Here is a 56,989-nt window from a genome sequence, read left to right as displayed (position 1 = left end):
CAGGCTCGACGACGAGGTGGTGCATTTCCACAAGCCGGTGGAGGCCAGGGCCAAGGGGATCGAGGTCGTCTATCAGGACCTCGCTTTGTGCAACAACCTCTCGGCCGCCGCCAACGTATTCCTCGGCCGGGAGATCAAGAAGGGCGTGGGTCCTTTGCGCTGGCTCGATCACGGGGCGATGATCAAGAAGGCCGGTGAGCTCTTCGCCGAGCTCAAATCGGAAACCCGCCCCCGCGACCTTGTCCGACAGATGTCGGGGGGGCAGCGCCAGGCGGTTGCCATCGCGCGCACGCGCCTGTCACAGGCCAAGATCGTGCTGATGGACGAGCCCACCGCCGCCATCAGCGTGCGGCAGGTTGCCGAGGTCCTCGGGCTGATCCATCGCCTGCGCGACGCCGGCATTTCGGTGGTGCTGATTTCCCATCGCATGCCCGACGTCTTCGAGGTCTGCGACCGCGTCATCGTCATGCGACGCGGCCACAAAGTGGCGGACAAGCCGATAGCCGCAACCTCGCCCGAAGAGGTTACGGGTCTCATCACCGGCGCAATCCAGGCAGCGTGAGGTTGCGATGACGGATGCTTCCAACCATTCCAAGCAGGCCAATGCGCCTGCATCCGCCAGTGTTTCCATCGAGTCGGTCCTGGGGACGAAGGAAAAATCACTGTGGCAGTCGCTCGTCTCCAGCCAGGCCTTCTGGGTGACGATCGCACTGCTCGTCATCTGCGTCGTGATGTCGATCCGTGAGCCGCGCTTTGCCACCGAGGACAATTTCTACAACATCACCCGCAACTTCGCCTTTATCGGCATCATGGCGCTCGGTGCCACCGCCGTGATCGTCACCGGCGGTATCGATTTGTCCGTCGGCTCGATCATGGGCCTGGTCGCAGTCGTCTGCGGATTGACGCTGGAGGCGGGGTATCCCTGGTATGCGGCCGTGCTGTCCGGCCTCGTCGCCGGCGGCATAGCCGGCGCCGTCAATGGCGGGCTCATCGCCTATGTCGGCCTGTCCCCCTTCGTGGTCACGCTCGGCATGCTCTCGGCGGCCCGTTCGGTCGCCGTCGTCCTGTCCGGCAACAAGATGCTCTACAATTTCGGTCCCGGCGGCCCGACCTTCAAGACCATCGGCGCCGGCGCGATCTTCGGCATCGCCAATCCCGTCTGGGTGCTGCTCGTGCTCACTTTCGCGCTCTTCGTGGTCATGCGCATGACGACATGGGGGCGGCATCTGATCGCCATAGGCGGCAACGAACAGGCTGCCAACCTCACCGGCGTCCCGGTCAAGCGCATCAAGCTGCAGGCCTATGTCGTCTCGGGCGTCAGCGGTGCCATCGCCGCGATCCTGAGCGTCGGCTGGGCCGGTTCGGCCATCAACTCCCTGGGCACGGGCTATGAGTTGCGCGCCATCGCCTCCACGGTGATCGGCGGCGCCAATCTGATGGGCGGGGAGGGCGGGGCCTTCGGAGCGCTGATCGGCTCGGCCCTGCTCGAAGTGATCCGCAATTCCCTACTCATGGCCGGCGTCGATTCCAACTGGCAGGGCGTCTTCGTCGGCAGCTTCCTGGTTCTCGCGGTCCTGCTCGAGCGGATCCGCGGCAAGAGACGCGAATGACCGGTCGAACCGGCATCGTGTGAACGCCCCAAAGGGCATGTCGACGACACGCCCCGGAGGGTACAACATCCGGAGGAGACTATGCTCAAATATCTGCTGACCTCGGCGGCCCTCGCCGTTGGTCTTGCCGCAACGGCCGGCGGCGCCCATGCCGCCGACAAGCTGACCTTCGCGCTCGTCCCCAAGAACACCAACAATCCCTTCTTCGACCAGGCGCAGGCCGGCTGCAAGAAGGCGGAAAAGGAACTCAACGGCGCCATCGAATGCCTCTATGTCGGCCCGGGCGAACATGGCGGCGGCGACGAACAGGCACAGATGGTGCAGGACCTCATCACCAAGGGCGTCGATGGCATCGCCGTCTCGGTCGCCAATGCACCAGCGATCGCCGCGGCGCTGCAGGGCGCGGCCGGGGCCAAGATCCCGGTGCTGACCTGGGACTCCGATCTGCTTCCAGATGCCAAAGGCGAACGTGTCGCCTATGTCGGTACGCATAATTACGAGATCGGCGTGAATCTCGCCAAGATTGCCATGAAGATCAAGCCGAAGGGTGGCAAGATCTGCATCCAGTCCGGTGGTGCGGCAGCCGCCAACCACAATGAACGCATGCAGGGAATTCGCGATACCCTCGCCGGCAAGCCGAGCGCCCAGTCCCCGGGCGATCGACTGACCGGCCAGAATGGCTGGACGGAAGTCGACGGGTGCCCGCTCTATACCGATGACGATTTCCCGAAATCGGTACAGCAGCTCGAAGACACGCTCGGCAAATATCCCGATCTCGACGCTTTCATCCCGACCGGCGGCTTCCCGGAATTCCTGCCCGACGCTTATCGGCAGGTGGCGACCAAATATAAGAGCAAGATCGCGTCCGGCGCCCTCGCTTTGGTGGTTGCCGATACGCTGCCCGTGCAGATCGACCTTCTCAAGGAAGGCTTGGCTTCCGGCAATGTCGGCCAGCGTCCCTTCGAGATGGGCTACAAGGCCATGTATTTCCTCAAGGACATCAAGGACGGCAAGGCCCCGCCCAAGGATCCCAGCTATACCGGCCTGGACGTCTGCACGCCCGATAACGTCGCCACCTGCATCGGCGGCGGCAACTGACGACGCCAAGCCGTTCCATACAGCCTGCAAGGGCCCATCGGTCTTCCGGGCCACCCTGTGGGCACGTCCAGATATGCCGCGTGGCTAACGCTGCGCGGCATACCTATGATAAAGCGCGATCTGTATACGGCATATTCCCAAGCTGCCGGTGATTGGAGAAGGACATATTCATGGGCGCCGACAGTGTCCCGCAAGACTATGAGGACCTAATTCGGGTCATCCACGACAAATATGACGGGATGAGCAAGGCCTATCAGAATATAGCCGTTTACCTGACCCAAAATCCCAATGATGTCGCGGTGATGTCCCTCAACGCCATCGCGGACACCTGCGGCATTCATGCCTCCAGTTTCGTTCGTTTTGCCCAGATGCTGGGCTATAAGGGCTTCAAGGAGGTGCAGGCGGTCTTCCAGCGACGCCTGTCGACCGCCGCGCCTGGCTTCCAGGCCAGAATCAAGGCCCTGGAGTCGGAGCTGAGCGACCGGGAGAATGTCGGCGGCTGGGGCTTCCTGCACGATCTGGTCCTGCGCGACATCGACGCCTTGCAGGAACTGCTGAACCTGACGACGGGAGAGACCATCGAAAAGGCCGTCGACCTGATGGAGAAGGCCGACACCATCTATCTGGTCGGCCAGCTTCGCTCGGCGCCGATCGTCGATCTCACCCGCTACATCCTGACCATGCTGGGAAAGCGCACCGTTCTCCTCGATGCGAGCGGCGGCCTTTCCACCCATATCGCCGGCACCATGCGGCCCACGGATCTGCTCTTTGCCGTCTCTTTCCGGTTTTATGCGACCGAAGTCGTCAATATCGTCGAGCAGGCGGCTGCCCGGAAGCTGCCGATCCTGGCGATAACGGACTCGACCCTTTCGCCCCTCGCCAAGAATGCAACCGTGCTGTTCGCAGTGCCCGAGCATCAATATACGTTTTCACGGTCTCTCGCGGCCCCGATGTGCCTGGCGCAGTCCCTGACGGCGGCGCTGGCGGCACGCCTGCAGAAGGCTCCCGATCCCCGCATCCCGATCGTCACGCAGCCTTAGAACGAGTGCATTCGAGAAGAAGCGGCCCGTTAAAGACCGCTTCCGGTCGCCAGCATGCCCTTGGCCAAGGCGATCAGGCCAGGGAAAGGGCTTCGGTGGGGACCGGCATCATGCCGGCCGCTCCGCCCCACACCGTCTGGTCATAGTTGATGACGGCACCCGTCATCAGCCCGGCATCATCGGAGACGATGAAATTGACGGCCCTGGCCGCCTCGGCGGGATCGACGAGCCGGCCGAAAGGCAGTGCTGCCGCGGCCTTGGCCTCCCAGTCGGGATCGCCGGTGGAGGCCGCCTGCAGCTCGCGTTCATGATCGGACGACATCCAGCCGACATTGAGCTGGTTCACGCGGATACGGTTCTTCATCACCGAGAAGGCCGTATTGCGGGTCAGCGTCGCCAGGGCGCCCTTGGAGGCGCAATAGGCGTTGATGAAAGGCTGTCCAGCATGTTCGGAAATCGAGCCGATATTGCAGACAGATCCCGCAATGCCGTCGCGGATCATCAGCTTCATCGCCTCCTGCATCAGGAAGTAGGGCCCGCGGACATTGGTGGCAAAGAGCAGGTCGAACAACTCGGGCGAGGTATCGAGGATCGTGCCGCGATCGGTGCAGGCGGCGGCGTTCACGAGGATATCCACCCGGCCATGGACGCGGTCGGCTTCGGCAATGGCGTGCCGGCACTGCCCGACATCGGCGACATCGGCCTTGACGAAGTGAACGGCAACGCCGGTCCGCGCCCTGATCTCATCGGCCACCGCCTGCCCCTTGGCGGCATTGCGGCCAAGCGTGACCAGGCCGACAGCTCCCGCGGCAGCCAGTTGCTGCGCGATCGCGGCCCCCAGCCCCTGCGTCGAGCCGGTCACGACGCAGATCTTTCCATCCATGCGGTTCATGGCATCAATTCTCCACCGAATAGCCGGCCGCGGCCATCACCCGCAGCAATTCCTTGTGCCCGATCCTGGCCATCTGCAGCGGCGGGCTCTTGACGGGGTCCTGCTCCGCCTCGACGACGAACCATCCTTCGTAGCCATGGGCGGCCAGCCGCTTCACGATCGCCTCGAAATCGAGGGATCCGTCTCCGGGGACGGTAAAGGCCCCCTTCACCACGGCATCAAGAAAGCTCTCTTTGGTGCGATCGAGGCCTTCGACCACCGCGGCGCGGATATCCTTGGTGTGGACATGGGAAATGCGGACATGGTGCTTGTCGATCACCCGCAGCACGTCGCCGCCGGCGAAAGCCATGTGACCGGCATCGTAGAGCAGGGGCAAGGCTTCTCCGGAGTGCTTCATCAGGAGATCGAGTTCGGCCTCGGTCTCGATCACCGCTGCCATGTGATGATGGTAGCTGATCGGCATGCCCTGGCCGGCGCACCATTCGGCGAAGGTCGTCATCTTGCGCCCATAGGCCTTGATTTCTTCCTCGCCCAGCCGCCTTTTGGTCGCCAGAGGCGCCGAGCGATTACCCTGGATGGTGCCGGCGGTTTCACCATAGACGATGCACGGCGCCCCGACCGCCTTGAAGAGGGCCATCTGTCCGGCGATGCGCTCTTTTTCCATCTCGATATCGCCGTCGAGCAGCAGGCCGGAGAACCAGCCACCGCAAACGCTCATGCCGTGTTTGTCCAGGACGGGCTTGAGCTCGCCGGGATCCATCGGGAAACGACGGCCCGTCTCCATGCCGGTAAAGCCGGCCTCGCGGGCCTGGCGCAGGCACTCGTCGAGCGATACGTCATCGCTGAGTTCGGGCAAGTCGTCGTTCCACCAGGCAATCGGTGCGATGCCAAGTCGGGCTTTCATGGGGTTCTCCAAATCTGCATCGATGGAAATCGAGGTCGATCACATCCAAAGGACAGTCTTGGCGGATCAGGATAGCTTTGGCGCATCGCAATATGCGCCCGTCATACCCCGACACGCTGGCGCTTGCGCCCGTCAAGCTGGGAGGCATGTGCCTCGCGCACCTGGCCCCTCTCGCTCGTAGCGGGAACCCCGACATCCCACCAGGCATCACCCGGCGTCCAGGTGAAGGCGTCTGACACGATGGAGATCACCGTGGTCCGGTCGTTGTTCTGGGCCCATTCGATGGCGGGGCCGAGATCGGCGAGGCTGTCGACCTGCCGGGCCAGGGCGCCCATGGCTTCGGCGTGCTTGGCGAAGTCGACCGCGAAGGGTTCCTTCACCCGGCAGTCCTTGATCAGATTGTTGAAGGAAGCCCCGCCCTTGGCATTCTGCAGTCGGTTGATCACGGCATAGCCGCCATTGTCGCAGACGATCACAATGATCTTGTGGCCACTCAGGACGGTCGAATAGATGTCCGAGTTCATCATCATGTAGGTGCCGTCGCCGACCATGACGATCGGTGTGCGCGTCGGATCGGCCATGGCCGCGCCCCAGCCCGCGGCGATCTCATAGCCCATGCAGGAGAAGCCGAACTCGCAGTCGAAGGTATTGGGCTCCTTGACCCGCCAGTTCTTCATGACTTCGCCGGGCAGGCCGCCGGCAGCGGTGATGAGCAGGTCCCGGCTGCCGGCCTTGGCATTCACCACCCCAACGACCTGCGCATAGGTCGGCACCGGCTCGTTGGTAGGCTTTTGGAAGCCATCGAGCATGGCATTCCATTTGGCGAATTCCGCCACGCCTTTCTGTGTCCAGGCGGCCGGCGCTCTCCAATCGCCAAGAGCGCCCGCCAGTTCCTCGACGGTTTCCAGGGCATCGCCGATCACGGCCAGAGCCCGATGCTTGGTGGCGTCCCAGCGCGCCGCGTTGATGGAGATGAATTTCGCCGTCTGCGAGAAGGCGGTCCAGGAGCCGGTGGTGAAGTCCATCAGGCGTGTGCCGATGGCGAGGATCACATCGGCCTCACCTGCGAGCGCATTGGCGGAGGTCGAGCCGACGATGCCGATCGGCCCGACATGGGCGGGATGGTCGTGGGTGAGGGCACCCTTGCCGGCAATGGTCTCGGCGAGCGGAATGCCTCGCTTCGCGGCAAACTCGGCCAGGGCCTTTTCGGCGCCGGAATAGCGCACGCCGCCGCCTGAGATGATCAGGGGCCGCTTTGCCTGCTGCAGGATCTTGACTGCTTCCTGGAGCCGGTCGCGATCCGGGCGCGGCCGCGGGATTTTGTGCACGACAGGCTCGAAGAACGCTTCCGGATAGTCCCAGGCCATTTCCTGGACGTCTTGCGGCAGCGCGATGAAGGCGGGCCCGCAATCGGCCGGATCCAGCAGCATGCCCACGGCCTGCGGCAGGGAGGAGATGATCTGTTCGGGATGGACGATGCGGTCCCAGTAGCGCGTCACGGCCTTGAACGCGTCGTTGACGTTGATGGTGGGATCGCCGAAATGCTCCACCTGCTGCATGACGGGATCGGGGCGCCGGTTGACGAAAGTGTCGCCCGATAGCAGCAGCACCGGCAGGCGGTTGGAATGGGCGACGCCGGCCGCGGTGACCATGTTGAGCGCACCGGGCCCGATCGAACTCGCCGCCACCATGATCTGGCGCCGGCGTTTGGCTTTGGCAAAGCCGATTGCCGCCAGGGCCATCGACTGCTCGTTCTGGCCGCGCCAGGTCGGGAAGGTGTCCTTGACCGCCTCTAGGGCCTCGGACAGGCAGGTGACGTTGCCATGGCCGAAGATCGCGAAGACGCCCGGAAAGAGCGGAACCTTCGCCCCGTCTACGACTGTAAACTGATTGCACAGATAACGGACCAGGGCCTGGGCCATGGTGAGGCGGAGTGTTGCCGGCATCGTGTTCCTCCCACGCAACCGCGATTTTTCCATTGCTTACGAAATGATTATTGACAATGCAACATATTTGCAATCACCATTGCAAAATGCCTTGCAGAGGAAGATGCCAGCTGATGAGCGAGCATGATGGCGCACCCCTCCATCACCGGGCATGAAACGGTCGACAGAACCAGCCACCAGCGCTGGGCCGGAGGAAACGATGCCGCACGTACTCGTCGCCGGCAAATTGCATCCGAGCGGAATCGCATTGCTGCAAGCCGCTCCCGAGGTGACGTTCGACTATGTCGAAGAGGTCTCGGAACAAAGCTACGCCCCTTTCATCGCCGCCGCGGACGGCCTGGTCATTCGCACGCAGCCTCTCTCGGCCCCCGTCATCGCCCGAGCCGACAAGCTCAAGATCGTTTCGCGGCACGGTGTCGGCTATGATGCCGTCGACCTGCCGGCATTGAACGACAGAGGCATCGCGCTTGCGATCGTGGGCGATGTCAATTCGATCTCGGTGGCCGAGCACGCGATGTTGCTGCTGCTTGCCTGCGCCAAGAAGCTGTTGCGGGCCGATGCCAGCGTGCGCGAGGGCAACTGGACCTGGCGCAACAGGCTCGAAGCCACGGAACTATCCGGCAAGCGTCTCCTCATCATGGGGTTTGGCCGGACGGGACGCCAGCTCGCCCGATATGCCGGAGCCTTCGGCATGGAAATCCGGGCATATGATCCCTATCTCCAGGTCGCCGGCTGGCCTGACGGACCGGTTGCCGCCGTCGATGACCTTTCCGCCGGATTGGGCTGGGCGGACGTCATATCGGTGCATGTGCCCAAGGCTGCGCGCCCGGCGATCGGTGCCGAAGAACTCGCGGCGATGAAACCCTCCGCAATTGTCGTCAATACTGCGCGCGGAGGCGTCGTCGACGAGGCGGCCCTGCTCGAGGCGCTACGCCAGGGAAGGATTTCGGCTGCCGGCCTGGACGTCTTCGATGACGAACCTCCCCTTGCCGACCACCCGCTGTTCGGGCTCGATCAGGTGATCCTGACACCGCATATCGCCGGCCTGACGGCTGAATGCGCCGAGCGGATGGCCATTTCTTCGGTACAGAACGTGCTCGATTTCTTTTCCGGCGCCATCGACCCTGCCCTTGTCGTCAACAAAGAACAGCTCAATGCCAACTGCTAAGCAGCAACTCAGAATCGGCCTCATCGGCACGGGTTTCATGGGCAAGACCCATGTCTTCGGCTTTGCGGCCGCACAGCGGGTCTTCGACCTCGCCTATGACATCGTGCTGCACACGGTTGCCGACCGTAGTGCGGAGCTGGCCGCCACCGCGGCGCAGACGCTCGGTTTCAGTACGTCGTCGGGCGACTGGAAAACCCTGATCGCCGATCCCGACATCGATGTGATCGACATTACCGCTCCCAATGCGTTGCACAAGGAGATGGCGCTTACTGCGCTGGCGGCCGGCAAGCATGTCTATTGCGAAAAGCCCCTTGCCACCACCGCGGCCGATGCCGCCGAGATGGCGCAGGCCGCGCAAGCTGCCGGCGTCCGTACCCAGGTCGGCTTCAACTATCTGTGCAATCCGCTGTTTTCGCTGGCCCGCGAGATGATCCGCGGCGGTGAGTTGGGCGAGATCCGCAGCTATCGAGGCATTCACGCCGAGGACTACATGGCCGATGCCGAAAGCCCCTTCACCTTCCGGCACGATCCGGCCGGCGGCGGAGCCCTGGCGGATCTGGGCAGCCATGCGCTGGCAACGGCGGAGTTCCTGCTCGGGCCGATCGAGCGTGTCCAGGGTGACAGCGTCACCGTGATCGCCAGTCGTCCCGATGGCAAGGGGGCCCGACGGAATGTCGAAGTCGACGATCTCGGCCGGGCCTTCCTGCGGTTCGCCAACGGCGCGACCGGCAGCCTGGAGGCAAGCTGGATCGCCATGGGCCGCAAGATGCAGCACGATTTCGAGGTCTATGGCACCAGGGGAGCCCTGGTCTTCAGCCAGGAACGCTTCAACGAACTCCATTTCTTCGACGCGGCCGACCGGCAGGGACGGCGTGGCTTCCGGCGCATCGAGGCCGGCCCGGACCACGCCCCCTATGGATTGTTCTGCGTTGCCCCCGGCCACCAGCTTGGCTTCAACGACCTCAAGGCGATCGAGATCGCGGGTTTCGTCGACGCCATCGCCGGCAAACGGCCCGAGCCCTTCGGTTTCAAGGCGGGCCATCGCATCCAGTCGCTGGTCGAGGCGATCCAAAGATCCAGCGTCGAGGGGCGCTGGATCGACACCTCCCGATAGTTGCCGGCGGAAAGGCAGGCCGACCTCGTCGCAGGCTTTTCATCGAGAATAGGCGGATATGTCGGAGAACCCATAGCACGATTGCAATTGAAATGTTACGATCGTTTCATTACAGTCGGTCCCATGGTTTCACTATCCTGGTTGTTGCTGACTTATAAGGTGCCACCCGAACCCGCTGCCAGGCGTATCGCGCTCTGGCGGCGGCTCAAGGGGATGGGGGCTGTCTATCTGCAGAACGGCGTGTGTCTCCTGCCCAAGACCAATGACCACATCCGCCGCCTGAAGATGATCGAGAACGATATCGCCGACCTCACGGGGGACTGCGTGATCCTGGAGACGGTCGCGCTCGATCATGGTCAGGAAGAGAAGGTCGTAAGCCGCTTCAAGGACGATCGGGACGAGCAGTATCGCGAATTTCTCGGCCGATGCGCCGATTTCGAAAAGGAGATCGCCAAGGAAATCGCGATCAACAAGTTCACCTATGCCGAGCTGGAGGAAGAGGACACCGACCTCAAGAAGCTCCAGGGGTGGCTCGAAAAGATCAGGAAACTCGATTTTTACGGTGCCTCGCTCGCAGGGGAGGCGGCCGAGCGCCTGCGGGCCTGCGAGGCGCTGCTCGACGGCTACGCCCAGCGCGTCTTCGAGGCGCAGGACGAGAACCGCTGAGATGGCCGGTCGGAAGACAGCCGAAACCATGACGCCTTCTCCCTCGCGCCGCGGCATTCCAGCCGGCATCTGGGCGCTCGGCTTCGTGTCGATGCTGATGGATGTTTCGTCGGAGATGATCCACGCGCTCCTGCCCGTCTACATGGTGACGGTGCTTGGCGCGTCCACGCTTGCCGTCGGCCTCATCGAGGGCATCGCGGAAGCGACCGCCTCGATCACCAAGGTGTTCTCGGGTGCGCTCAGCGACTGGCTGGGCAAACGCAAATTCCTGGCTGCTCTCGGCTATGGTCTGGCCGCCCTCACCAAGCCGGTCTTTCCCCTGGCCAATTCGATCGACTGGCTGGTTGCGGCGCGGTTCGTCGATCGTATCGGCAAGGGGATCCGGGGCGCGCCTCGCGATGCCCTCGTCGCCGACCTTGCGCCGCCGCATCTGCGCGGTGCGAGCTTCGGTCTGCGCCAATCGCTGGATACCATCGGTGCCTTTGCAGGTCCGCTTCTGGCGATCGGCCTGATGTGGCTGACGGCCAATCACTTCCAGGCCGTGTTCTGGATTGCAGTCGTGCCGGCGTTCCTGTCCGTCGGTGTCCTGTTGGTGGCGGTCAAGGAGCCCGAGCGACCGCAGAACCTGCGCCGCATCCGCATGCCGCTCCGGCGCGACGAGTTGCGCCGCCTCGGAAAGACGTATTGGTGGGTGGTTGTCGTCGCGGCGGTTTTCACGCTCGCCCGTTTTTCCGAAGCGTTTCTCATCCTGCGCGCGCAGTCGATCGGCCTGCCCCTGGCGTTCGTGCCGATCGTGCTGGTGATCATGGCCTTTGCCTATTCGCTCTCGGCCTATCCGGCCGGCATCCTTTCAGACCGGATGGACCGGATAGCGATCCTCGTCATCGGCCTCGTCCTGCTGGTTGTTGCCGATCTGGTGCTCGCCTTCGCCTCCGGCATCATGGGCGTGTGCCTGGGCGTGGCGTTCTGGGGGCTGCATATGGGGTTCACTCAGGGACTGCTGGCCACCTTGATTGCGGAGACTGCGCCTGCCGAGCTGCGCGGCACCGCCTTCGGCATGTTCAATCTGATCACCGGCCTCGCGCTGCTCGCCGCCAGCGTGATCGCAGGGGCGCTGTGGGATCTGGCAGGGCCGCAAGCCACCTTTCTCGCAGGGGCTGCTTTCTCGCTATTGACCCTGCTCGCCTTGCTGCCGGTCCGCGCGCATCTGTCCGGAATGCGTGGATGACCGGAGGCTCTACTTCATAGGCAAATGGCGCCGCACGAGACGGTATTCGTGCCAGATCAACCCCATCACCACGACGTCCAGGATGGTGAGAACGATCAGCCCTGCGCCATGCGTGTAGGAAAAGCGGTAGAGCTGGTAGACGATGAAAAGCCCGAGCACGATCAGCGATGCCGGATACGACCAAAGCTTGCCTTTCAGCAAGCCGATAACCAGCGCCAGTTTCACCACGCCGTGACCCAGCAGGTAGAATGCGTAGAAGCGCTTCGTCTCGATGGAAAAATTCTGGGCGAAGGTGGATAGGTGGCTGGCGATGAAGTCATGCGGGTTTTCGATCAGCTCCTCTTGCGTGAGCCAGTTGACGAAAGCGCGGATTGTATTGGTGCTGACCAGGGCAAGGGCGATGCCGCCTGCGCATTCTGTCAGTGCATGTACCCCTTTCAGCAGAACGCCGATCTGGAAGATCTTGTGAACCCGATGTTCATTCATGAGATGATGGCGCCAGCATCAGCGGGGAGAATACGAATATACACATGCGAGCTGCAGTTCGAGCCTGGGCATTGGCCGTCGCGCGGAATACCAGCACTGTTGTGCACAGAATGGCAGCATCGCCTTGTTGTAGTCCTCGATCATGGCGCCGAATAGAGGACTTGCATTTCCGAGCATGGCGAGCCCAGGCGAGGAGCGCTCTTGCTTGATATCCTGCGGATCGATCGGGGGTAGCCAGGAGCAGTGCTTTCAGTCCTGGCGAATTCAGGAGCCCCAGCCCGATTGGCTAGAGCATCGCGCCGAAAAGTGGGTACCGGTTTTCGGCAAAAAAGATGCGGCAACAAGGAATTACAGCATCGAGCCTGCTTCAGAAATCAGGTTCGATGCTGTAGGCTCGATGCGTCAGGTCTCGCAGCAAGCGGGCAAGGCCCGGTTCGGCGACGAGAAGCGCCGCTTCTTCCAGCGGCACCCATTGCACGTCCCGCTGGCCCTGTTCCTTCCATTTCTTCAAGGTCGCCTTGACCTCGACGCGATAGACGGTGGTTTCGACCAGGACAAAATGGGTATCGAGGCGTTTCCAATAGGGATAGGTGCCGATCGGCTTCTTGTCGGCCTTGCCGACTAGGCCGGCTTCCTGCTTTGCCTCGATCCTTGCCGCCTGGGGATCCTTGCGCCCCTTGATCGGCCAGCCCTTCGGCAAGGTCCACCGCCTCGTCGTGCGTGTCGTGACGAGGCAGGCCTCCAGGCGTCCGCGCTTCATCCGTACCGGCAGTGCCGCGACCTGGCGCAGGGAGGGCGAGGGTTTGGCAAGGTCCGGCGTCATCTCGACATCGCCCTGCTCGAAAGGCGCGTGAGGGTGATCAGCACGATCAGGGTTGCGGCACCCAAAATCGTCGTGAGCGTGGCGGCATCGAAGATCGCGCCGCGGTCCGACAGCGAGAAGATGCGGACCGGCAGGGTGACCCAGCCCGGCGGGTAGACCATGACTGTCGCCCCGAGTTCTCCCATCGACAGGGCGAAGGAGAGGCTGAAAGCGGCGATCAGATAGGGCGTGAGCAAGGGCAGCGTTACGCGCCGCAGGCGGTAGAAGGGGCGCGCGCCCAGGCTCTCGGCAACCTGTTCGCAATCGATGGGAAGGCGGGCGAGGCCGGCGGTGACCGTGCCGTAGGTGAAGGCAGAGATCAGCATGAAATGCGCGATCAGCACGATCAGCCGCGTACCGTTGAGCAGGAAGGGGGGCTGGCTGAAGGCGACCAGCAGGCCAAGGCCGATGGAGACGGATGGCACCGCGCTCGGTACGAAGAAGAACAGGTCGAGCACCCGCTTGGGCAGGGGCCTGAAGCGGCGCAGGGCCAGGGCGGCCCAGGTGCCGCAGACGAGCGCCGCCAGGCTGGCGATGATCCCTGTGAGGATGCTGGCCTTGAGCGATGCGAAGGAGGCCGTGCGAAAGGCATCGGCATAGTGCCGGGTCGTCAGGTGCGAGGGCAGGATGTCGTTCCACTGCCCGCTGAAGCTGGCGAGGACGATGACCCCGATCGGCAGGCCGTAGACGAGGAGGAAAAGCGGCACCACGGTCGCCCACAGGGCACCGCGCTCGGCTTTAGACCACACCAGCATTGCTGCCTCCGAAATGAGCCACGATGATGCGATAGAGCGTGTAGAGGCCGAGTGAGAGCGCGATGTTCACCACGGCGATGACGCAGGCGGTCGCATAGTCGAACTCCTGGATCGCCTTGCTGTAGATCAGCAGCGGCAGGGTGATGACGTCCTTGGCGCCGATGAACAGCACGATGCCGAATTCATTGACGGTGAGCAGCAGGCACAGGCTCCCCCCGGCGACCAGGGCCGGCAGGGCGGCCGGAAAGATCACCTTCCGCACGATGCGCAGGGGCCGAGCGCCGAGGCTGCTAGCCACCTCGATCTGGGCATGGTCGATCTGGGAGAAGGTGGCAAGAAGCGGGCGCATGACGAAGGGGGTGTAGACCGTCACCTCCGCCAGCACGACGCCCCATTGCGAATAGAGGAAATCGATGGGCGGCAGCTGCAGGGCGAAGGCATGCATCAGCGTTTCATTGAGAATGCCGGCCGAGCCATAGATGAAGGTGAAGGCAAGGGTGACGAGGAAGGTCGGCAGCGCGATCACCGTGTCGATCAGTCGGCTCGCCAGCCTGGCGCCGGGAAAGGGCACGAAGGCGAACACCACCGACAGGACGAATCCCAGCAGCAGGCAGCCGATGGTGGAGCAGATCGCGATGACGATGGTGTGATAGAGCCCGTCGAGGAACTGGCGCGAGCCGAGGACCTGCTCGAAGGTGGCGAGCGAGGGCGGACCGTCCCCGAGCGAGGCGCGGATGATGAGGGCGAGGGGGTAGAAGAACAGCAGCGCCAGCACGAGAAGAGGCGGCAGGATCCAGAACCCGTCGAGATTGCGTCGCGCCGGGGCCGCGCCGAGCGCAATGTCAGCCATGGGCGGGATCCTCCGGTACCAGGGTGACGTCACCGGGCTCGAAATGGATGCGCACACTCTCGCCGGCCTGCGGTGGATCGGCCATGGGTGGCGTCGTCATGCGGATCGTGTGCCCGCCCGTTTCGAAGGTAATGTTCTGGACATCGCCCTGCCATTGCACGCTGAGCACGGTGGCCTTGAGCGCGTTGGGCTCCGAGGCCGCGCGGGTAAAGCGGAAATCGTGCGGGCGGACGCACAGCAGGCAATCGCTGCCGCTGGCAAGGCGGTGATGGTTGCGGGCGAAGAGAAAGGTGTCGCCGAAGCTCACCCGGGCATGCCCGTTCTCGGTGGGCTGCAGATCCTTGACCGGCACCAGATTCGCCCGGCCGAGGAATTCGGCCGCAAAGCGGTTCGGGGGATTGCGGAACAGGGATTGGGACGTGCCGAAGGCGCGCAATTTGCCATCCCGCATGATGCCGATATGGTTGGCCAGCGTAAGCGCCTCGGACTGGTCGTGCGTGACATAGAGCACCGTCAGGTTCGGCAGGCTGGTATGCAGCTTGGCGATTTCGTCGATCATGGCCCGGCGGATCTGGGCGTCGAGGGCCGAAAGCGGCTCGTCGAGCAGCAGGACCTGCGGACGCGGCGCCAGGGCACGGGCGATGGCGACGCGTTGCTGCTGCCCGCCCGAAAGCTCGCGGGGATAGCGCCGCGAATAGGCGGACATGCCCACCATCGCCAGGCACTCGGGCACGCGCTGGCGGATGGCGTCCTCGGCGGTGCCATGGGCCCGCAGGCCGAAGGCGACGTTCTCGTCGACGCGCATATGCGGGAACAGGGCATAGTTCTGCACCACCATGCCGATCTTGCGGTCATAGGGGGCGAGATGCGTGACGTCGCGGTCGCCGATCATGATCCGGCCCGATGAGGGCTGGACGAAGCCCGCAACAGCGCGTAACGCCGTTGTCTTGCCTGAGCCCGAGGGGCCGATCAGGGCGACGACCTCGCCCGGATTGACGGTCAGCGTGAGGGAATGCAGAACCGTCAGATTGCCGTAGGTAACCGAGACATTCTCGAAACCGATGCGACTGCCGCCAGGAGCGGCAGCCTTGGCTTCGGTGCCCGGACCGGTTTTCAGCTGCGCGCTCGCCATGGCTCTGTCGGCTCTCAATTGCTCGAAATGGCCGAATTGTAGGCGGCGACGTTGTCCTTCAATCCGGACAGCACGCCCATCCAGTCCGGGCTCCAGATCTCGACGCCCTGCAGCATGGCCTGGAGCTTCTTGTAGTTCTCGTCCTCCGGCTTGACGTCATTGCGTACCGGCAGGCCCTTGGCAACGACGCTGACTTGCTTCTGCGCTTCCGCGGACAGCAGGAAGTCGATGAGTTTCTTGCCATTTTCCGAGTTGGGGGCGCCCTTCACCAAGGCAATGTAGTAGGGCAGGGCGAACAGCGTCTTCTTGCCGTCAGGGCCTGCCGGCACGAAGATCTGGATGTTCGGATTGTCGGCCTGCTGGGACAGGTTCATCTGCATGTCGCCATTGGCGACATAGAGTTCGCCCTTGTTGACCAGCGCCGTCAACTTGCCGGTCGAGGCGGAAGGGCCGAGATTGTTGGCCTGGAGCTTCTTGAGGAAGTCGAGCCCCTTCTCCTTGCTGCCGAAGGCGTGGAAGGTCTGCAGCATGAAGGCCGTGCCGTCGCCGGCCTGTCCCGGCGTCGAATATTGCAGCTTCTGCTTGAATTTGGGGTCGAGGAGATCCTCGTACTTCGCCGGGGGTTGCTTGAGGACTTCGGCGTTGTAGATGAAGTTGGGGTAGTTGTTGACCAGGGCGTAGAAGCGTCCGCCTGCATCCTTGTCGGGGGCCTCGATCTTGTCGGCTCCCGCCGGGTTGTAGGCTTCCACGAGGCTGTCGGCGGCGGCCTTCTGCATGAAGGGCGGCAGCGTCACCAGCACGTCGGCCTGGGTGTTGGACTTTTCCTTGGCCAGGCGGTCGACCACGCCGCTCGAACCGGCCTCGACATATTGGACCTCGATGCCGGTCGCCTTGGTGAAGGCTTCGAACTGATCGCCGAACCAGCTCGGCGTGCCGTCATGCAGGCCGTCGGCGCTGTAGATGGTGACCACACCATCAGCATGGGCCGGAACGGCTATGCCGGCTAACATCAGGGCTGCAATCAGGACGAACCTGGATTTCATGACGTTCTCCTCTCGGGACGGATGTGAGCGTTTGGCGGCTTTCTTCGCTTTTTGCCTGTCTCTTGCCGCGGCCGGAGCCGAACGCCTGGCTGAACTGTGTTTTCAGGCGTCCGATAAGTAAAATCTATTTATCTTATGCAATGAAAGATCAGGCTTATAGTTGGAGCGAGGCCGTGGTTTTGCGCGTTTCCACGAGCAAAGCACGCCCCAGCATGAGCGTTCTCCTGCCCCCAACTCATTGTTTCGACATGTCTTTGCGATTGCCGCCAGATCGCAAAACGCTTCAGGCGAACTGAATACCGGCGCGCTGTGCTCGCAGGCGAGGGTCGTTAGAACGAACCGTCACCGGCCGGCCCTGAAGGATTTCCTCGCAGCGGACCAAGGTGTCCGCTTCCAGGCGCTGCATGGCCTCGACCGTGAAAAAAGCAAGATGCGGAAGCAGGATGACGTTGTCATGACGGTAGAGCTGGCTCAGCGGGTGGCCAGCCTTGCGCAGGGGGGCGAGCGAGTAGGTGTCGAGGCCGGCACCGCCCAGGCGCCCTTCGACGATCGCATCGACCAGGGCTGCTTCATCGACCAGCGCGCCGCGCGACACGTTGACCAGGATGGCGGTCGGCTTCATGCAGGCAAGTTCCGCCGCTCCGACCATGCCTTGCGTACTCTGGTTGAGGACGCTGTGGATCGAGACGAAATCGCCCGCGGCCAACAGGTCATGCAGGGCATCGACCTTCTCGATGCCGGCTTTGCGCAGGGCTGCGGCGTCGAGATAGGGATCATAGCCCAGGACGCGGGCGCGAAAGCCGGCCCCGGCCATGCGGGCAAGGCTGCGGCCGATCCTGCCGCAGCCGACCAGGCCCAGCGTCGCGCCGGCGATGTCGCGCCCGAGCCAGCACGCCTCGGGCCAGAGCCAGCCTTGCTCGGCAACCGCGCTGCTGATGGCCGGCAACCGCCTCGCAAGCGCGATCATCAAAGCGAAGGCGCCTTCGGCGACTGTGTCCTCGGCATAATCGGGGATGTTGACGACGGGTATGCCGCGCGCCATGGCCGCCGGGATGTCGATCGCATCGATGCCGACGCCATATTTGACGATGCCCTGCAGACGGGGCGCTGCTGCGATCACCCGGGCAGTGATCGGCGTGTAGCACATCAGCAGGAGATCGGTGTCGGCCACCGCCGCACACAGATCATCTTCCGAAATGCCCTCCGGCAGGGTGACGAGCTCGACGCCATGGGCCCGGAGCCCCGCATCGATGCCGGGGCATTCGAGTTCCCGGTCGGTCCTGATAGCCTTCACCATGGCGCCCTCATTCTGCCAGGACTGCGTCCTCGACGATGGCGAGGGCGCGGTCGAGGTCATCCCTGGCAATGGTCAGCGGCGGTGACAGCGTCAGCACATTGCCCTGGCTGATCTTGAAGGACAGGCCGTTTTCCAGGCAGCGATAATAGACCCGCTCGGCCAACGCGTGGTTGGGCTGAAGCCCCTGCCGGTCCTCGACGAGCTCGACACCGAAGATCAATCCTCGGCCGCGCACATCGCCGACATGGGCGGAACGGGTCATCAGCTCGCGCATGCGGCCCATGGCGTAATCGCCTAGCTCCCTGGCGCGCTCGGCGAGGCCCTCCTCGCGGATGATGGCGATAGTGGTCAGTGCGGCCCGCGTGGTGACAGGGTTCTTTTCATGGGTGTAGTGGCCGATGGCGTAGTCGCCGGCGACATCGAGGTCGCGACGGGCGACGACGGCGGCGATCGGCAACATGCCACCGCCAAGCGACTTGCCGAGCACGAGGATATCGGGGGTGACGCCGTCATGCTCGGAGGCGAAGAATTTGCCTGTTTTGCCGAGGCCGGTCGGAATCTCGTCGAAGATCAGCAGCGTGCCATGCCTGTCGCAGGCTTCGCGCACGCTTTTCCAGAATCCCGGTGCCGGAACGAGCGGGGTCGCGCGCATCGGTTCGGCGATGAAGGCGGCGAAATCGCCCTCCCGGGCCAGGACATAGGAGATCATGCTGGCACAGGCGCGAGCCGACTCCTCCAGCGAATTCGTGCCGTAGGGGCAGTGATGCGGGGCCCAGGGCGCCACATGCTCGCTGCCCGGCAGGAGGGGGCCGGCGATGCCGGAGCGAAACGTCGCCTCGCCGCCGACGCTGGAGGCGCCGAAGCCGGCGCCGTGGAACGCATCCCAGAAGGACAGTGTCTTGAACCGACCCGTCGCCGCGCGCGCCAGTTTGAGGGCAACCTCGATGGCGTCCGAGCCACCCGTGGTGAAAAGCACCTTGCCAAGATCGCCCGGCGAGAGCGCTGCCAGCGTTTCGGCCAGTTCGACAGCCGTCTCGCAGGTAAAGCGGCGCGGGGCGAAGGGCAGGGTGTCCATCTGCGCCCGGATGGCTTCCTTGAGGCGCGGATGCCCATAGCCGATGTGGTGGACGCTGTTGCCGTGGAAATCCATGTAACGCCGGCCGGCGAGGTCTTCGATCCAGATGCCTTCGGCTTTGGCGATGGTCGACACGCAGGGGCTGGAAAGACTCTGATGCAGGAAGACATCGGCATCGCGCTGCAGCAGTGCGGCCGAGGAGGCGTGATGCTGCCTGGCGTTCCAGTCACGTCGCGCCTCGGCGGTATTGGATTCGCCCTCGGTATGGATCAGGGTCATGGTGCCTCACAGCCGGGCCGCGCCCGCTCCCCTTTTCGGTCACCAAAAAGCTCGGCAACCGTCTCCTCGCCGAGAGCAAAACCCGTGCTCGCACCCGTACCGCTGGTCACGATCACCAGCCTGACGCCGTCGCAAGGGGGCAGGCGGAGCGCCTCGTCCTTCAACGAGGACGCGTAGGTGCCGACCCAATGAGCGGTGACACGGGGAGGCGACGCGCGGAATAGGGCCTCGTATTCGGCCAGGATCAGGGCGTCGACCTCGGTGGAGGCGAAGGGATCCGGCGTGACGCCGTAATGGTGTGAATCGCCCACGACGAGAGAGCCATCGGCCGATTGGGTGACGATGAGATGAACGCCGTTCGCCAGGGCACTTGCCCGCTCGCTTTCGAGCCGCCGGCGCAGCGCCGACGTTTCCGGCAATGTGGCAAAGGCGCCATAGCGCAGGAGGCTGAGATCGGACATCAGCGCCGATTTGAGCCGGAAGCCGGGATCGGCCAGGCGCAGCATCTGCAGCTTGCAGCGCCGCACCCGGTATTCCGCGATCGTGTCGCCGAAGAGTGTGGTGAGATCGTCGCCCGGACAGACCACGATGCGCGAGGCCGCAACATCCCCGGTGCTGGTGAGAAGCCGGCCAGGTTCGACGCCTCGCACCGCCGTGCCGAAGCGAAAGCTGACACCATGATGCGCTTGGAGCCATTCGACGAGGCGGGGCAAGGCGAGCGAGGATTCGACCCGCAATTCATGCGGGCTGAAGAAGCCACCAATGGCAGAGGAACCGGCGAGGGAAGGTTCGCGCTCCGCCAGTTCGGCTGCAGTCAGGACCTGGCATGAAGCGCCTTCCGGCGTGGCGCAGAACGCCTCGATGGCGTCGAGTGCCTCGGGGCGCTGGGCGGCGATCACCATGCCGCGATGGAGTATGTCGATCTTCGCTTCGGCCGCCGTCGCGAGCCAGACCTCCCGGCTGCGCCTGGCGCGCCGATAGGAAGGACCCGGCGTCTGGCCGCTGACGACGACCAGGCCGAAATTGCGGATGGAAGCACCATTGGTCGCGCTGTCGCGATCGACGACCACCACTCGTAACCCGCGCCGGGCTGCCGCGAGAGCATGGCCGAGGCCGACAATACCGGCCCCGACGACGGCAAGATCAAAGGTCTCGGGCATGAAGCGCTACCACGGCAACGAGAAGGTCTTGACGTTGGTGAAGGACTTCATCGCCTCGATGACGCCTTCCTTGTAGCCATTGCCCGAATCCTTGATGCCGCCGAAGGGACTCATCTCGATGCGATAGCCCGGCACTTCCCAGATGTTGACAGTGCCGACCCTGAGGCCGGTGATGAAGGCCTGCATGCGCCGGAAGTCGTTGGTGCACACACCCGAGGAGAGGCCGAAGGCCGTCGAGTTCGAAAGCGCGATCAGGGCCTCGTCGTCATCCGGGGCGCGGATGATCGGCACGATCGGGCCAAAGGTCTCCTCCATGACGAGCTCGCTCGCATGCGGCACCCTGTCGACGACGATCGGCGGCAGCAGCGCGCCCTGGCGGCCGGGATCGTAGAGGATCTGGGCGCCGGCCTCCGCCGCCATGTGGACGCGCTTTTCGAACAGGGCAGCGGCCTTCTCATGCGCCACCGTGCCGAGCTGGGTGGCCGGATCGAAGGGATCGCCGAAGCGGATGGCCTTGGCGCGTTGGAGCACCAGGGGCACGAAGCGATCGGCAACTTTCTCCTGCACGAGGATGCGCTTGACGGCGGTGCAGCGCTGGCCGGAATTCTTGGTCGCGCCGGCGACGGCGAGATCCGCCGCCCTGGCGAGGTCGGCGTCATCGAGATCGTTGAGGATGATCAGCGGGTCGTTGCCGCCGAGTTCCAGGACCTGGCGCCTGTAGCCGGCCTTGGAGGCGATCATCTTGCCGACGGGCACACCGCCTGTGAAGGTGATCAGGTCGATATGGGGATTGGTGATCATTTCATCACCGATCTCCGCCGGCCATCCCGTCACCACCGAGAGCATCTGCGGCGGCAGGCCGGCTTCGTAGAGAATGTCCGCCAGGACAAGCGCCGTCATCGGCGTGAGTTCCGTCGGCTTCACCACCACGCAATTGTTGGTGGCGATCGCCGGCGCCACCTTGTGCGCCACCATGTTGAGCGGATGGTTGAAGGGCGTAATCGCCGAAATCGCCGTGAGGGGCTCGCGCTGGGTGAAGATCCGCCGCTGCTTGCCATGCGGGGTGAGGTCGCAGGAGAAGATCTGGCCATCGTCGTGAATGCACATCTGGCCGGCGAGCGTGAAGACGTCGAAGGCGCGCCCGACCTCGTAGAGCGAGTCCTGCTTGCAAATGCCGAGTTCGCTGGTGACGAGATCGGAAATCTCGTCCTTGCGGGCGTTGATGAGCTCGGCCGTCTTCAAGAGGATCTTCTGGCGGTCGTAGCGCGTGAGCTTGGACTGGTAGCCGGCCGCGATTTCGAAGGCCTGGCGGGCATGCTCGGCCCGCCCCGCCGGCACGGTGCCGACCACCGTATCGGTATAGGGATAGCGGACCTCGAGGGTCGCCTCGGCTTCGACCAGCCGGCCGGCGATCCGCATCGGTTCATGACGGACCTTGATGGTTTTCTCGGGCGTGTTCATTTTGGCTCAGCCGCTGCCAGAGTGGCGTAGTAGAAGGCGTCGAAATTGCGCAGGGTCGGCGCCTGCGGCAAATCGGGCAGGAGGCGGTTCACGATGAAGGGCACCGCCTGCTCGGTCAGGCCTCCATGCGAGCGTAGCGGCTCGTCGAGGGCGGCGAGGTCGTGCCGGTGCTCGGAGGTGCCGATCGTCTTGTTCTCGCCCGAGACCATGACGATGTCGCCGATGCGGTCTTCGGGCAGTTCGAAGCGCCGGCACCCCTCTTCGCGTCCGAGCACCAGCGTCATGTCCTCGACATTGCGCAGCTTTGCGATGATGGCTTCCCGGTCCGCGCCCTTGGGCAGATAGGCGGTGGCGAACGAGCCCAGCGCACCATGGTGCACGACATAGGGATCGGTGATCGGCAGGATGACGCGGGCGGCGTCCTTGCCGAGCCATTCATCCATCAGATCCTGGACATAGACCACATTGGGCGAGCCGTCCGCATGATGCTTCGGCTTCATGCCGTGGTCGGCGGTCACGACGATGGCGGCGCCCAGGGCGTCGAGCTCGGCGAGGTACTTGTCGAACATGGCGTAGAAGGCGTTCGCCTGTGGCACGCCGGGGGCGTATTTGTGCTGAACATAGTCGGTCGTCGTCAGATACATGACGTCGGGGCGGAATTCGCGCAGCAGCTTGACGCCGGCGGCGAACACGAATTCGGACAGTTCCGCCGAATAGACGTCCGGTACCGGACGCCCCAGCCATTTGGAGGCATCATCGATGCCGTTGGCGGCCTTGGTGGTGGTGCTGGCCTTTTCCGAGGAGAAGCAGACGGCACGGTCGTCGTCATAGGACAGGCCGTGGCCCAAGAGGGCGCGCAGCTTGTCCTTGGCGGTGACCACGGCAACCTTGGCCCCGGCATCGTAGAATGCCTTGAACACCGTCGGCGCGCGCAGGAATTTGGGATCGTTCATCATCACCTCCTCGCCCGTTTCGGGGTTGTAGAGGTAGTTGCCGCAGATGCCGTGCACGGCGGGCGGGCGCCCGGTGACGATCGACAGATTGTTGGGGTTGGTGAAGCTGGGAATGACGCTGTGCGCGGTGCTGGCCGTTCCCTTCTGCAGGATGCGCTCGAGCGCCGGCATCAGCCCGGCCTTGATGGCTTCATCGAGATAGGCCGGCTCGCAGCCGTCGAGGCAGATGGCGATCGCCGGCACGCGCGGCCAGGCATAATTGCGCTCGTTGGCGGAGACCGAGACGGGGGACATGTGGTTCATCGAGGATCGATCCCTTCAATACGGGCCGCCTCAGGCGGCGAGCTTTGCGCGTTCGGCAATGGCGTCGGCGGGCGGGGCGGCGGAAGCGACCTCCATCTCGGTGAGAGACTGGCGGGCCGCCTCGACCACCTTGCGCATGACATGCTCATCCATCCGTCCGATGCAGCCGACGCGGAAGGAGTCGACCACAGTCAGCTTGCCGGGATAGATGATGAACCCCTTTTGTTTCATCTGTTCGTAGAAGCGGCTGAAAACGAAACTCGGATCGGCCGGGCAGAAGAAGGTGACGATGATGGGCGAGAGCCAGGTGTCGGAGAGCAGCGTCTCGAAGCCGAGTTCGCGCATGCCCGCCACCATGACGTCGCGGTTCCGCATATAGCGGGCGCCCCGTGCTGCCACGCCGCCTTCGGCGGCATGCATGCGCAGGGCCTGCAGGAGGGCCGCCACCACATGGGTTGGCGGTGTGTAGCGCCATTGCCCGGTCTTCTCCATCGTGGCCCATTGCGCATGGACGTCGAGGCTGAGCGAATGGCTGATGCCCTGTGCCGCCTTCAGCGCATCCTTGCGGGCAATCACGAAGCCGAAGCCCGGCACGCCCTCGATGCATTTGTTGGCGGACGAGACCATGGCTTCGAAGCGGATTTCGTTGACGTCGAGCCGGATGGCGCCGAAGGCGCTCATGGAATCGATGAGGAGCTTGCGTCCCTTGCTCTCGACCACCGCAGCGATCTCGGCCACCGGGTTGAGGATACCGGAGGAGGTTTCGCAGTGGATGGCGAGGACGTGGGTGATCCCCGGATCCGCATCGAGCGCGGCCGCGACCTCATCGCCGCGCGGGGGCAGGTAGTCGCCCTTGTCGATCAGGGTGTAGGGGCGGCCGATATAGCGCATGGTCTCGGCGGCCCGCAGGCCATAGGCGCCATTGGCCAGGACGAGCACCTTGCCGTCGCTGGGGACGAAGGAACCGAGCATGGCCTCGACGCAGAACGAGCCCGAGCCCTGCATCGGCACACAGTCATACTCGCCCTTGCTGTCGCCGGTCAGGGCGAGCAGGCCTTGCCGAAGCTCGACCGTCATGGCGCGAAAATCGGCGTCCCAGGAGCCCCAGTCGCGCAGCATGGCCTGCTTTACCTCGGCGGCGGTGGTCAAGGGGCCTGGCGTCAGGAGATAGGGCTCACCGAGCAGGGGAGGGGCAAAAGCTTGCGTCGACGCACCATCGTGCATGGGCCGGTCCTCATCAGATGCCGTTCGTTCGGTCACCATATAGGACCGGCCCAATCTATTCTAAAAATCGTTATTTTGTATCCGTGTATAAGCTGTGGTTATATATGGGAGATATCGTGCCTTGGGGATGATCGTCGATGCGCTATGTTCAGCTTCGCGCCTTTCACTATGTGGCGATTTCAGGCGGCTTTTCCCGCGCTGCCAGCGAATTGCTGCTGACCCAGCCGGCGATCTCCGACCAGGTTCGCAAGCTGGAGGAGGAATATGACACGCTCCTGTTCAACCGGCAGCGCAAGCAGGTCGTGCTGACGGAGGCTGGAGAACGACTTCTGGCTGTGACGCGGCGCATGTTCGAAATGGAGAATCAGGCTCTCGAACTCTTGTCGGAATCCCGTTCTCTTCGGGCCGGGACACTGCGCATTGTCGCCGATGCGGCCCACCACGTGCTGCATATCATGGGCGAGTTCCGCCGGCGCTATCAGGGGGTCCATGTCACCGTCCGGTCCGGCAACACCGAAACGGTGATCAAGAGCCTGTTCAATTATGAAGCGGATATCGGTGTCGTGGGGGAGGTGCCGGCGGGCCGCGACTTCGAGATCATCACCCTCAACGCCACGCCGATCATTGCCTTCGCTGCAGCAGACTTCGATCTTGGCGGGCGCAGGAGCCTTTCCTTTGCCGATCTGGCCACAATGCCGCTCGTCATTCGCGAGCGCGGTTCCAAGACCCGCAAACGCCTGGAGGACGGGGCCGCCGATGCTGGTATCAGGTTGAAATATGCTATCGAGGCGGAAGGGCGCGAAGCCGTCCGCGAGATCGTGGCGTCGGGCGCCGGCCTCGGCTTCGTCTCCGAGGCTGAGTTCGGCAATGACGGCCGGCTCATGAGGATTCCGATCTCGGGCCCTCCGATGCTGATGGAAGAGGCGCTGGTCTGCCTGAGCGAGCGAAGCGACGCAAAAGCCATCCGCGCCTTCCTTGGAATTGCGAGGGAACTTGCCAACCGGGTCCCGATGAGCGGTTAGGCCCTTCTCCTTCTCGACAGCGGCAATGATCGGCCACGGCGAGGCATCGCTGCGGGGGCGAGCCCGGAAAATCGCTGCGGCAGGGCCAGCTTGAGGTATTCCGGTAATCGGATGGTCCAGCGACAGGTGGCCCGGTCGCTGAGGTTTGGGTGGGGCGACCGGGCCTGGTTGACCAAGCGTTGCGGGGGGCTCGGTCGATTTGGCTTCCGCTGGGGGCAGCAGAAGCAGGGACACGCTAGGCCGGCTTCTTGCTGATCAGAAGTTTTGTTATGTTAAATGTTGTTTCGTAAGGGCAGGGAGTGAGGCTTCTTGTGGTCGTGGAGCGTGATTTAGCCGGCCTGCCGTCGACCGCTGTCAGCTGGGCTATGGCCTGACCTCGCTCGGTGGGGAACGACCGCAGGAACGATGGCCGGGATCAGTTTGACTTCGCCGCCAAGCCGCCCAAGCAGGCGAGACTGTCTTGGGCGTCCATTCAGCTCATGGGCAGGAGTGGAATTACGCGCGTGTGAGGTGGCTTCCGAGGGACGAGGAGTTGGCAGGATGACGAAACGATTTGAAATCGGCGATCACGTGACATGGAATTCCGAAGCAGGCCGCGTATCGGGAACGATTATCGCGATCCATACGCGTGATTTCGACTATAATGGGCACACGCACCGCGCGACGGAAGGCGATCCCCAATATGAAATCAAGAGCGACAAGACGGACCACATCGCCGCTCACAAGGGCGCTGCCCTCGACTATGCGTGAAGTCGGCGCGTGACGCTGCCCTTTTTTACCATCGGCCATTCCAACCGGCGCATCGACGAGTTTGTCGACCTTCTGCGTCAGGCCCAGGTCGAACTGCTCGTCGATATCAGGAAAATCCCGATGGAGAGCCAACCCGCAATACAATCAGGATCGCCTGCCCGGCCCCCTTTCGGTTTTCCAGATTTCATATGATTACATCGCCGCGCTTGGTGGCCTTCGCGGCAAGTTCGGAACGCTATCCCGCGATCTCAATGGCTTTTGGGCAAATGAGAGCTTTCACAATTACGCAGACTATGCACTTTCAAGGGAATTCCGCGAAGGCTTGGAGCGTCTGCGCAGCGAGGGGCACAAGAAGCGCTCGGCAATCATGTGTTCGGAAGCGGTGTGGTGGCGATGTCACCGCCGCATCGTGGCGGACTATCTGATCGCCGAGGGAGAGACGGTTTTTCACATCATGGGCGAAGGACGCCTCGAGCGTGCGCACCTCACGACGGGTGCCATCATCGAAGCCGATGCGAGGATCATCTATCCCGCACGTCACGATTGCCCGGGCCCGGAGCACCCATGAAAGCCGGCCGGCATGTCCTTCGCCGGTCAACGACGTTACGCGGCAGCACAATGAGTACAGACCATTCAATGAAATCAGCGGCTACCCTCGAGCCCGGCGTTTCAAAAGCGAGCGAACAGACCTCCCCATTCGAGGCGCTGGTCAGCAGCATCCGCGTCTGCCGCATTTGCCGCGATGACCCCCGGTACGGCGTGCCGCTGGCTCATGAGCCAAGGCCGGTCGTTCAGATATCGGAAGATGCGCGTATCTGCATAGCTGGCCAGGCGCCGGGAACCAGGGTGCATCAGAGCGGGCGTCCCTTCGACGACCCATCCGGGGTGCGTTTGAGAAGGTGGCTCGGAATTGATGAAGCCAGCTTCTACGATCCGGCGAAGTTTGCCATTCTGCCGATGGGATTTTGCTTTCCGGGGCTGGCTCCGAACGGCAGTGATCTGCCGCCTCGCCGGGAGTGCGCGGAACTCTGGCGCTCCAGGCTGTTTTCCCAAATGCCGAAGGTGAGGCTCCTACTGGTCATTGGTTCCTATGCCCAGCGCTGGCATCTCGGGCCGGAAGCCGGACGCTGGGGCGTCAACGAGACCGTCAAACGGTGGCGGGACGTCTATCAGAGCGATCCCCGGATGCGTAAGTTTCCATTGCCCCATCCGTCCTGGCACAACAACAAATGGCTGAGCCAGAACCCGTGGTTCGAAACCGATGTGTTGCCGGTGTTGCAGGCGGACGTACGGGATGTTCTTCTGCGATGATGGCGCTGACCTGCCGGTCAGCGCGGTCTCGTACCCCGCCTGCCATGGATGCACGATGCAATCGGCTGCTACCCTGGAGAAACGGCATCGGCCATTGCGAGTTTGGCAAAGCTGTCGGCTGGTGGATCGAACGCAAGCTCGCACTGCCAATGAAAAGTAATGACCTTGAGATTGTCGCCTTCCCGTTGTTCTCCGGACAGCCCGATCAAGCGCGTATCGACGCTTCCGTTCAACGGCTTGACGTCGATATAGGTGTGGCCGCGATTGGGATCGCCATAGCCGCCGGCCTGAACGGAATGTCCCGCATTCGTGGTGAAGCCCAAGGCCTTGATGAAGGGGTACTGGCCGGAGCTGTCGACGAAACCATTGGCTTGATCAATTTGCTCACCCCCGGCCAATGCCAGGACCACATGCTCTTCACCTTCTCCGCCAACTCGGCCTTGTCCAATGCCGTTTATATAAAGTTCGAAGCCGGCAACCATGTCGGGCCGTGCCCACATCTCGACCCGCGAGATCTGGCCATTCGTCGCCTCCTGGTCGAACTCCTGATAATCCGGATATCGCCATTGCTGATATAGGCCAAACGGGCCGGTAGCGTATTCCAGGGTTGGCGGGGGAATGGGATCGGGAATGGTGACGTCGGGATCGCAATAATTCCAAAGTTGCCCGATGGCATTGTGGATATCGAGAGCCAGAGCGAGTTGGTTTTCCACGGTCTTCCTGTAAGTCTTCTCCACATCGTAATCCGGCGTCGTAATACTCCGATAGCCATTGTAGAGATCAACCAGGTTATTATCTACCGTGACGATCATATTGCCCCGCCGTTCTATAATTTGATCGCGCGCCGAATTAAGCAATTCCCGGTAATGCTCGATCGAATTCTGTATTTCCTGTTTTAGAGACAATTGTGTTTTCTCGGAAGGCGAGGTTCCGTAGTAATAGGAGAAATTTTGCAGATTTTCTCGCAGCGTCAACAACCGAAGCGTTGCAAATGGGACCAGAAACGAAAATCTTTTTTCCGGAACCGTGTCGTCGATAAAAAATGGTTCGTATGTATTGACTAGACTATACAGGTTGATGAAGTTTTCGGATTTGAATGACGGGTCTGCTTCCGATGTATTAACGTAATTTCTTGCAGAGATATACAAGGATTCCAAGGCATCATTCAGGGATTCATAAGTCATCTGCCAGTAGACGCCGGCAACGGCCTGGTTGAGGTAATTCTGATACGATGCCCAGGTCTGATCCTTGTTGCCTGAATCCGGCCAAAGCCCTTTGACGAATGTGGAAAGGGCGGAGCCCACGCCTGGAATGAGCGTGACGGCGGACGCTACGACGGTACGAAAGAAGCCGTTAACCGTTTCGGCGTTGACGTAACCGTCGCTCTCGATTGCCGTCGGGGCTCCTTTTCCAGCGTCAACGAACAGGGGCGGCCGATAGTCATAGAGCCTGAAGCTGCTGATATTCCCGCCCATGCCATAGTCATCAAGGTCGTCGATCCGCGAATTGGGGCCGAACCCTACGTTTTTTCCGCCATAAGCGGCATCCTTGTAGACGATGAGCCAGGTGCGCGAGCCCGTTTCCAGCGAGTCCGGCTCATTGCCTTCCTTGCTGCCATCGGACTGGGTGTGGTCGTCGAGGTTTCCGACTGCCAGGACGCTGCCCTCGGCATCGAATCGCAAGGTTGCCCCTTTGCACCCGTCATCATCCCAGAACTGAACCCAGCAACCGTCCGTCATTGTTCATTCTCCGCGTTGCGGCCAAGATCTCGAGCGGCCATGATGGTCTCACCGATCCCTGCTTTATGTTCGGCGACTGTTTTTGCGATGGGTTCTTAAGAGCGCTAATATCTATGCGATACTAATAAAGATAAAATTTATTATAATACTTTTTCAAAATAAATACCTACTTTAGTTTTGTATTTTTTATTTCAATATACTCAATTGATGAAGATGGTTATTTGGTATTCAGAGGGAAAATTAGACGGCATGTTAAGATTTGCGTCAACAGATCAATTCTCATGAATTCTGACGAATTCTAATGTTCTTATGTCATTTTTAAATATCACTGTGTAGAAAAGTGATCGATTCTTAGTATTCGTTCTCGCTTGGCGCGGGATATCTTGCTCGAAAGGTGCCTGCGGCTGAGAGGCAAGGATCGCCTGTCGGCAAGCACCGGCAAGACGTGAATCGTGTCCGAGAAGACGACACGGGCAGCGGCCTGCGCAGGGCTCGAAACGATGATGCCGCGGTCTCCGCCGCGACCGTGCCTGCGCGAGGTTCATTCCATGGCGGCATTTGCGGTGAACGTATAGCCCACCCCGTAGACGACCCTGATCGGGGCGGGCACCTTTAAATGCTGTTCGACTTTGCGGCGCAGTCGGCTGACGACCGCGTCGAGATGGCGATTGTCGAAGTTGGAGCGGGGGCGCATCAGGATCTCGACCAGGTCCTCGCGCTGGCACACTTCGCCGCTTCGTTTGCACAATACGCTCATGAAGGCGAATTCGGTGGCCGTAAGCTTGAGCGCGTGCTGATTGGGCGCAATCAGGTGCCAACCCTTGCTGTCCAGAATCCAGCGGTCTTCATTGCCCGGTCCAGTGGTTGGCGGCCCGCCGGCGCGGCGCAACAGGCTGCGGATCGCCGCTTCTACTTCCCGCAACGTGCTGTCCTTGACGAGATAGATATCGGCCCCGCTGTCGAAGCCTCGAATGCGATCGTCGCTGTCGCCGAGCGCGGTCAGCATGATGATGCCGCATGAGTGGGCTTGCCGGATCTCGCTGGCCAGTTCGAAGCCGTTGCCGTCCGGCAGCCCGATGTCGAGGACGACGACCGCCGGCGCTTCGCCGCCGGCAAGCGCCTTGCGCATGTCATCGGCCGTCGCAGCTGCAGTGGTGGTGAAGCCGCTCAGTTTGAGGAAATCGGCCAGATCCTTGCGCAGCCGAGGTTCGTCTTCGACAATCAAAATATGCGTCATACCGTTATTTCCTGCGGCATGGCCTTGCCGGATTGTGCAAGAGACAGGGGCACGCGCACGACGGCCGTCGTTCCCCCACGGTCGTTGCCGTCCAGGGTCAGCGTCCCGCCGTGATAGGCCAGAAGCCGCCGGGCCGAATACAGGCCGAGCCCGGTTCCGGTGATGGCCTTGGCATTGGAGGCCCGAAAGAAGCGGCGCCCGATCCTGTCGAGTTCGGCATGGGGAATGCCTATGCCGCGATCGCGTACCTCGATCACCACCGTGCCTTGCTGCTCCCTCGCAACGATGTGGATCGGCTCGTTGCCCGGCGAGTATTTCAGCGCGTTGTCGATGAGGTTGATGAGGACGGTCGCCAGCATATCCGGGTCGGCGCAGATGGAGATGATCGGGTCCTGGACAGTGAAGCGCAGGCGGTCGCCGCGCGCCGTCATGTCGAAATGTAGGCGCACATCCGCGATCAGGGAGCGCACTTCCATGTATTCGGGCTGAAAGCTGTTCTCCCGGTCTTCGGCCATGAAGCGATTGATCACAGAAAACAGCCGATTGAGTGCCTCCTGGATCCCTGAGAGCCGCTCCTGGGTCGCCGGCTGGGACTGGCTGCCGGTGAGGCCGATCATGTCGACGGCGTTCCGGATGATGGCGAGCGGCGTACGGAATTCGTGGCTGACCACGCGGGTAAAGTCCGCCTGTTCCTCACGCAGGGAACGCTCCGCTTCCAAGCTCGCATTCAGCCTGGATTCGAGGCTTTTCCTTTCCTCCACTTCCCGCGAGAGGGCGGCATTCTTCTCGCGCAGGTCGGCGGAAAGCCTCGAACTGACCATGAAGAGCAGGCATGCGAAGAAGGCGATCAGGAACAGGGTACCTTGCAGCAAATACCAGGCATTGCGGTCGGCCAGGATCGGCGCGCTTTGGAAGTCTGCCGGCAAGCGGAATTCGATGATGCTCTGGAGCACGCTGGCCGACATATATTCGACAAGCACGGCGATCGTGATCCAGCGCAGGAGCGGCGGCTGCGTGCGGTCGCGCAGCAGCGCCAGGCACATCACGGACATCATCACGACGGTGAAGAACGTCGAGGCGTGAATGCGTGGTTCCAGGTCGGTCGGATCGATGGCGACCGAGATGCTCCAGGCCGCCACCTGGGAGATCAGGAGACAGATCCCGATCCAGCTATAGCGCGGTTGCCCGAGAAAGCGGGCGAGCCCCTCGGCGAGCAGGACCAGGCCGAGCTTGATGATCGTGTTGTGCAGGACGATGGCCCAGGGCGGAGGATCGTGTCCGCGCAGGAGCATCAACAAGACGCCCGCGGCAATGGCGATGAAGCCGGCCGCCAGGAACTTCAGTTCGTAAAGATGGCGCCACGCCCGCCAGACAAATATCCAGGCCACCGCCTGTAAAGCTGCGACGGCCATCGTGACGACCAGAAGGGTCTTGAGATCAAGCATCTCCCCGCAACTGCATAAGGCCCCTCCGCCGCATGGCTTCTCGCCATCCAACACTTTGCAAAAGTCGCTCATATACGCAAGCGCGAATGCCACTTGCAAGAATTGGTAAGAATTGATCGGAATTGATCGGTGGAGCGCTTCATCCAAGTGATTTTATGCTGGTTGGCATGATTGCGAGACCGTTCCTGAACGGTAGAGCGCATCATGTGGGGGAAACATGCCGGCCATTTCAGTTCATCATCGTCGCCGAACCGCGCGTATGCTGGCACTATTGTGCTCCACGGCTCTGCCGGCAGCCTTGCTGCCCACAGTCGCGTCGATGCCGGCCAAGGCGCAGGCCCTCCATGGTGCGACCGGCGGTCAGGCCAGGCCGGGTGGCGGCTCCGGCGGCAATGCGGGTGAGGCAGGCAGTGACGGGACCGGGGCGAATGCCGGGGCCGGTGGGGCCGCTGGAACGGTGGCCGATCCAGATGGCCACGACGGCGATATGGGAGAGATATCGGGGGGCGGCGGAGGCGGCGGCTACAGCAATATCGTCAGCGGCGATATCTCGACGGACATCAGGGGCGGCAATGGCGGCGACGGCGGTCAATCCACCGACCGCGTCGGCGGCGGTGGGGCGGGCGGTGACGGCGTGCGCAACCTCGAGGCGACTCCTTTCATTCATGTCAGCGCGACGGTTCGCGGCGGCAATGGCGGCAATATTCCCCCTCCTTCGAGCTCAGCCGGCGGCGGTGGCGGGGCTGGAATCGTGCTGGAGAACACCGGCACGCTCATTCTCGATTCGGGCGGCAAGGCCATCGGGGGCAAAGGCGGTGGTGACCTTTTCGGCGAAGGCGCCTTCTCCGGCGGCGGCGGTGGTGCGGGTGTCATCCTGAATGCGGGCGGTCAACTGACCGTCCAGACAGGCGCGGGCATCACCGGCGGTGCCGGGGGAGCTCTGGCTAGCGGCGGCGCCGGCGTGGTGTCGGGCGGCGCTGCCGATGTGAGCAATATGGGCGAGATCACGGGAGGCGCGGGTGGGCTGGCAGCGCCTGCCGGGGCGGGTGTCCGGCTGCTCGAAGGCGGCAGCGTTATCAACGGCGGAACGATCCAGGGTGGCGACGGCGACGGCGGCGGCTTCGGCGGAAGCAACGGTTCAATCGGCGGCATCGGCAGCGGCGGTGCCCCCGGTTTCCAGCCGAATACCGTAACGGGAGGCTTTGGGGCCGCCGGCATCGTGGGTGCCAATATCATTGTGATGAATGCCGGTACGATCGCTGGCGGCACCGGCGGCGGCCGGGCCAACGCGATCACCTTCACCGGTGGTGACAACACGCTTTACCTGCGCAACGGTTCGGTCCTTATCGGCAATGTCGTGGTGGCGGGAGGCACGGGTTCGCTGGTGCTGGGGGACTATGAGACGCTGTCCTCGACGCCGGCCTTCGACGTTTCCAAGCTCGTCGACACGGCAACGGCCGGGGCGAGCGACGAATTCGTCGGTTTCACGGATTTTGCCAAGATCGGGGACAATGCCGTGACCCTGACCGGCATCGGGGCGCAGAACTGGCGCATCGAGCAGGGAACGCTGATCGGCACCACCGACACCTTTGGCGGCAATATCAGTTTTGGAAATCCCTCGGGTGGTGGCGGCGGTATCGTTGTCTTCGATCAGGACTTCGACGGCACCTATGCCGGCACGATCGCGACGAATGCCGGTTCCACCGGTGGCTTCACCAAACTGGGCACCGGGACGTTGACGCTGACCGGCCATGCCGACATCGGCCCCGGCCCCGCGACCATCTCGGAAGGACGGCTCGACGTCGCTGGCACACTGGTATCAGGCGTTGGCAGCGTGGACTATGCCGGTGGTGCACCGGACGGCACGGCGTCGGTGCGTGTGGCCGGCGCCGGCGCAGGCTGGACGAATGGCGGCGACCTCACCGTCGGATCGACCGGCGTCGGCGCCCTGGACATCGCCGCCGGCGGCGTGGTGAGCAGCAATGGGGGCGTCATCGGTGCGGCGGTCGGGTCGACCGGGAAGGTGACGGTCACCGGTCCGGCTTCGTCATGGACCCTCGACAATTCGCTGCTGATCGGCATGGCGGGCGACGGCACGCTCGCCATCGCCGGCGGCGCGAAGGTGCTTGCCGGTGGCCCCCTGGGTTCGATTGTCGGCTTTGGGCCGGGGTCCAGCGGTGCTGTGACGGTCACCGGAACTGGCTCGCTCTGGAATAGCGACACCGGTCTCTTCTTGGGAATCGGCGGGACCGGCACGCTGACCGTGACGGATGGTGGCACGGCACGGACCGGCGGCATCATGGGGCTTGCCGCGGCAGCCGGCTCCACCGGCACGATCAATATCGGCGCGAGGGCGGGCGAGGCTGCCGCCGCCGCCGGGGTGATCGATGCCGCTTCCATCCAGTTCGGCGACGGTGCGGGCACGCTGGTGTTCAACCACACCGGCACGGACTACGCCTTCGCGGCCAGCCTGCAGAATGCACCCCAGGGGACTGGTGCGGGTACGCATCGCCTCGACCATCTGGCGGGAACCACGCGGCTGACCGGCGACAGCTCGACCTTCGACGGGATCACCACGGTGTCGGGCGGCAAGCTTTCCGTGGATGGGGCGCTCGGCGGCACGGTCAATGTCGTCGCCGGCGGCACGCTTGGTGGCAGCGGCACGGTGGGAGCGGCAGGGATCACCACAACCATCGCCGATGGCGGCCATATCGCGCCGGGCAATTCGGTAGGGAGATTGCATGTCGCCGGCAATCTGGCGCTGGCGTCCGGTTCCGTCCTCGACTTCGAACTGGGCAGCCCAGGTGCCTCGGCCGGCGCGCCGGGAACGAGCGACCATGTCGATGTCGCCGGCGATCTGACGCTGGATGGTACGGTGAACCTCGCGCAAAGTGGTGATCCGTCCGATGGCGCGGCGGGCGTGGGCTATTACCGGCTGATGACCTATGGCGGCACTCTTACCGACAAGGGCCTCGAGATCGGCACGACGTCCGTGGCAGGGGACTACGAAATCCAAGCCGGCGGCGGCAATGTCGATTTGTTTGTTGCCGCGGGCGGCGACGACACGCTGCAGCATTGGCAGGGTGGCAACGGCACCTGGAACGCGACGAACGCGCAATGGCTGAACCAGGGCAGCACCGTTCCCGTCACCTGGGCCGGCAATCATGCGGTATTCAAGAACGAGCCGGGCGGATTTGGCGGCGGGACGATCTCGGTCGAGGGAACGCAAAGCTTCAAGGGCCTGCAATTCGTCGACAATGGCTACAGGCTGGAAGGCTCCGGTACGCTGCAGGTGGACGGTTCGGAGAGGGCGGATGGCAATGCGGAAGTCCGCGTGCTGGCAAACACGACGGCCCATATCGCGACCACGATCGGCGGCACTGGCGGCATCAGCAAGACCGAGGGCGGTACGCTCGTCCTGGAAGGCAACAACAGCTACCAGGGTGGCACCAGGCTGCTCGGGGGCACGCTGTCGGTTTCGTCGGACGCCAATCTCGGCGCGGCTTCCGGCGCGCTGACCTTCAACGGTGGCACATTGCAGGTGACGGGAACGGACTTCACGTCCACGACGCGCAACATCATCTGGGGCGACAAGGGCGGCGGGTTCGACATCGCCGCCGGAGCCAATGTCTTCACGGTTTCGCAGACCCTTACCGGCTTGGGTGACCTGATCAAGACCGGGGCGGGAACGCTGAAGCTCTCCGGCGTCAACAGCTATGGCAATACCGGGGTTGCGCAGGGCACGCTGATCGGCAATGCGAGTTCGATCTCGGGCAATATCGCCAATGCCGGAACGGTCGTGTTCGATCAGGCGGCGGACGGCAGCTTCGCCGGCAATATCGGCGGCATGACGGGCACAGCGGGCACCATGATCAAGCAGGGCGCCGGCAATCTTGCCTTGACCGGAAGCTCTATCTTAGACTGGTCGATCCAGAACGGTGGACTTTCGACCGCCGCCGAGCGCTTCGGCGGCGATGCCGCCATCGGCTTGGGCACATCCCTCACCTTCGACCAGACGGCGAATGCCGCCTATGCCGGGGTGCTCACCGGAACCGGGCGGTTCGTCAAGGCGGGAACAGGCGCGCTGCTCTATGACGGCGACAGTTCGGATTTTGCCGGTACGACCGATATCACCGCCGGCGCGCTGATCGTCGGTTCCGATGCCGCGCATGCCGGCGCCATGCTCGGCGGCTCGTTCAACGTGCAGGAGGGCGGCACGCTCGGCGGCCATGGCACGCTCGGTTCGGGCGCCGGTTCGACGGTGACGATCGCCTCCGGCGGGACGCTCTCGCCCGGCAATTCCATCGGCACGCTCACGGTCGATGGCAATCTGGTCTTCGACACCGGCTCGACCTATCGGGCCGAGATCAATCCGGGGCTCGAGAGCGATCTGGTCGATGTCAGCGGCATCGCCACGATCAACGGCGGCACCGTCTACGCGCTCAAGGCTGGCGGCGTCTATACGCCCGGCAGCCGCTGGACCATCATCGACGCCGCCGGTGGCGTGAGCGGTACCTTCGATACCTTCGACCAGAACATGCCCTTCGTCGACCTGTCGCTGACCTATGACGCCAACCATGTCTATATCGATGCGGCGCGCAATGAAGTGGCGTTCTGCGATGTCGCCGTAACCCGCAACCAGTGCGCGACGGGCAACGGCCTCGAGAGCACCGGCGTGGGCAATCCCGTCTATGATGCGGTTGCCGGCCTTCCGGACGAGAACAGCGCGCGGCGGGCACTCGACCAGCTCTCCGGCGAGATCCACGCCAGCGCCAAGACCGCTTTGATCGAGGACAGCCGCTTCATCCGCGACGCCTCTGTCGACCGTATTCGTGCCGCCTTCGGAACTGTCGGGGCTTCCTCGGCCCCGATCATGGCCTATGGCCAGGATGGGGCACGGCTGGTGGCGCCGACCACGCAGGGCCTCGCCGTCTGGGGCCAGGGCTTTGGCGCCTGGGGCCATGTCGGTGGTGACGGCAATGCCGCCAAGCTCGAGACCTCAACGGGCGGTTTCCTGGTCGGCGCCGACGCACCGGCCTTCGACAATTGGCGCTTCGGCGTGTTGGCCGGCTACAGCCGAACCACCTTCAAGGTCCGCGACAGGGCCTCGTCCGGCGACAGCGACAACTACCATCTCGGCCTCTATGGCGGTAGCCAGTGGGGGGCGCTGGGCTTGCGGACCGGTGTTGCCTACACCTGGCACGACATGGACATCGGTCGCTCCGTTTCGTTCCCGGGGTTCAGCGAGAGCCTGAAGAGCAAGGTCCGGGCCGGCACCTTCCAGGCGTTCGGCGATCTGGGCTATCGCATCGACACCTCGATCGCCGCCTTCGAACCTTTCGCCAACCTGGCCTATGTGAGCCTCGACACCGGCGGCTTCACCGAACGAGGCGGAGCGGCGGCGCTCCACGCCGATAGCCAGACGACCAGCACGGCCTTCACCACGCTCGGGCTGAGGGCCTCGACGAGCTTCGACCTTTTCGGCATCGCCACCACGGTGCGGGGCTCGCTCGGCTGGCGCCACGCCTATGGCGACGTCAAGCCGCTCTCGATCCAGGCCTTTGCGGGTGGCGCCGCCTTCACCGTCGCCGGCGTTCCGATCGCCAGGAACGCCGCCGTCGTCAGCGCGGGCATCGACATGGCCGTCTCGCGCAATACCTCCCTCGGCCTCTCCTATGACGGCCAGTTTGCCTCGTCGGCCCAGCAGCATGGTTTCAAGGCCAATCTGAGCGTGAGGTTCTGAACATGGCCTCGCTGCCGGGCCTTGATGCGGGACACGCCTCCAGCAAGGTCCGGCTTCAGGCTGCGTCCAGCTTCGCCATGAATGCCTTCAGCTCGTCCGGCGGCATACGTACGATGTGTTGTTCCCGAGGATAGGCGTTGGTATCCACATCCGACACATATTCGCGGAAAGCTGCGATGCGCTCGGCCTGCAGGCGGTCATATTCGGCGGCGAAATTGCGATAGACCTTGGAATGCCTGGGCATGTGGCCGCGATTCATGCCGAGGATATCCTCGGCAAACAAATATTGCGCGTCACAGCCGGCGCCAGCGCCCATCGACAGCATGAATAGGCTGGTGCGCTGCGAGATCGCCTCGGCGACTTCCACGGGCACCACCTCGATCTCAGCCCCGAAGGCGCCGGCCGCTTCGAGCTGCTTGACAGCCTCGAACACCTGGAGGGCGCTGTCGGCCGTCTTGCCGACCGCCTTGAAGCCGCCGGTCCACGTCTTGCGCGAGGGGATCAGGCCGACATGGCCGATGACGGGAACCGCCTCATCCGCCATGCGCTTGATCGTGGCATAGGAGGCGCTGCAATAGACGGCATCGGCGCCGGCCTTGATCATGCGGAACGACCAGCGCACGAAGTCGTCGGCCGTGCCGATCTCGTAGAAGTTCTCGCCCGGCATGGAGAACAGGCTCGGCGCGGCATCGCGATAGTGCGGGTCGAGGATCAGTTCGGGCGGAATAGAGACGATGTCGACGCCGGCCCGCTCGGCCGCCTCGGCCTCCTCCAGCGTGGTGACGCGGAGCATGGTCAGCTGCCTCTTGCCCTTGAGGGCGCGCAGGTCGGCAATCGTGGGTCTGGTGCGGGTCATTGCGTGGTTCTCACTCGGCGGCCGTGGCCACGGCCAAGTCATGGAATTCGGCGCGGTAGGGCCGGGCCGCGGGCGGCAGTTCGCGCAGCAGGAAATAGTCCTCGTTGCGAAGCTGCCGCAGCACGACGGGAAACACCTCGCGATAGGCATGCCACATCGAAGGGTTGGGCTCCGGCAGGTCATGCTTGATCAGCTCATGCAGCCTCGGCAAAGCGTGATAGGGCACCATCGGGAACATGTGGTGCTCCACATGGTAGTTCATGTTCCAGTAGATGAAGCGGCTGATCGGGTTCATGTAGACGGTGCGGGTGTTGAGCCGGTGGTCCGTCACATTGTCGGCAAGGCCGATATGCTGGAGCAGCCCGGTCATCACCATGTGCCAGCAGCCATAGAGGCGCGGCAGGCCGATCAGCATCAGCGGCAGCCAGGACCAGGCGGCGAGCGCGGCGACGATGGCGGCAAGATAGATCGCCATATGCCAGCGTGCCGCCGTCACGGCCTTGTGCCGTTCCATCTCGGGAATGAAGCTCTGCTCGTCCGGCGTCAGGATCCCCAGCGCGTTGCGGCCGAGGGCGATCAGCGAATACCAGGCGTCGATGATGCCGACGAAGTTCAGCACCAGCCGGATCAGGTCCGGCGGCCTCATCACGGCGATCTCGGCATCCCGCCCGACGATGATGGTGTCGGTGTGGTGGCGGGCATGGCTCCAGCGCCAGGTGACGGGATTGCGCATCAGCATGAAGCTGGCGATCTGGTAGACCACGTCGTTCATCCAGCGGGTGCGAAAGGCGGTGCCGTGGCCGCATTCGTGCCAGCGCGAGTCGCTCGAGGAACCGTAGAGCACGCCGTAGACGAAGAAGAAGGGCAGGCACCACCAACTGCCCCAGAACCAGATGCCGCCGGCCGCGGAGGTGAGGATGGCGGCAATCCAGATGACGGTGTCGCGGATCGCAGGTCCGTCGGAGCGTTGCATCAGCTCCTTCATGACCTTGCGGGGAATATCGGTGTGGTACCACTCCGCCGACGCCAGTCCCGTCTCGATGGCCTGGCGCGTGCTTTCGCCGACCAGGCTGTAGTCCCGTTTCCTATGCATCGTCGCCATGGCCATGCCGTTCATTTCGTGTGGTTTCCGGGGTTGAGCCCACATCATAGTCGCTCACGGGGGCATCCCGGACGCACTGCAGCACGTAGTAATGCTGTGCAGATCCGGGATCGCAAGACGATGATGACTCGTTTCCTGCGCGGTCCCGTATCTGCGAAGCAGCATTTCATGCTGCATCGCGCTCGGGATGACGCAGGTGAGCAATTGCCCGGCCTCTTTCCTGTCTGCGCCAGCCCTGTCACGAGCGTCCTTCCAGGTGTGGAAACAGTCCGGATGGCAGGGGGAAGTCCTCCGGGGGCTGCCGGGCGATGCCGGTGATGAGGTTTTCCGCCGCTGCGATCTCGTCGCCGCCATCGAGGATTTTGAAGGTCGCGTCGTAGCGGCGCTCCTCGCCATGCTCCAGCCAGATCACCTCGCCGCGCTCGCGCGCGGCGAGGTCGCCGAGAACGTGATGCGTCGAGGGCTCGATGCCGAGGACATATTCGCCGGGCTGGAAGTTCTGCCATTGATAGAGGCAGGGCAGTTGGTCCTGTCGCGTCACCACCATCAGTCCCAGGCCGATGCGGTCGTTGACGAGGGCCACCGGCTGTTCCCCGGCGGCATTGGCGGCGAGCCTGTGCTGCCAGACCTGCTCGCGGAAGCCGGCCCGGGGGGCAGGGGTCACGCGATAGCCGACCGCCTGCCGGCGATAGGCCTCGCCGTCATGGGCCGCCCAGGCGACATCCTCGATGGGGGCGAGGTAGCGCGAGCCCTCGTCGAGTACCGGATGGCCGATATTGATGTGGTAGAAATACATGTGCGGCGTCCGACGGAAGCCGTGATTGACCACGCGGTCGCTGATGCGGATCTCGTTGCCGCCGAGATCGGCCTCGATGCGCCGCAGGAGATGCAGGTCCTCGCCGAACACGGCCGATTGCTGCACGATGCCCTCAGCCCAGAGCACGCAGCGCTCGCCGTTCCAGCTCTCGCCATAGCCGGTCAGGCGGGCGGGGATAGTGCCGATGCGGCCATGCAGCGAATGCTTGATGCTCTTCTTGCCCGGATAGTTGTAGCTGTCGGCCGGCGTTTCCTCCGGCCCGAGGATATGATCGAGGCCGCAGGTCACCAGGAGGCCCGAGAAGGAACGAGCCCAGGCGAGGCCGTTCTCCCCTTCATATTCGTGCAGGGCCGGGTGCCGGAAACCGGTCGGGGAATGCCAGCCGATCGATTGGCCCCGATACTCGCAATCGGCGATGTCGAGAGCCCGGTCGACCAGCACGGTGAAACGTAGGCCCGTGCCGGTGCGGAATTCCAGCATGCGGATGCCGCGTTCGACGCCGTCGCTCAATGTCATCAGCCGCACGCCGGCGAATTGCGACAGCATGCCGGCGCGTTCGCCAATCTGGCGGCGCGTGAGGGGGCGTCCGAACAGTTCGACCATTCTCAATGCGCCTTCGCGTCCTTGAGCAGCGCCTTGATGTCGACGCCCATGATGATGCCTTCCACGGTGAGGAGGTCGGTCTCCGCCACCGTCTTCTCCGCGACGACCTCGCCGCGGCGCATCACCACGAGGCGGTCGCAGACTTCGAAGACATGGTGGATGTTGTGGGTGATGAACAGCACGCTGTGGCCGGCATCGCGCATGTCCCTGACGAAGCGCAGCACGCCATGGGTCTCCTCCACGCCGAGATTGTTGGTCGGCTCGTCGAGGATGATCACCTTGGCGGCGAACTGCATGGCGCGGGAAATGGCGATGGATTGCCGCTCGCCGCCGGAGAGCGTCGAGACCAGGGCATCGGCGTCGAGCTTCTTGGAAATGCCGACGCGTTTGAGAAGGGTTGCCGCCACCCGGCGCAACTCGCCGAAGTCGATGGGGGCGAACACGCCGAGCCAGCTGAGCTTCACCGGCTCGCGGCCGAGGAAGAGGTTGCGTGCGATGCTCAGATCCGGCGCCAGGGAGGTGTCCTGATGGATCGTCTCGATGCCGAGATCCATCGCATCGCGAGCCGAGCGGATGGAGGCCTTGTCGCCGCGCACATAGATGGCGCCGCCATCGCTCGGGTGGACGCCGGAGATTGCCTTGATCAGGGTGGACTTGCCGGCACCATTGTCGCCGAGCAGGGCGACGACCTCGCCTTCGCGCAATGTCAGCGAGGCGCCCTTGAGGGCCTGCACGCTGCCGAAGGATTTCCGCAGGTTTTCGAGCCGCAGCACTTCGCTCGTCATCAGCGCCTCCCGCCATTCTTCTGCAGCAGGGCGTGCAGGATCAGCATCACCAGGATGATGCCGCCGAGGAAGATGTTGTAGGCCAGGCCCGGCACGCCGATCAGCACGATGCCGTTGCGGATGGCGCGCAGCATGAGGACGCCGACCACGGTGCCGAAGATGGTGCCGCGCCCGCCCGTGAGGGCGGTGCCGCCCACCACGACCATGGCGATGACCTCGAGCTCATAGCCGGTGCCGGCCACCGGGGAAGCGGCGGAGATGCGGAAGGCGCTGATCATGCCGGCGAGCCCGGCCAGTACCGAGGTCAGGATGAACAGCCAGATCTTCACGGCATCGGCCGGCACGCCGCGGGCAAGCGCGGCATTGCGGTTCGAGCCGATGGCGCTGATCCAGTTGCCGAGCTTGGCATAGTTCAGCAGATAGATGCACAGGGCGGTGAGGCCGATGAACCACCACAGCGAGGTGTAGAGCTTGAAGGCTCCGGCCTGGAAGCTGCCGGCCAGCAGCGTCACGAGGGGGCCGGGCTGGTCCCAGGACTTCAAGGGGAAGCCCTGGGTGATGTAGAGTGCCACGCCGCGCAGGATCAGCAGCATGGAGAGGGTGACGAGGAAGGAGGAGATGCCGATCTTCGTCACGATCACGCCGTTGACCCAGCCGATGGCGACGCAGAGGAGGAGGCCGATCAGCAGCGCCGGGCCGATATCCATCACGCCCTGCTGCACCAGCAGCATCACCAGCACCGGCGCCAGCGCGAAGACGGCGCCGACCGAAAGGTCGAATTCGCCTGCCGTGAGCAGCAGCGTCATGCCGAGCGCGATGATGCCGAGCTCGGGCAGGAACGCCATCATATTGGTGATGTTGAGCGGGGAGAGGAAATTGGCGTCGGCCACGGCGAAGCCCGCCAGGGCCACGAGGAGGATGACGAGCGACGCCATCTGGGGCGAGCGCGGCAGGCTCGCCCGCAGGTTCCTTCTGGGAGTGCTGTTTTCCACGACCAAAGCCATGACGGTCCCATTCGCTGCGAAAAGGAGGGTTCCGGCCGAGGCCGGCCCCTTCGGTTACTTGCCGGCGTAGAGCTTCAGGATCGGCTCGACGCTGGCCGCGTCGTAGAGGCTGAAGGTGTGCACGTCGTAGCCGATGGGCTGGCCCGAGGCGGCCAGGTTGAGCAGGGCGACGGGCATGAAGCCCTGCGCGGAGGGGTATTGCCAGGCGGCGGCGTTGACATAGCCTGCCTTGACCGCCTCGGCGGTTTCCTTGGAATTGCCCCAGCCCACGACCGGGATCTGGCCTGCCGAAACGCCGGCACCCTCGAACACCCGCTTGACGCTGGCGGCCACGGAGTCGCCGAGGGCGATGATCGCCGGCGGCTTGTTGGCGATCATGTAGTCCGTCATCTTGGCGATGATGCCGGCCGGATCGGTGCCGCAATCGACCACGTCATATTTGATGCCGAGTGGCTCGAAGACGCTGGCGATGCCCGCCGTCTCCAGCTGCTGGTAGCTGGCGCCGGGCACCTCGACGGGCAGGAAGACCTTGTCGCCCTGCTTCACCAGTTTCTTGTCGACCAGATATTTGGCCCAGGTGACGCCGGCCTCCTTGAGATCGGCGCCGACATAGGCCTGGCGACCGGTGGCGACGTCATCGGTGTTGTAGAAGATGATCGGGATGCCCGCCGCCTTGGCCGCCTTCACCTCTTCCGTCCACAGCCCCGGCTGCGCGGAGGTGGTGGCGATGCCGTCCGGCTTGGCGGCGATGGCCGAGTTGAAGGCCTCCTTCTGGGCGGCCATGTCGCCGCCGCTGAAGGAGATCTTGCAGGTGACCTTGAGCTGGTCGCAGGCCTTGGTGGCGCCGGCGTTCCAGTCGATCCAGAACGCGTCGGACGGCCCGCCATGGGAGAGAAGATAGAAGGTCTTCTGCTGCTCCTGCGCCTGCGGCGCCGTGATCGCCATGGCCAGCAAGGCCGCTGCGGCGGCCAGTTTCACGCCGAATTTTACCATGTCTTTCACCCTTCAAAGGCCGTTGTCGCGGAACTTGCCGTCGAGGAATGTCTTGGCGCGGGGCACGTCGTCCTCGGACAGATGCTCGATGATCACCGGAATGTTGGGGTGCTTCTGGGAAAGGCGCTGCAAATAGAGATCGTAGTTCAGCGAGCCGAGGCCGGGGGCGGGCAGTTCGATCTCGCCGACACCGCGGAAAGTATGGCTTTCGAGGGCATCTGCGTCGCCGATGTCGGCATGTTTTTCGCTCTTGTCGTCGCCCGAGCGCTTCACGTCCTTGGCATGGGCGATCCTGATCTTGTCGCTGAGCGTGTCGAAGACCTGGTTGAGGATCTGGTCCATCCGGTCGATGTTGTGGGTCTCGAAATAGTTGGTCGGATCCATCAGCAGGCCAAGGCCGGGATGGTCGACCTGGGCGAACATGCGTACGGTTTCCTCGACCGAGCCGACGACATTGTTCACATAGGTTTCGAGCAGGAAGACCGCGCCGTGGTCATAGGCCGTCTGGGCGAGGTCGGCGATCACCTTGCGGCATTCCTCGAAGCCTTCCTCGGTCTTGTTCCTGGGGTGATGCACCCAGTCGGATTCGGTGTTGAAGGTTCCCGTCTCGGAGATCACATAGGGCGAGCCGAAATGGCGGGCGTTGCGGATGATCTCCTTGAGATAGCCAACGCGCTTCTCGCGCTCGGCTTTGTCGGGATGGATGATGTTGGTGTAGCCGGAGATGCAGCAGATCGGCAGGTGGTGGTCGCGGAAGGTATCGCGCACCTTCTTTGCCTTGTCCTTGGTGATCTGGCCGGCGGAGAGGTCGACATCCTTGAAATGCAGATCGAGCTGCACGGTGTTGAAGTCGAGCGAACGGATCTTCTTCGCCGTTTCCTCCAGGCTATAGGGAAAATAGCCGGTGAAGATACCTGCCTGCATCATGGTCGATTTCCTTCCCGTATCGATATTTCTTGATTTTCAATGGATGGGTATTTCGCTGAGCCTGACGGTCCGGCTTTCCTCGATGGAGCGGTATCCCGCTTCCACCAGCGCCATCGTCCTGACATTGTCGGCGACCGAAAGGGCCGGGGCGGTCCCGGTTTCCACCGCGTGCTGAAGCTGCTCCATCACGCCGATGAAGGCGTGCGGGAACCACATGGTCTGCCATTGCGGCTTCACCCACTCGCCGCCCGTGGCCTTGGCCGAGGCATAGCTGAAGGTGGACGGGGCGCCGGTGGGCCAGCCGATGCTGCCCTTGGCCACGCCTTCGGTCCCTTCCACGCGCCAGGTGATGTGCTGGTCGTCGCGATAGCCTTCCTGTCTCGGGCCCGACCAGACATCTTCGAGCGACAAGGCCAGCACCCCGGAGGGAAAACGCAAGGTCGAGACCGTGATGCCGTCGCGATGGTCGAAGGCGGTGCGGGGGTCCTTGCGGGTCAGGGTGGTGATTTCGTCGGGATCGCCGAACAGGAAGCGCAGCACGTCGAGGTGATGCACGCTCATATTGGCGAGCGTCAGCCGATCGTAGTTGCGCAGGAAGGGCTGCCAATGGGGGATCGCATGCATGTCGATCTGGGCGAACACCACCTGCCCGAGGTCGCCTGCGTCGAGGATCTGCTTGAGCACGCGCATCGACTGGTCGTAGCGCATGTTCTGGTTGACGGAGAGGATCTTGCCGGCAGCCTCGGCTTCGTCCCGCAGCTTGATGGCTTCCGACAAGGAGAGGGCAAGCGGCTTTTGGGCAAGGATCGCCTTGACGTGCTTTTGCTTGAGGGCGTGGCGGATGAGCGCCGGTTGCTGGTCCGGCGGAAAGGCAAGGTCGAGGATCTCGACGTCGGTGTCCTCGATCAGCCCTTCGGGCGTGTCATGGACGGTCGGGATCTGCCAGCGGGTGGCAACCTTTTCGGCATTCGCCTTGGTGCGGGAAGCGATGGCGACGACGGGGAAGCCAGCCTCCTTGTAGGCGGCCAGATGGCATTCGGCCATGATCATGCCGGCGCCGATGCAGCCGATCGCGTAGCGCCTGGTGCGCACGGGGGCATCCGGTGCGAAACGCCTGGGTTCGTTCAATGCATCCTCCCGACGGTCTGTTTGTCCGACCTTTCCGGCGATATTGATGTTGATGGTTTTTGATGTCAACATCATTTGAAATCATTGTAAATCATTCGAACTGGAAGGTTTGAAGGAATTACTGAAAACACAAGGTAAAACAGGTGGATAAATAGCTGTCGGCAATTTCCCGAACCCGGGTGCCGCTTGCACTTGGCTCGCAAAAAATCCATCATTTTCAATCAGAATCACAAAAGGCGGCATCCATGCCGCATTCGGAAGGCGAGTCCCAGATTGCGTGCCACCCTGTCAGACGTTGCGCGAGAGGCCGGTTTCTCCTCGGCGACGGTCGATCGTGTCCTGAACGGGCGTCCCGGCGTGCGCGGCCGCACCCGCGAGATCATTCTCGAGACCGCCCAGCGCCTTGGCTACGCACTCGACGATGGTGCGACGCAGGAAGCGGGAAACGGGCGCAGCCTGCGCCTCGATTTTGTGCTGCCCTCCCATTCCAACGCCTTCATGCGCAAGCTGTGCGGACAGATTGCCGAGCAGGCGGCCTATCGCGCCGGCGTCGACGCGCGGATTCACACCGTTGACGACTTCACGCCGGAGAGGCTCGCCCGGGCGCTCTACGATCTGCAGGGCGCAACCAACGGCGTGGGGGTCATCGCGCTGGATCATCCCACCGTGCGCGAGGCGATCCGGTCGCTGGCGGCCACCGGCATCAAGATCGTGACGATCGTCTCCGACATCCAATCGGTGCCGCGCGTGGCCTATGTCGGTATCGACAACCGGGCGGCGGGCCGCCTGGCGGGCTATCTCGCCGGCCGCTTCATGGGCGTCGGCAGGACGGGCAAGGTGGGGTTGCTGGCCGGATCCCTGTCCTATCGCGGCCATGAGGAGCGCGAGATGGGCTTTCGCCACATCCTCGCCGAGGAGAATCCCGGGCTGCACATCGTGGAGCTTCGCGAAATGGGCGACGACAACGAACGTGCCTATGCGGAAACCAAGGCCCTGCTGCAACGCCATCCGGACATTGCCGCCATCTACAATATCGGGGCCGGCATCCCCGGCATCGCCCGCGCCCTGAAAGAATGCGGCCGGGCGAACTCGGTCGTCTTCGTCGGCCATGAGGTGACGGAGGATACCAAACCCTTGCTGCTCGACGGCACGCTCGATGCGGTCATCGACCAGAATCCGCGGGTGGAGGCGCGCGAAGCGCTGAATACGCTCATCCATTCCTTGCGGGATCAGCCGATCATTGCCCATCCGCCGCGTCTGCAGGTGGTGTTCAAGGAGAATATTCCGGAGGTCTGAGAGGCGCAGCCGCCCGGAAGGCGGTCAGGTCAGAGCAGGCCATATTGGCGCAGGAGGTTGGCGATCCGAGCATCCTGCTCGTCGTTGGGCAGCAATGCCGGCTGGCGGCTGGCGCCAACGGACGCGTCCTGCAGATAGAGGGCGCGCTTGACCATGGCGGGAGCAAATCCGAGTGTGTAGAGGTCGGTGCGAAAAGCGGCGAAAACACCCTGTTGCCTTTCGGCCTCGGCGACATTGCCGGCGTTGAAGGCGCTCAGAATTCCGGCCAGGACATGCGGCATCGCATTGCCCAGGCCCGATATGCAGCCGGCTGCCCCGTTCTGGAGTGCCCACAGCACCAGGTGATCCGGCCCGGAATAGACTTGGAATCCATCAACTTCCCTGGAAACCTGAAGGTAGGCCTCGAGCGTCTCCTTTGCGCCTCCCGAATCCTTGATGCCGGCAATATTGCCGTGGTTGGCCAGGGTCCGAGCGGTCTGGGGTTCGATGTGGTTCTGCGTGCGTGCAGGAATGTCGTAGAGGTAGATCGGCGTCTGCACCGCATCGGCGACGGTCGAGAAATGGCGGACGAGACCGTCCTGCGTGCAGGCGATGAAGAAGGGCGTGATCACGGCAATGCCATCGACGCCGATGCGGTCGAACTCACGCGCCAGCCTTATCGTCTCGAAGGTCGCCGGCATGCCGGCATTGACGATCACCCTGGTGCGGCCGCCGACCTCGTCGACCACTTCTTCGGTCAACCGGACCTTTTCCTCGAAGGTGAGCGCCGTGAAATCGCCATTGGTGCCGGCGCACATGATGTTGTTGCCGGCCTCGACCTGGCGGCGCACCTGGGCGCGCGTCGCCTTGTAGTTGATGGTTTCGTCCTCATTAAAGCAGGTTACGAGGGCCACGAAGGCTTGTCTGGACATGGGATCTTCCTTGGAATGGGGCCGGCTCTTCAGGAGGCTGTCCGCAGACGGGCGGCGCGATGGGCGGCCTGGGTATCCGGATCGGGATCGAGCGCCGCTGCAAGAAGGGCGCGGGTATAGTCCTGGCGCGGGGCTTCGAACACCTCGCGCACCGTGCCGAGCTCCACGATGCTGCCCTTTTGCATGACCATGACGTGGTCGGCAAAGTCGCGCACCACCGGCAGGTCGTGGGCTATGAAGATGAAGGCGATGCCCAGCTGCTGGCGCAGCCTGTCGAGCAGCGCGATGACCTGGGCCTGCACCGAGACGTCGAGCGCCGACACGGCCTCGTCGCAGATGATGAGCTGGGGTTCGAGCGCGAGGGCCCTTGCGATGGCGATGCGCTGGCGTTGGCCACCGGAGAACTGGTGCGGATAGCGGCCCATATGTTCGGGGCCGAGCCCCACCTGCATCAGGAGTTCGGCCACGCGCTCGCGCCATCTCACCTTGGGCAGGATATCGGGATGGATAGCCCATGCCTCGGAAATGAGCTGGTATACGGTCATGCGCGAATTGAGCGACTGGGTGGGGTCCTGGAACACCATCTGCAGGTCGCGGCGCAGCCTGTAGAGCTCGGCCGGCGGCATGGTGAAAAGATCGCGTCCCTTCCACAGCGCGCTGCCGCTGTCGGGTTCGTCGAGGCACAGCAATATGCGGGCGAGCGTGGACTTGCCCGAGCCGCTCTCGCCGACGACGGCCATCGTCTCGCCCGGCATGAGATCGAAGGACACACCTTTCAGGGCCTCGAAGGCGCCATAGCGCTTGCGCACGTCGCGCACCGACAGCACGGGCTCGGCGCGGGCGGCCGGTTCGTGCATCTGGCCTTTGCCGGGGGCCGCGGCGATGAGTTTCCGGGTGTAGGGGTGCTGGGGATTCTTGTAGACTTGGCTGACGGTTCCTGCCTCGACCAGTTCGCCTTTTTCCATCACCACGACCCGATCGGCGATTTCGGCGACGACGCCGAGATCATGCGTGATGATGAGGATGGCCATGCCGGTTTCCCGCTGCAATTCCTTCAGCAGGGCGAGGACTTCCGCCTGGACCGTGACGTCGAGCGCGGTGGTCGGCTCGTCGGCGATCAGAAGGTCCGGTCGAAGCGCGAGCGCCATGGCAATCATCGCGCGCTGGCGCTGGCCACCCGAGAATTCATGCGGGTATTTGCCAAGCGAGAACTCGGGATCGGGGATGCCGACCCGCGTCAGCAGGCGCAGCGTCTCGGCCCGGGCCGCGGTCGCGTTGGTGCCATGGGTGGTGAGGGCCTCGCGGATCTGCCAGCCGACCGTGTAGACCGGGTTGAGGTGGCTGAGCGGATCCTGGAAGATCATGGCGACGCGGCGCCCGTTCACCTCGCGCCTTTCACGTGCGGACATCTTCAGGAGATCGACGCCATCGAGCAGGATTTCGCCCGAGGCTATGCGTCCCGGCGGCATGTCGATCAGGTTCATGATGGCGGATGACGAGACCGACTTGCCCGACCCGCTCTCGCCGAGGATCGCCAGCGTTTCGCCACGGTCGAGATGGTAGGAGACGTTGCGGACCGCCTTGACCACGCCCATCCCCGTATGGAACTCGACGGAGAGGTCGCGAACGTCCAGGAGATGATCAGCCATGCTTGCGTGCCTTCATTTCCAGGCGCCAGCGTTGCGTCGGATCGAGCGCGATGCGCAGCCAGTTCGACAAAAGGTTCAGCGACAGGGTCGTCACTATGATCGCAAGACCGGGCCAGAAGGACAGCCACCAGGCATTGGTGAGATATTGCCGGCCCTGCGAGATCATCAGGCCCCAGGTGATCTCGGGCGGCTGAATGCCGATGCCGAGGAAAGACAAGGCACTCTCGGCCAGCATGACATAGGCAAAGTCCAGCGTGGCGAGCGTGGTCAGCGTCGGCAGGACGACGGGCAGGATATGTCGGAAGAGGATGCGCGTCCTGGACGCTCCCATCACCCTGGCAGCTTGCACGAACATGCGTTCGCGGATCTCGAGCACTTCGGCCCGCGTGGTTCTGAGGTAGACCGGGATGCGGGTGATTGCCAGCACCAGCATCAGGTTCAGGATCGATGGCCCCAGGATATAGAGCACGATCACGGCGATCAGCAGCGACGGGAAGGACATGATGACGTCCGCGAGCCGCATGATCACCTGGTTGACGCGCGGGGAGGAAAAACCGGCCACAAGCCCGAGCAGGGTGCCGACGCCGGCCGACAGGGCGACTGCGCCGGCGGCCACCAACAGCGTGTTGCGCGTGGCGACGACGATGCGTGCGAGCAGGGGGCGGCCGAGTGCGTCTGCACCCATCCACCATACCCAGCCGCGTTCCCAGTCGAAGGGGGCCGCGTTGCGCCCGCGAAGGTTCTGCTTGGTCGCCAGCTCGCCGAGCCAGCTCGGTCCTATGATGGCGAGGACCACGAACAGGAGCAGCACGATGGCGGCGCAAAGGGCAAATTTGTCGGCCAGCAGCATGCGGGCCATGCGCGTCAGGAAGGAGGGCTCGGCGGCGATCGTGGTATCGGCCGTGGGGTGGGTCATGGCCGCTGTCCTCAGTGACGGATCCGCGGATCGAGCAGCGCATAGGCAAAGTCGATCAGCAGATTCATGAGGAAGATCGCCAGAGCCGTGACGAGGATCGCCGCCAGCACGACATTGAAGTCACGCTGCAGAATGGAATCGATCATCAGCTTGCCGATACCCGGGAAGCCGAAAATGGTCTCGACGATGACGGCACCGTTGAGCAGGCTCGCGGCCTGGTCGCCGATCACGGTGATGACCGGGAGCATGGCATTGCGCAGGGCATGGATGAAGATGATCGGCCCCGATCTGACGCCCTTGGCGCGGGCGGTCTTCACATAGGCCGAGGAGAGGGCGCTGATCATCGATCCGCGTACTACCTGCACGATGATGCCGAAGGGGCGGATGAACAGCACGCAGATCGGCAGGATCCAGTGCAGGAGGGAACCCGTGCCCGAGGTCGGCAGCCAGGACAGCTTTACCGAAAACACGACGATCGCCACGATCGCGATCCAGAAATCGGGCACCGAGGCACCGAGCAGGGAGATGAGGGAGGAGAGCCGGTCGAAGAAGCCGCCGACGCGGAAGGCGGCAAGCGACCCCACGACGATGGCGGCACTGGTGACGAGCGTCATCGTGATGGCAGCCAGCCAGAGGGTCCACACGAAGGCTTCGAGCACGACGTCGAGGGCGGGGCGGGCCTTGCGCAGGGACTCGCCGAAATCGCCGACCGCCACGTCCCCGACATAGCGCAGGAACTGGACCAGCAAAGGATCGTTCAATCCGTGCAGCTGGCGGAACTGCTCCTTCATTTCAGCCGAGGCCTCGACCGGAAGGAACAGGGCGGCCGGGTCGCCGGTCAGACGCGACAGGAAGAAGACCATGACGATCAGTCCGACCAGAGAGATCAGACTGGCCATGGCGCGTTTTCGAATGAAGCTCAGCATGGCGTCCTCAAGGAGGCAGGCGGCGGCATGACCCGCCGCCTCGATGGCTGTTGCGACCGGCAAGCCTGTCGTTCGAGCGGACAAGTCTACTTGATCTTGATCTCGGAGAGCTGGAGCATGGAGTTGGTCGCCATGGTCGGCTTGTAGTCCAGGCGCTCGGAAACGCGCGAAAAGCCGACCATGTGGAACAGCAGCACGTCGGCGACGACGTCGTCATGCAGATAGGCGAACAGCTGCGACCATAGCTTGGCCCGCTCGTCGCCGACCGCGGCGGAAGCCTGCTTGATAATATCGTCGACTTTCGGATCGGAAAAGCCGGATTGGGTGCCGTTGGTCGCGTATTTGAAGAACATCGAGAAGGAAGGGTCGCCTTTGGCATTGTCGTGCATGGCGGCGACGATCTGGGGCCCGCGGCCTTCCTTGAAGGGCTTGGAGTAATATTGTTCGTGCTCGGCGACCTCGACGAACTTCAGGTCGACCTTGAAACCGACATCCTGCAATTGCGCCTGGATGGCCTCCATGATCTCGGTGACATTGGGAAAATTCGCGGTGCGGGCGATGATGGTGATCGGCGTGTCGAGGTTGACGCCATCCGCCTTGGCTTCTGCCAGCAATTTCTTGGCGCCATCGGGGTCGTAAGGGAAGACCTTGACGTTCGGATTCCAGCCGAGCGTCGGCGGGGGGACGATCGCGGTGGCGAGCAGGGCATCCTTGGGAACCAGCGTGCCGAGGAAGGCCTGGCGGTCGATGGCCAGATTGAGGGCGCGGCGGATGCGGACATCGTTCAGCGGCGGGATGTTGTGGTCGATGCGCAGATAGACCGTTTCGCTGTCGAGATAGGAGAAATCGGTTGCCGCATTGGTGGCGTCGAGCTGCGAGATCGACGGCGACAGATCCGCTTCGCCGGTCTGGACCATGGCGGCACGAACGGAGGGATCGGCGCGGAACAGATAGGTCGCCTGCGTCACTTCCGGTTTCGTGCCCCAATAGTCGTCGCGGCTGGTGAGGACGATCTGCTGCCCCGGCGTCCAGTTGGTCAATTTATAGGGACCCGTGCCGACCGGCTCGCGCACGAATTCGAGCGGCGTCTCCTCGGGCACGATGGTGACGAGAGACACCAGCAGCGGCAGGATCGGCTGGGCAGGATCGGCCTTGAAGTCGATGGTGTAGTCGTCGACGATGGTAGGGGTCACCGTCATGCCGCCGAAATAGCGACGCGATTCACAGGCGTTCTTGTCGCTCATGATGCGATCGAAGCTGTGCTTGACGTCCTTGGCATCGAAGGTCGTGCCGTCGGAGAATTTGACGCCATGGCGCAGATGAAAGCGCCAGCTGCCATCGGCGTTCTGCTCCCATTTTTCGGCGAGGCGCGGCATCAGGCCCTTGTGGTTGCGAAGGTCGAGCTCGGTGAGCGTCTCGCTCACGTTCTGCATGATGACGCGCCCGATATTGGAGCGGGTTGCCATGCAGGGCTCGAGCAGATCCGCCTCCTCGGCCAGTACGATCTTGATGGGTCCGGATCCGGCGAAAGCGGGTGAGAGGGCCGAGCCCAGCATCAGCGCCCCCAAGACAAGCATTTTCTTCACGGCAGTCCTCCCTCCGACGTCCTTTCGCCGGTTGCCCAAACCATCGACCTTTCCTACAAATTTGTCAATTTATTTCACAATGTAAACTCTATTGCGGGCGTCTTCAAAAAATTTTGATTTTAAAATCAATGATTTATATGAAAAATCTCTACAAAATGAGAATTTGTATAACATACAAAAACTTGACAACTTTATGTTTTTGGCGATGTTGGCCTCATATGGGAGGGAACGAATGGACCCCGAAGAAATAGCCCGGAACATGAATGGCCGGCTCCAAAGCGTATCGCCGGGGCGCCAGGAGGCTTTGCTGCCTTCGCCCATGATCCAGAATCATGCGGCCTATCTGCACCTGCTCCACGATGGCGCCCTGCTATGCGCCTGGTTCGGCGGCACGCTGGAAGGCAAGTCCGATATTTCGATCTTCGCCAGCGTGTTGCCGAAAGGGGCGTCGTGCTGGGGCCCGCCGCAACGGCTGAGTTTCGATCCTGCGCATTCGGAGCAAAATCCCGTGCTCTTCACGGCTCCGGACGGCAAGCTATGGCTCTTCCATACCTCCCAGCCTTCCGGCAACCAGGATGAATGCAGGATCCGCATGGCCGAGATCCACCGCGATGTCGCGCAGCCGCTGACGCTCACGGCCGGGAAGGGAGGCTATCTCGATTTGCCGCGTGGCTGTTTCGTTCGGGCGCCGGTGACGGTGCGCGACGACGGGGCCTGGCTGTTGCCCATCTTTCGTTGCATCCAGCGGCCGGGCCAGAAATGGAACGGCAGCCATGACACGGCCGCCGTCGGCATCAGCCTCGACGAGGGCAGGACCTGGCGGCTCGAAGACCTGGACCAGTCGATCGGTTGCGTGCACATGTCGCCGGTCCGGCTGGGCGAGGACCGTCTTGCCGCTTTCTTCCGCCGGCGCCAGGCGGATTGGGTCTTCAGGACCCAGAGCATGGACGGAGGCAGGTCCTGGTCCGTGCCGCAGGCGACCGACGTGCCGAACAACAATTCCTCCATCGCTGCGATACGTCTCGCCGATGGCAGGGTGGCGATGATCTGCAATCCCGTGAGCGCGGCGCAGTCGACGGACCGGCGTGCCTCGCTCTATGACGAACTCGGCGAGGACGACCACCGTCCCGATGCGGATCCGGCCGGCGGCTGCACGCCCATCTGGGGCGTGCCGCGGGCACCGGTCTGCCTGTGCCTGTCGGACGACGGCGGTGAAACCTTCCCGGTTCGCCTTGTCGTCGAGGATGGCCCCGGCACCTGCCTTTCCAACGACTCGACCGACGGCCGCAACAAGGAAATGTCGTATCCCTGGCTGTTGGCGGAACCTGACGGTACCATGCATCTGGCCTACACCTATCATCGGCGTGCCATCAAATATGTCCGGCTGGCTTCGGGCTGGGACAAGGCTGCCGTTCGGAGTCCTTCATGAGCAACATCATCGGCATAACCATGGGCGACCCCTGCGGCGTCGGTCCCGAAATTTCGATCCGCGCGCTCGCCGGCATGTCGCCCCAGGAGCGCGAGACGATCCGCATCTACGGCAACCTGGCCACGCTGGAGGCAGCACGGGCGGCACTCGGCCTCGATGTCGATCTTGCCGCCCATGTCGTGGACCTACCGGTCGAGGGCGCGCCGCTGCCCTGGGGGAAGCTGAGCCCGGTCGCCGGCGACGCCGCCTTCCGCTTCATCGAGAAGGCGGTGCGCGATGCCGAAGCCGGAGCGATCGGCTGCATCGTCACCGCGCCGATCAGCAAGGAGGCCCTGAACCTCGCCGGCCATCATTATGATGGACATACCGGCATGCTGCGCAGCCTGACCGGATCGAAGGCGGCCTACATGTTGCTGGCCTCCGAGCGTCTGAAGGTCATTCACGTCTCGACCCATGTCTCGCTGCAGGAGGCGATCCGCCGTTCGACCACCGAGCGCGTGCTGGCAACCATCCGCGCCGGCGACGCGCATCTCAGGCGCATCGGCTATGCCGCGCCCAAGATCGCGGTGGCCGGCATCAACCCTCATTGCGGGGAGAACGGCCTGTTCGGCACAGAGGATGACGACCAGATCGCGCCCGCGGTCAGGGCGGCTCGTGACGAAGGCATCGATGCCCATGGTCCGATTTCCGCCGATACCGTGTTCCACCGCGCCTATTCGGGCGTGTTCGACCTGGTCGTCGCCCAGTATCACGACCAGGGGCACATTCCGGTCAAACTCGTCGCCTTCGACACGGCCGTGAACGTTTCGGTGGAACTGCCGATCGACCGCACATCGGTCGATCATGGCACGGCCTTCGACATTGCCGGCAAAGGCATTGCCAATCACGGCAACATGATTTCGGCCATTGCCTACGCCCGCAAGCTGGTGTCCGGCGCGGCCAGGCGGGGATGACGCATGACCATCGCTCCTATCACTCTCCATCAGCCCCGCCGTCTTGCCGTGGGCGCCGGTACGGCCGCTGAGGTCGGCAACTGGGCCGGCGATGCCAGGTCGGTCCTGGTGGTCGCTACGCCTGTTACGGCGGGCTTTGCCGATCGTTTGAAGCTGTCCGGCCGCGTTACCGTGTTCGATGCCATTCCCGGTGAGCCGGATACGACGACATTGGATGCAGCGCTCGAAGCTGCGCGCCGCGGCGAGCCGGACCTGATCGTCGGTCTGGGCGGCGGCTCGGTTCTCGATGTCGCCAAACTCGTGGCCGCGCTCTGGGATTCACCGCAGACGCTCGCCGACGTCGCCGGGCCGAACCGGGTTGCGGGCCGTCATACGCGCCTTGCCCAGGTCGCCACCACGGCCGGCACCGGCTCGGAGGCAGGCATTCGTTCCCTGATCACCGATCCCGGCAGGGGCAACAAGATCGCGGTCGAAAGCCCGCATATGATCGCCGATCTCGCCGTGCTGGATCCGGAGCTGACCTATTCCGTGCCGCCGGCGGTGACGGCAGCAACCGGCATCGACGCCATGGCGCATTGCGTCGAAGCCTTCACCAACCGGCGCTCTCATCCGATGATCGATGGGTTTGCCCGCATGGGCTTTGGGCTCGTCGGCAAATATCTCGCGCGTGCCGTCCGGGACGGCACCGATACCGAGGCGCGCGAAGGGCTGATGCTCGGCTCCTATTATGGCGGCATCTGCCTGGGGCCGGTGAACACCGCTGCCGGCCACGCCATCGCCTATCCGCTCGGTACGCGGCTCGGCCTGCCGCATGGGTTGGCGAATGCGATCATCTTTCCGCACGTGCTGGCCTTCAACCAGCCGGCGGTTGCGGGCAAGACGGCCGAGGTGGCGCATGCGCTGGGATTTGGACAGGGTCTTTCCAGCGCCGAACTGGTCAAGGCTGCCCATGAATTCTGCCGAGGCCTCGGCATCGAGATGTCGCTTGCCGCCCATGGCGCCAAGAAGGACGACCTTACGCTCTATGCGAGCGAGGCACATGCCAATCGTCGCCTGATGGACAACAATCCGATCGACATGAATGTCGACGACGTGCTCGGAATCTACCGGGCCGCCCTTTAGGTCGGCTGTTGTATCGCGCCTGATTGTAAAACCCCGGCAGAGCCGGGGTTCAGACTGCTGACAAACCAGTAGCGTTTGTCAGCAGTTTTTGATTCACTGGGTCATGTTGAAGAAGGCCGGCCCCGAGCAGACAGCGATCGAGATGGTGACGCTCGATACGCTTGTTCCCAAAGATCATCTGCTGCGCAAGATC

The 56,989-nt window shown here is 63.3% G+C and carries 47 protein-coding genes and 1 pseudogene (1 of these 48 cut by a window edge); 17 read left to right on the top strand and 31 right to left on the bottom strand.

What is annotated here, in order from left to right:
* The 4 genes from U1R88_RS20555 to U1R88_RS20540 form a co-directional block, all read left to right on the top strand.
* Window positions 1-562 carry the 3' portion of an ATP-binding cassette domain-containing protein gene (locus U1R88_RS20555; protein ID WP_322432917.1) on the top strand. It extends 179 nt beyond the left edge of the window, so the window shows 562 of its 741 coding nt (coding positions 180-741); the start codon falls outside the window, past its left edge; its stop codon occupies window positions 560-562.
* A 7-nt stretch (window positions 563-569) separates the two neighbouring features.
* The gene (locus tag U1R88_RS20550) at window positions 570-1,610 is read left to right on the top strand and encodes an ABC transporter permease (protein ID WP_322432916.1); all 1,041 of its coding nucleotides are present in this window, start codon (window positions 570-572) and stop codon (window positions 1,608-1,610) included.
* A gap of 81 nt (window positions 1,611-1,691) precedes the next feature.
* Window positions 1,692-2,708, top strand: coding sequence for a sugar-binding protein (locus U1R88_RS20545; RefSeq protein ID WP_068281625.1), 1,017 nt, complete (start codon window positions 1,692-1,694; stop codon window positions 2,706-2,708).
* Window positions 2,709-2,878: 170 nt separating this feature from the next.
* Window positions 2,879-3,748, top strand: coding sequence for a MurR/RpiR family transcriptional regulator (locus U1R88_RS20540; protein ID WP_322432915.1), 870 nt, complete (start codon window positions 2,879-2,881; stop codon window positions 3,746-3,748).
* Between the two features lie 73 nt (window positions 3,749-3,821).
* Here the strand turns inward: U1R88_RS20540 and U1R88_RS20535 are convergent, their stop codons facing one another.
* The 3 genes from U1R88_RS20535 to iolD all read right to left on the bottom strand — a co-directional run bounded on the left by U1R88_RS20535 (window position 3,822) and on the right by iolD (window position 7,490).
* Entirely contained in the window at window positions 3,822-4,640 is an 819-nt protein-coding gene (locus U1R88_RS20535) for an SDR family oxidoreductase (protein ID WP_322432914.1), read from the bottom strand.
* 4 nt (window positions 4,641-4,644) lie between these two features.
* Window positions 4,645-5,544, bottom strand: a complete 900-nt coding sequence (gene iolE, locus U1R88_RS20530; RefSeq protein ID WP_322432913.1) for a myo-inosose-2 dehydratase — start codon at window positions 5,542-5,544, stop codon at window positions 4,645-4,647.
* Between the two features lie 101 nt (window positions 5,545-5,645).
* Entirely contained in the window at window positions 5,646-7,490 is a 1,845-nt protein-coding gene (gene iolD / locus U1R88_RS20525) for a 3D-(3,5/4)-trihydroxycyclohexane-1,2-dione acylhydrolase (decyclizing) (protein WP_322432912.1), read from the bottom strand.
* 199 nt (window positions 7,491-7,689) lie between these two features.
* Here iolD and U1R88_RS20520 point away from each other — a divergent pair, with 199 nt between their 5' ends.
* The 4 genes from U1R88_RS20520 (at window position 7,690) to U1R88_RS20505 (ending at window position 11,666) form a co-directional block, all read left to right on the top strand.
* Complete coding sequence (locus U1R88_RS20520; protein WP_322432911.1) at window positions 7,690-8,658, top strand: hydroxyacid dehydrogenase; 969 nt, start codon at window positions 7,690-7,692, stop codon at window positions 8,656-8,658.
* The gene (locus U1R88_RS20515) at window positions 8,645-9,772 is read left to right on the top strand and encodes a Gfo/Idh/MocA family protein (RefSeq protein WP_322432910.1); all 1,128 of its coding nucleotides are present in this window, start codon (window positions 8,645-8,647) and stop codon (window positions 9,770-9,772) included. Before U1R88_RS20520 ends, U1R88_RS20515 begins: the two co-directional genes overlap by 14 nt.
* A 123-nt stretch (window positions 9,773-9,895) precedes the next feature.
* Window positions 9,896-10,438 carry a Chromate resistance protein ChrB gene (locus U1R88_RS20510; RefSeq protein ID WP_322432909.1) on the top strand — a complete coding sequence of 181 codons (543 nt, stop codon included), beginning with the start codon at window positions 9,896-9,898 and terminating at the stop codon, window positions 10,436-10,438.
* A gap of 1 nt (window position 10,439) precedes the next feature.
* Window positions 10,440-11,666, top strand: a complete 1,227-nt coding sequence (locus tag U1R88_RS20505) for an MFS transporter (protein ID WP_322432908.1) — start codon at window positions 10,440-10,442, stop codon at window positions 11,664-11,666.
* Between the two features lie 9 nt (window positions 11,667-11,675).
* On the opposite strand, the gene U1R88_RS20500 is transcribed toward U1R88_RS20505, so the two are convergent.
* The 12 genes from U1R88_RS20500 to U1R88_RS20445 all read right to left on the bottom strand — a co-directional run bounded on the left by U1R88_RS20500 (window position 11,676) and on the right by U1R88_RS20445 (window position 24,546).
* On the bottom strand, window positions 11,676-12,152 hold the full coding sequence (locus U1R88_RS20500; RefSeq protein WP_322432907.1) for a DUF2127 domain-containing protein: 477 nt from the start codon (window positions 12,150-12,152) through the stop codon (window positions 11,676-11,678).
* Between the two features lie 367 nt (window positions 12,153-12,519).
* Window positions 12,520-12,975 (bottom strand): NUDIX hydrolase, encoded by a 456-nt coding sequence (locus U1R88_RS20495; RefSeq protein WP_322432906.1) that lies wholly within the window; start codon window positions 12,973-12,975, stop codon window positions 12,520-12,522.
* The gene (locus U1R88_RS20490) at window positions 12,972-13,769 is read right to left on the bottom strand and encodes an ABC transporter permease subunit (RefSeq protein ID WP_322432905.1); all 798 of its coding nucleotides are present in this window, start codon (window positions 13,767-13,769) and stop codon (window positions 12,972-12,974) included. Before U1R88_RS20490 ends, U1R88_RS20495 begins: the two co-directional genes overlap by 4 nt.
* Window positions 13,753-14,619 carry a 2-aminoethylphosphonate ABC transporter permease subunit gene (locus U1R88_RS20485; RefSeq protein WP_322432904.1) on the bottom strand — a complete coding sequence of 289 codons (867 nt, stop codon included), beginning with the start codon at window positions 14,617-14,619 and terminating at the stop codon, window positions 13,753-13,755. The genes U1R88_RS20490 and U1R88_RS20485 overlap by 17 nt, the downstream gene beginning before the upstream one ends.
* Window positions 14,612-15,751: an ABC transporter ATP-binding protein gene (locus U1R88_RS20480; protein ID WP_322432903.1), complete on the bottom strand. Its 1,140-nt coding sequence runs from the start codon at window positions 15,749-15,751 to the stop codon at window positions 14,612-14,614. The genes U1R88_RS20485 and U1R88_RS20480 overlap by 8 nt, the downstream gene beginning before the upstream one ends.
* Window positions 15,752-15,765: 14 nt before the next feature.
* The gene (locus U1R88_RS20475; protein WP_322432902.1) at window positions 15,766-16,794 is read right to left on the bottom strand and encodes a 2-aminoethylphosphonate ABC transporter substrate-binding protein; all 1,029 of its coding nucleotides are present in this window, start codon (window positions 16,792-16,794) and stop codon (window positions 15,766-15,768) included.
* 283 nt (window positions 16,795-17,077) lie between these two features.
* Window positions 17,078-18,091, bottom strand: coding sequence for a C-terminal binding protein (locus U1R88_RS20470; protein ID WP_322432901.1), 1,014 nt, complete (start codon window positions 18,089-18,091; stop codon window positions 17,078-17,080).
* A 7-nt stretch (window positions 18,092-18,098) separates the two neighbouring features.
* On the bottom strand, window positions 18,099-19,445 hold the full coding sequence (pbfA, locus tag U1R88_RS20465) for a (R)-1-hydroxy-2-aminoethylphosphonate ammonia-lyase (protein WP_322432900.1): 1,347 nt from the start codon (window positions 19,443-19,445) through the stop codon (window positions 18,099-18,101).
* On the bottom strand, window positions 19,442-20,605 hold the full coding sequence (locus tag U1R88_RS20460; protein ID WP_322432899.1) for a TIGR03364 family FAD-dependent oxidoreductase: 1,164 nt from the start codon (window positions 20,603-20,605) through the stop codon (window positions 19,442-19,444). The genes pbfA and U1R88_RS20460 overlap by 4 nt, the downstream gene beginning before the upstream one ends.
* Before the next feature lie 6 nt (window positions 20,606-20,611).
* Window positions 20,612-22,066, bottom strand: coding sequence for a phosphonoacetaldehyde dehydrogenase (gene phnY, locus U1R88_RS20455; protein ID WP_322432898.1), 1,455 nt, complete (start codon window positions 22,064-22,066; stop codon window positions 20,612-20,614).
* Window positions 22,063-23,322: a phosphonoacetate hydrolase gene (gene phnA / locus U1R88_RS20450; RefSeq protein ID WP_322432897.1), complete on the bottom strand. Its 1,260-nt coding sequence runs from the start codon at window positions 23,320-23,322 to the stop codon at window positions 22,063-22,065. Before phnA ends, phnY begins: the two co-directional genes overlap by 4 nt.
* A gap of 30 nt (window positions 23,323-23,352) precedes the next feature.
* Window positions 23,353-24,546 carry a 2-aminoethylphosphonate--pyruvate transaminase gene (locus tag U1R88_RS20445; RefSeq protein ID WP_322432896.1) on the bottom strand — a complete coding sequence of 398 codons (1,194 nt, stop codon included), beginning with the start codon at window positions 24,544-24,546 and terminating at the stop codon, window positions 23,353-23,355.
* A 137-nt stretch (window positions 24,547-24,683) separates the two neighbouring features.
* Between U1R88_RS20445 and U1R88_RS20440 the strand changes: the two genes are divergently transcribed.
* From U1R88_RS20440 to U1R88_RS20425, 4 genes and pseudogenes are all read left to right on the top strand, one after another.
* On the top strand, window positions 24,684-25,568 hold the full coding sequence (locus U1R88_RS20440; protein ID WP_322432895.1) for a LysR substrate-binding domain-containing protein: 885 nt from the start codon (window positions 24,684-24,686) through the stop codon (window positions 25,566-25,568).
* Between the two features lie 540 nt (window positions 25,569-26,108).
* Window positions 26,109-26,318: a hypervirulence associated TUDOR domain-containing protein gene (locus U1R88_RS20435; RefSeq protein WP_322432894.1), complete on the top strand. Its 210-nt coding sequence runs from the start codon at window positions 26,109-26,111 to the stop codon at window positions 26,316-26,318.
* Window positions 26,319-26,327: 9 nt separating this feature from the next.
* Window positions 26,328-26,886, top strand: a pseudogene (locus U1R88_RS20430) (DUF488 domain-containing protein).
* 68 nt (window positions 26,887-26,954) lie between these two features.
* Window positions 26,955-27,629, top strand: coding sequence for a uracil-DNA glycosylase family protein (locus U1R88_RS20425; protein ID WP_322432893.1), 675 nt, complete (start codon window positions 26,955-26,957; stop codon window positions 27,627-27,629).
* A gap of 68 nt (window positions 27,630-27,697) precedes the next feature.
* Here U1R88_RS20425 and U1R88_RS20420 read toward each other — a convergent pair whose 3' ends face one another.
* The 3 genes from U1R88_RS20420 to U1R88_RS20410 form a co-directional block, all read right to left on the bottom strand.
* Window positions 27,698-29,368: an insecticidal delta-endotoxin Cry8Ea1 family protein gene (locus U1R88_RS20420; protein WP_322432892.1), complete on the bottom strand. Its 1,671-nt coding sequence runs from the start codon at window positions 29,366-29,368 to the stop codon at window positions 27,698-27,700.
* A 541-nt stretch (window positions 29,369-29,909) separates the two neighbouring features.
* Complete coding sequence (locus U1R88_RS20415) at window positions 29,910-30,605, bottom strand: response regulator transcription factor (protein WP_322432891.1); 696 nt, start codon at window positions 30,603-30,605, stop codon at window positions 29,910-29,912.
* On the bottom strand, window positions 30,602-32,050 hold the full coding sequence (locus U1R88_RS20410; RefSeq protein WP_322432890.1) for a sensor histidine kinase: 1,449 nt from the start codon (window positions 32,048-32,050) through the stop codon (window positions 30,602-30,604). Before U1R88_RS20410 ends, U1R88_RS20415 begins: the two co-directional genes overlap by 4 nt.
* Window positions 32,051-32,309: 259 nt before the next feature.
* Here U1R88_RS20410 and U1R88_RS20405 point away from each other — a divergent pair, with 259 nt between their 5' ends.
* Window positions 32,310-37,793: an autotransporter domain-containing protein gene (locus tag U1R88_RS20405; RefSeq protein WP_322432889.1), complete on the top strand. Its 5,484-nt coding sequence runs from the start codon at window positions 32,310-32,312 to the stop codon at window positions 37,791-37,793.
* Window positions 37,794-37,848: 55 nt separating this feature from the next.
* Here the strand turns inward: U1R88_RS20405 and U1R88_RS20400 are convergent, their stop codons facing one another.
* The 8 genes from U1R88_RS20400 to U1R88_RS20365 form a co-directional block, all read right to left on the bottom strand.
* Window positions 37,849-38,649 (bottom strand): 3-methyl-2-oxobutanoate hydroxymethyltransferase, encoded by an 801-nt coding sequence (locus tag U1R88_RS20400; protein ID WP_322432888.1) that lies wholly within the window; start codon window positions 38,647-38,649, stop codon window positions 37,849-37,851.
* Window positions 38,650-38,659: 10 nt separating this feature from the next.
* On the bottom strand, window positions 38,660-39,757 hold the full coding sequence (locus tag U1R88_RS20395) for a fatty acid desaturase family protein (protein ID WP_425545463.1): 1,098 nt from the start codon (window positions 39,755-39,757) through the stop codon (window positions 38,660-38,662).
* 232 nt (window positions 39,758-39,989) lie between these two features.
* On the bottom strand, window positions 39,990-41,171 hold the full coding sequence (locus tag U1R88_RS20390; protein WP_322432887.1) for an aldose 1-epimerase family protein: 1,182 nt from the start codon (window positions 41,169-41,171) through the stop codon (window positions 39,990-39,992).
* A 2-nt stretch (window positions 41,172-41,173) separates the two neighbouring features.
* The gene (locus U1R88_RS20385) at window positions 41,174-41,956 is read right to left on the bottom strand and encodes an ATP-binding cassette domain-containing protein (RefSeq protein ID WP_322432886.1); all 783 of its coding nucleotides are present in this window, start codon (window positions 41,954-41,956) and stop codon (window positions 41,174-41,176) included.
* Window positions 41,956-42,960, bottom strand: a complete 1,005-nt coding sequence (locus tag U1R88_RS20380) for an ABC transporter permease (RefSeq protein WP_322432885.1) — start codon at window positions 42,958-42,960, stop codon at window positions 41,956-41,958. Before U1R88_RS20380 ends, U1R88_RS20385 begins: the two co-directional genes overlap by 1 nt.
* Window positions 42,961-43,014: 54 nt before the next feature.
* Window positions 43,015-43,953, bottom strand: coding sequence for a sugar ABC transporter substrate-binding protein (locus tag U1R88_RS20375; protein ID WP_322432884.1), 939 nt, complete (start codon window positions 43,951-43,953; stop codon window positions 43,015-43,017).
* A gap of 12 nt (window positions 43,954-43,965) precedes the next feature.
* On the bottom strand, window positions 43,966-44,880 hold the full coding sequence (locus tag U1R88_RS20370; protein WP_322432883.1) for a sugar phosphate isomerase/epimerase family protein: 915 nt from the start codon (window positions 44,878-44,880) through the stop codon (window positions 43,966-43,968).
* A 36-nt stretch (window positions 44,881-44,916) separates the two neighbouring features.
* Window positions 44,917-46,008 (bottom strand): Gfo/Idh/MocA family protein, encoded by a 1,092-nt coding sequence (locus U1R88_RS20365; RefSeq protein WP_322432882.1) that lies wholly within the window; start codon window positions 46,006-46,008, stop codon window positions 44,917-44,919.
* 273 nt (window positions 46,009-46,281) lie between these two features.
* On the opposite strand from U1R88_RS20365, the gene U1R88_RS20360 reads away from it, so the two are divergent.
* Window positions 46,282-47,304 carry a LacI family DNA-binding transcriptional regulator gene (locus U1R88_RS20360; protein WP_322432881.1) on the top strand — a complete coding sequence of 341 codons (1,023 nt, stop codon included), beginning with the start codon at window positions 46,282-46,284 and terminating at the stop codon, window positions 47,302-47,304.
* Between the two features lie 29 nt (window positions 47,305-47,333).
* On the opposite strand, the gene U1R88_RS20355 is transcribed toward U1R88_RS20360, so the two are convergent.
* The 5 genes from U1R88_RS20355 to U1R88_RS20335 all read right to left on the bottom strand — a co-directional run bounded on the left by U1R88_RS20355 (window position 47,334) and on the right by U1R88_RS20335 (window position 53,283).
* Window positions 47,334-48,215, bottom strand: coding sequence for a dihydrodipicolinate synthase family protein (locus tag U1R88_RS20355; RefSeq protein ID WP_322432880.1), 882 nt, complete (start codon window positions 48,213-48,215; stop codon window positions 47,334-47,336).
* Between the two features lie 29 nt (window positions 48,216-48,244).
* Window positions 48,245-49,864, bottom strand: a complete 1,620-nt coding sequence (locus U1R88_RS20350) for an ABC transporter ATP-binding protein (RefSeq protein WP_322432879.1) — start codon at window positions 49,862-49,864, stop codon at window positions 48,245-48,247.
* Window positions 49,857-50,780 (bottom strand): ABC transporter permease, encoded by a 924-nt coding sequence (locus tag U1R88_RS20345; protein ID WP_322432878.1) that lies wholly within the window; start codon window positions 50,778-50,780, stop codon window positions 49,857-49,859. Before U1R88_RS20345 ends, U1R88_RS20350 begins: the two co-directional genes overlap by 8 nt.
* Before the next feature lie 11 nt (window positions 50,781-50,791).
* Window positions 50,792-51,706, bottom strand: coding sequence for an ABC transporter permease (locus U1R88_RS20340; RefSeq protein ID WP_322433068.1), 915 nt, complete (start codon window positions 51,704-51,706; stop codon window positions 50,792-50,794).
* Between the two features lie 86 nt (window positions 51,707-51,792).
* Window positions 51,793-53,283 (bottom strand): ABC transporter substrate-binding protein, encoded by a 1,491-nt coding sequence (locus U1R88_RS20335; protein ID WP_425545462.1) that lies wholly within the window; start codon window positions 53,281-53,283, stop codon window positions 51,793-51,795.
* A 241-nt stretch (window positions 53,284-53,524) separates the two neighbouring features.
* On the opposite strand from U1R88_RS20335, the gene U1R88_RS20330 reads away from it, so the two are divergent.
* Genes U1R88_RS20330 through U1R88_RS20320 form a run of 3 tightly spaced genes read left to right on the top strand, consistent with a single transcriptional unit; the run spans window position 53,525 to window position 56,796 of the window.
* Window positions 53,525-54,721, top strand: a complete 1,197-nt coding sequence (locus tag U1R88_RS20330) for a sialidase family protein (protein ID WP_322432876.1) — start codon at window positions 53,525-53,527, stop codon at window positions 54,719-54,721.
* Window positions 54,718-55,674, top strand: a complete 957-nt coding sequence (gene pdxA, locus U1R88_RS20325; RefSeq protein WP_068281583.1) for a 4-hydroxythreonine-4-phosphate dehydrogenase PdxA — start codon at window positions 54,718-54,720, stop codon at window positions 55,672-55,674. Before U1R88_RS20330 ends, pdxA begins: the two co-directional genes overlap by 4 nt.
* A 3-nt stretch (window positions 55,675-55,677) precedes the next feature.
* The gene (locus tag U1R88_RS20320) at window positions 55,678-56,796 is read left to right on the top strand and encodes an iron-containing alcohol dehydrogenase (RefSeq protein WP_322432875.1); all 1,119 of its coding nucleotides are present in this window, start codon (window positions 55,678-55,680) and stop codon (window positions 56,794-56,796) included.
* The last annotated feature ends 193 nt before the right edge of the window (window positions 56,797-56,989 follow it).

The organism is Labrys sedimenti, assembly GCF_034424805.1.
In the GTDB taxonomy this organism is placed as follows: Bacteria; Pseudomonadota; Alphaproteobacteria; order Rhizobiales; family Labraceae; genus Labrys; species Labrys sedimenti.
Note: the sequence above shows the minus strand (reverse complement) of the source record. Positions and strands in the feature narration are given on the sequence as shown.

What these genes read in the sequence shown, in the direction of transcription:
- U1R88_RS20405 (WP_322432889.1), top strand. Translation starts at nt 32,310, where the DNA reads ATGCTGGCACTATTGTGCTCCACGGCTCTGCCGGCAGCCTTGCTGCCC.
- U1R88_RS20505 (WP_322432908.1), top strand. Translation starts at nt 10,440, where the DNA reads ATGGCCGGTCGGAAGACAGCCGAAACCATGACGCCTTCTCCCTCGCGC.
- U1R88_RS20510 (WP_322432909.1), top strand. Translation starts at nt 9,896, where the DNA reads ATGGTTTCACTATCCTGGTTGTTGCTGACTTATAAGGTGCCACCCGAA.
- iolE (WP_322432913.1), bottom strand. Translation starts at nt 5,544, where the DNA reads ATGAAAGCCCGACTTGGCATCGCACCGATTGCCTGGTGGAACGACGAC.
- pdxA (WP_068281583.1), top strand. Translation starts at nt 54,718, where the DNA reads ATGAGCAACATCATCGGCATAACCATGGGCGACCCCTGCGGCGTCGGT.
- U1R88_RS20400 (WP_322432888.1), bottom strand. Translation starts at nt 38,649, where the DNA reads ATGACCCGCACCAGACCCACGATTGCCGACCTGCGCGCCCTCAAGGGC.
- U1R88_RS20445 (WP_322432896.1), bottom strand. Translation starts at nt 24,546, where the DNA reads ATGCACGATGGTGCGTCGACGCAAGCTTTTGCCCCTCCCCTGCTCGGT.
- U1R88_RS20470 (WP_322432901.1), bottom strand. Translation starts at nt 18,091, where the DNA reads ATGGTGAAGGCTATCAGGACCGACCGGGAACTCGAATGCCCCGGCATC.
- U1R88_RS20475 (WP_322432902.1), bottom strand. Translation starts at nt 16,794, where the DNA reads ATGAAATCCAGGTTCGTCCTGATTGCAGCCCTGATGTTAGCCGGCATA.
- iolD (WP_322432912.1), bottom strand. Translation starts at nt 7,490, where the DNA reads ATGCCGGCAACACTCCGCCTCACCATGGCCCAGGCCCTGGTCCGTTAT.
- U1R88_RS20410 (WP_322432890.1), bottom strand. Translation starts at nt 32,050, where the DNA reads ATGCTTGATCTCAAGACCCTTCTGGTCGTCACGATGGCCGTCGCAGCT.
- U1R88_RS20535 (WP_322432914.1), bottom strand. Translation starts at nt 4,640, where the DNA reads ATGAACCGCATGGATGGAAAGATCTGCGTCGTGACCGGCTCGACGCAG.
- U1R88_RS20370 (WP_322432883.1), bottom strand. Translation starts at nt 44,880, where the DNA reads ATGATGCAGGCAGGTATCTTCACCGGCTATTTTCCCTATAGCCTGGAG.
- U1R88_RS20415 (WP_322432891.1), bottom strand. Translation starts at nt 30,605, where the DNA reads ATGACGCATATTTTGATTGTCGAAGACGAACCTCGGCTGCGCAAGGAT.
- U1R88_RS20480 (WP_322432903.1), bottom strand. Translation starts at nt 15,751, where the DNA reads ATGGCGAGCGCGCAGCTGAAAACCGGTCCGGGCACCGAAGCCAAGGCT.
- U1R88_RS20395 (WP_425545463.1), bottom strand. Translation starts at nt 39,757, where the DNA reads ATGGCCATGGCGACGATGCATAGGAAACGGGACTACAGCCTGGTCGGC.
- U1R88_RS20390 (WP_322432887.1), bottom strand. Translation starts at nt 41,171, where the DNA reads ATGGTCGAACTGTTCGGACGCCCCCTCACGCGCCGCCAGATTGGCGAA.
- U1R88_RS20460 (WP_322432899.1), bottom strand. Translation starts at nt 20,605, where the DNA reads ATGCCCGAGACCTTTGATCTTGCCGTCGTCGGGGCCGGTATTGTCGGC.
- U1R88_RS20520 (WP_322432911.1), top strand. Translation starts at nt 7,690, where the DNA reads ATGCCGCACGTACTCGTCGCCGGCAAATTGCATCCGAGCGGAATCGCA.
- U1R88_RS20550 (WP_322432916.1), top strand. Translation starts at nt 570, where the DNA reads ATGACGGATGCTTCCAACCATTCCAAGCAGGCCAATGCGCCTGCATCC.
- U1R88_RS20340 (WP_322433068.1), bottom strand. Translation starts at nt 51,706, where the DNA reads ATGCTGAGCTTCATTCGAAAACGCGCCATGGCCAGTCTGATCTCTCTG.
- U1R88_RS20540 (WP_322432915.1), top strand. Translation starts at nt 2,879, where the DNA reads ATGGGCGCCGACAGTGTCCCGCAAGACTATGAGGACCTAATTCGGGTC.
- U1R88_RS20420 (WP_322432892.1), bottom strand. Translation starts at nt 29,368, where the DNA reads ATGACGGACGGTTGCTGGGTTCAGTTCTGGGATGATGACGGGTGCAAA.
- U1R88_RS20330 (WP_322432876.1), top strand. Translation starts at nt 53,525, where the DNA reads ATGGACCCCGAAGAAATAGCCCGGAACATGAATGGCCGGCTCCAAAGC.
- U1R88_RS20435 (WP_322432894.1), top strand. Translation starts at nt 26,109, where the DNA reads ATGACGAAACGATTTGAAATCGGCGATCACGTGACATGGAATTCCGAA.
- U1R88_RS20350 (WP_322432879.1), bottom strand. Translation starts at nt 49,864, where the DNA reads ATGGCTGATCATCTCCTGGACGTTCGCGACCTCTCCGTCGAGTTCCAT.
- U1R88_RS20515 (WP_322432910.1), top strand. Translation starts at nt 8,645, where the DNA reads ATGCCAACTGCTAAGCAGCAACTCAGAATCGGCCTCATCGGCACGGGT.
- U1R88_RS20385 (WP_322432886.1), bottom strand. Translation starts at nt 41,956, where the DNA reads ATGACGAGCGAAGTGCTGCGGCTCGAAAACCTGCGGAAATCCTTCGGC.
- U1R88_RS20380 (WP_322432885.1), bottom strand. Translation starts at nt 42,960, where the DNA reads ATGGCTTTGGTCGTGGAAAACAGCACTCCCAGAAGGAACCTGCGGGCG.
- phnA (WP_322432897.1), bottom strand. Translation starts at nt 23,322, where the DNA reads ATGAACCACATGTCCCCCGTCTCGGTCTCCGCCAACGAGCGCAATTAT.
- U1R88_RS20545 (WP_068281625.1), top strand. Translation starts at nt 1,692, where the DNA reads ATGCTCAAATATCTGCTGACCTCGGCGGCCCTCGCCGTTGGTCTTGCC.
- phnY (WP_322432898.1), bottom strand. Translation starts at nt 22,066, where the DNA reads ATGAACACGCCCGAGAAAACCATCAAGGTCCGTCATGAACCGATGCGG.
- U1R88_RS20485 (WP_322432904.1), bottom strand. Translation starts at nt 14,619, where the DNA reads ATGGCTGACATTGCGCTCGGCGCGGCCCCGGCGCGACGCAATCTCGAC.
- U1R88_RS20335 (WP_425545462.1), bottom strand. Translation starts at nt 53,283, where the DNA reads ATGCTTGTCTTGGGGGCGCTGATGCTGGGCTCGGCCCTCTCACCCGCT.
- U1R88_RS20345 (WP_322432878.1), bottom strand. Translation starts at nt 50,780, where the DNA reads ATGACCCACCCCACGGCCGATACCACGATCGCCGCCGAGCCCTCCTTC.
- U1R88_RS20355 (WP_322432880.1), bottom strand. Translation starts at nt 48,215, where the DNA reads ATGTCCAGACAAGCCTTCGTGGCCCTCGTAACCTGCTTTAATGAGGAC.
- U1R88_RS20425 (WP_322432893.1), top strand. Translation starts at nt 26,955, where the DNA reads ATGAAATCAGCGGCTACCCTCGAGCCCGGCGTTTCAAAAGCGAGCGAA.
- pbfA (WP_322432900.1), bottom strand. Translation starts at nt 19,445, where the DNA reads ATGACCCTGATCCATACCGAGGGCGAATCCAATACCGCCGAGGCGCGA.
- U1R88_RS20490 (WP_322432905.1), bottom strand. Translation starts at nt 13,769, where the DNA reads ATGCTGGTGTGGTCTAAAGCCGAGCGCGGTGCCCTGTGGGCGACCGTG.
- U1R88_RS20495 (WP_322432906.1), bottom strand. Translation starts at nt 12,975, where the DNA reads ATGACGCCGGACCTTGCCAAACCCTCGCCCTCCCTGCGCCAGGTCGCG.
- U1R88_RS20320 (WP_322432875.1), top strand. Translation starts at nt 55,678, where the DNA reads ATGACCATCGCTCCTATCACTCTCCATCAGCCCCGCCGTCTTGCCGTG.
- U1R88_RS20375 (WP_322432884.1), bottom strand. Translation starts at nt 43,953, where the DNA reads ATGGTAAAATTCGGCGTGAAACTGGCCGCCGCAGCGGCCTTGCTGGCC.
- U1R88_RS20440 (WP_322432895.1), top strand. Translation starts at nt 24,684, where the DNA reads ATGCGCTATGTTCAGCTTCGCGCCTTTCACTATGTGGCGATTTCAGGC.
- U1R88_RS20500 (WP_322432907.1), bottom strand. Translation starts at nt 12,152, where the DNA reads ATGAATGAACATCGGGTTCACAAGATCTTCCAGATCGGCGTTCTGCTG.